Source organism: Paenibacillus sp. FSL H8-0548, from assembly GCF_038630985.1.
Taxonomy (GTDB): domain Bacteria; phylum Bacillota; class Bacilli; order Paenibacillales; family Paenibacillaceae; genus Pristimantibacillus.
In genome coordinates this window covers 6742319-6799989 of the sequence record NZ_CP152049.1, presented here as the reverse complement: position 1 = coordinate 6799989, position 57671 = coordinate 6742319, and the positions used below count along the sequence as shown (strand labels likewise).

The window sequence follows — 57671 nt, the reverse complement described above, 5'->3', positions numbered from 1 at the left end:
GGTACGTCCATTGATTCAGATTACGGCAAAACCAAAATCGGAGACAGCTACTATGGCTGGACATTAAACTACCCAGCAGGCCTTGTACAGGTAGATCAAAGTGATAATGGCGATTTTGTGAAATGGGCGGATACGGCAGATGCTTCGAAGGTAGCCGCGCAAGTGAATGTTATAACGGAGCGTGTCGGAGATGATGTGCTGACCATCGAGGAACAACGGGATATTTTGTCTAATTATTATTTTGAAGATGAGATTACGCTCGACAAGCGGACCATAACAGTTGGCGGACTGCAATTTGAGAAGGTTGTAACGTATACGAAACAAACAAAAATGTATTATGAATATCGGGGTATTCAAAAAGCAGGAACTTATTTTATCGTTATTGTGGGCGTCAAAGGTGCAGATAAATCTGTGCTGAGCGGCTATGATACGTTGTTGAACAGCTTCACACCTGCTTTTAATTCATCTGATAAAACGATAAAAAATATTACTAAGGTAGTTAACGGAACCATTACATTTAAGGACGCTGACTATGGTCTGTCTGTTAAGCTTCCAGCGGATTGGAGCAGTGATCCTGAGAGTGCGACTCCGTGGTTTACGAATGCAACAGATGCTTTGGAATTTGATTTCTCATCAGCGGCTCCAGGAGATACGCTTGAGAATTGGGCTGCTCGTCGAGAAGCGCGAGTTCGTGAAGACATTATTAGCTCCAACGTTCGCAATTTCGTATCTGAGCCTGTCAGCTTGCTTGATGGCAAGGCATTAATGTTGAGCTACGAAATTTCTTATGGTGAAAATTACTGGGTGACATTAAATGAAATTCACTTTATTTCAGGAGAATATAAGTATTCGATCTCATACCTCCACCCGTCCTTTAACAACGTAAAAAGCAAACAAACACTTAAGCAAGTTATAGCGTCGCTTGATATTGACATTGTTTTTATTGAGAAAAACTTTGGCCTTGTCGAGGATGATTTTGATTTGTTGGATCGCAGTAAAAAAACAGTGAAACGCAGCACAACCTATGGTTACTCTATAGAGATACCTGCCTATTGGACAGGGCTGCAGAAAAATTTTAATGAAGATGGAGTATTTTATGCATCTAGTGCTGGTAATTTCGTAGTTTACGAATCTGAAGGATCGGCTGCTTCAATCTCAACAGAGTTTGCCCAAATTCACACAAAGCCGGAAGGTATCGCACAAGGCATATCTGTTAAGGAAAATACTTTGGTGACCATTAATGGGAAATCAGCTCGTAAAATAGTAATACATGCAGCTAAACCGAAGGAAAGTCTTCCTTTTACACAAACGCTCTACATGTTTGACAAGACGGAGGGCTGCATCGTATTTAGTTTCTCCGTTTCTGATATTCACGCTACGGAGAGCAACTTGAAAGTTATTAACGATGTGGCGCAATCGATTCGTTTCAATTAATAGAAAGCTGTAATCGCAAGATCGGTTCCCTTGAGTGGGAGCTGGTCTTTTTTTAAAATATAGGAAAGTATATTATTTCGCCATACTATCTCTATATTTCTGGAAATGAAACGCGCTGGCGCTGCCAAAGGACGGCAACAGCCGTTTCATCTTGCTTTATGCCAGTATTGTTTAGTGGTATAGATGTCTGTGGTTTGTTAAGATAGGAGGAGCAGGTTTCAAGTATGAGAGGAATGGATTGTTATTATGACAGATACACTAATTAGATCGGACATAGAGCTGCTGGCTCCGGCTGGCGACTGGGATTGTATGAGGGCGGCTGTTGCCAACGGCGCGGATGCGATATTTTTTGGAGTGGAAAAATTTAACGCGCGTGCTCGCGCGAATAACTTCCGGAGCGAGGAGCTTCCGGAGATTATGGCTTTTCTTCATACGTATGGGGTTAAAGGTTTCCTGACGTTTAATATTCTCGTGTTTGAGGATGAGCTTAAGGATGCGCAAAATTTGATTGAAATGTGTATCGATGCGGGCGTAGATGCCGTTATCGTGCAGGATTTAGGCCTTGTAAAGATGATCCGCGAGCTATCGCCGGATTTTCCTATTCACGGCTCGACACAAATGACGATTACATCTCCAGAAGCGGTAGAGTTCACCAAGCCCTTTGCACTGGAGCGCGTAGTGCTCGGACGCGAAAACAATTTGAAGCAAATTCGGACGATCGGCGAGCAAGCTAAGCTGCCGATGGAGGTATTCGTGCACGGTGCGCTGTGCGTATCGTATTCGGGTCAATGTCTCACGTCTGAAGTGTGGGGCGGACGCTCCGCGAACCGCGGCGAATGCGCGCAGGCTTGCCGGCTGCCGTATGATTTGATGGTGGACGGCGAGGTGCAGCCGATGGGCGACATCGCGTATTTGCTGTCGCCGAAGGATTTGGCGGCGATCGATATTGTACCGGAGCTCATCCAAGCGGGCGTTACATCGTTTAAAATTGAAGGACGGCTCAAAACTCCGGAATATGTCGCGAATGTCGTGAGCAAGTATCGGCGCGCGATCGATAAATATTTTGATGGCGACCTGTCGAAGCCGTCAGTGGAGGATGTGCGTGAGCTGCAGCAAAGCTTCTCGCGCGGCTTCACGCATGGTTTTCTGTCGGGAACGAACAATAAGATGCTCGTAGAGGGTACGTTTCCGAAGAGCCGAGGTGTCTACCTCGGCCGTGTAGAGCGCGTTATGCGCGATGCGGTTACGCTGAAGATCGATGCGCCGTTAAAACGCGGCGATGGGATTGTGTTTGATGCAGGCGACCCGACGAAGAAGGAAGAGGGCGGACGTGTATACGATATCCGTCGTCAAGGCGTGAAGATCGAAGGCGAGGCGCAGGAAGGCACGCTGATCGAGCTCGTTTCCGGACGCAACGATGTTGATTTACGTAGAGTACATGTAGGCGACCGCGTATGGAAGACAAACGATCCAGCGCTGGATAAACGCCTAAGAGCTTCCTTTGAAACGGAAAAGCCATATCGTGTATTCCCGCTGCATGTTAGAGTAACAGGCGCGCTTGGGCAACCGATGCGCACGTGGTGGACGGATGTCCAGAAGGGGACAACCGTTGAGCTTGTTACGGAGCTAGAGCTGGAGCAAGCACAGAAGCGTCCGATGGATGCGGCGCTGCTTGAGGATCAGCTGGGCAGACTAGGCGGTACCGTGTATCAGCTGGAGAAGCTGGAGGTTGAGCTGCAGGGCGATTTGATCGTACCAATACGCGAGCTTAACCGTTTGCGGCGCGAAGCTGTAGAGCTGCTGGCCGTGGAGCGTCCGAAGCCGCCTGTCTTTGTTAAAAACAAAGTTCAATCCCGTGAAAATATTTATCAAGCCGATGCGGCGAAAAAGGATATTTTGGCACCACAAAGCGGCAAGGATGCGAAGCTGATCGCTTTATGCCGCAGCCTTGCACAAGTAGAGGCCGCGGTGAAAACCGATGTGTCGTACGTGTATGCTGATTTTGAATTTATTAAGCAGTTCCCAGCTGCGATAGCTGCTGCTCGTGAAGCGGGCAAGCCGATTGCGCTGGCAACACCGCGTATTCATATGCCTGGCGAGAACGGCTACCATGCGAATATTTTGAAGCTGCAGCCTGATGCAGTGCTCGTTCGGAACACGGGAGCGCTATATTATTACTTGCGTGCTCGTACTGCTAATCCGGATAAGCCATTCCCTAAGTTGATTGGTGACTTCTCATTGAATGTAGCCAATCACAAAGCGGTGAATCTATTCACCGAGGCTGGTCTTGATCTGATTACGCCGTCGTATGATCTCAATATTCAACAAATGGTCGACTTGCTGGAAAACTCGGACACCTCCATGCTGGAAATGGTTATTCATCAGCATTTGCCGATGTTCCATACGGAGCATTGTGTCTATTGTACCTTCATGAGTGAAGGAACTGACTTTACGAACTGCGGTCGTCCATGTGAGGAGAAGCGTGCTTCCTTGCAGGATCGGATCGGCATGGCGCATCCAGTTCGCGTTGACGAGGGCTGCCGCAACACGGTGTATAACGCCATCGAGCAATCGGGGGCGGAATATATTCGCAACTTTGTTGGTTATGGCGTATCCAACTTCCGCGTAGAGTTTCTTGAAGAGACGCCTGAGAAGGTGCTTGAGGTGTTGTCATTATACCGCGATGCGCTTGATGGTAAAATCAGCGGTACACAGGTATGGCGCAGCTTGAAGGCAATCAATCAGCTCGGCGTTACGCGTGGACAGCTGGTTAATAAGTAAACTCCGAACCGAATATTCGCGTTAAGCCGTCTTCCTTGCGATAGGGAAGGCGGTTTTTGTTTTATTCATTAAAATAGTTTAAACTGCAACCTTTTGCGCCGCTGCACGCATCTTTATTTATAGAGAGAGCAGGTGAATGAATGAGCGCGGAGCAACAAGCGATAGAGCGATTGAAATGCGGTGACGGTTCCGCACTAAAATGGTTGATGGAGCAGTATGGCGACGATATTTTGCGGACAGCCGTGCTGCTGCTTAAGGATTATCACATGGCTGAGGACGTGAGCCAGGAAGTGTTTATAACCGCCTTTCAAAAAATAAAGCAATACCGCGGGGAAGGCAGCTTGCGAGGATGGCTGCTGAAGGTGACAATCAATCTCTGCCGCAGCAAGATGCGGCTCGTTTCTTGGAAGCGGTTGTTGTTTCGAGAAGCAACGATAGAAGAAAACAGAGTTCATAGTCATCTATATAACTCGGCGCCAAATGCTGAAATCGAACAATGGCTGCTTTCCTTATCGCTGCGTGAATCGATTGAGGCTATGCCTTTTAAATACCGTGAGGTTATTGTTCTCTACTATTATCAAGAGCTGACCATTAAAGAAATTGCACAGGTGCTGACTGAGCCCGAGAGTACAATTAAGAGCAAGCTGCTGCGAGGCCGCAGACTGCTTCGACATCAATTAGAGGAAGGGGGCTGGCAGGATGAAACAAGAGCATAAAAAGCAAAAATTGCGTAAACAATTGGACAATGAGCTGGCAGCTGTACATTTTAACGAAGAGCTGCAAAGGACCGTTTTACAAAGAGCTTGTCCTCCTTCATTTTGGAATCGAGAGCTGCGTATACCCGGAATTGCAGCTGCAATTATGTTGTGTGTGCTTATTGCGATACCCGTTATCGGTTGGCAGCAAATAGCGTCGTCAACTTCTTCGGCGCAAACCATTGATGAGAAGAGTCAGTTTGAAAGTGGCGATAAATTAGTCGTTCTAGCAGGTGGCGTATATTATGAATCGGAGCTCCTTGAAGGGTGGTCGCGAGCGAAATGATACGATTCAAAGTGAAAACGATGGCGATGCTGCTCGCGGTTCTTATACTCGGAGCTGGGATCAGTTATTTCTTATTGCCGTACTACCTTTTTCATTCGGAGAAATACGAAGTGCTGTGGAAGTGGTTTCCGAGCAGCAAGCAATCGGAGTCTGCGCTTTTTTTGGCTGCGGAAGCTGCTGAGCAGTTCACTTCATCCTCTGACGACGAGCATATCTTCATTTTTCCAACAAGCAGCTCCTCCAGCGGCACAAATGCAACAGTGGAGGGACGTCAGCTTGCGATCAATGCATTTGAACAGCTAATAAAGCAATATCCAGCTTCTCGTTATATTAAAGGGGTCAAGCTCAAATTAGGCAAGCTTTATCTATGGAGCAAGGAGTGGGATAAAGCGGATAAGCTCTTCGCGGAGCTTGCCGCAAGCGGCAATGAGGATAGTGAGGTTCTGGCCTATCAAGCGATGCTGAACACAAGAAAGGAAATACCAGATAAAGAGGCTGCGTTAACTGGAAAAGTGATGATTGGCGAAAAACCTGCATCGGGTGTATTTGTCGTGCTGCATCGCAGCGATGACAATGGATGGAGCTCCCCTCCTTATCTTCATTATCCGATAGCGATTACTGACGAGCAGGGCGAATATCGCTTTTATGATGTGACTGCAAATGAATATGAAATTGGAGTCGGTGTGACGCCGGCCGAGGTGAGCGGTTATTATTTAACGCAAGCTGCACGGGAGCGCGTGAGTATTGCAGCAGGAAAAACAGAAACGTATAATATTCAATTTGTTCCTAAGGTTTCGGTGGTGTCGCCTGTCAATAAAGAGCAAATAACAGGAGATAGGCTGCGATTTGTTTGGAATGCGTATCCGGGTACTGATTATTATTTACTTTCGATTACGTCATTTTACCGCGATGAAAAGGGGAAAAGCGTTGGAACGAGTACGGTACAGCTCTCCGATGAGAAGCTTAAAGATACAACAGCCGAGTATAGTTTAGAGGAGCTGAGAGGCTCATCGAGAGGTTTTGGTAAAAGCTATAATGCGGATGGCAGAGTTGCCCTCTCGAACACGGGAGTGCTTGGCGCTATATTCCCAGGGGGAGATTTTATTTGGTCTGTTGATGCTTATAATGCTGATGGGCGCAAAATATCGAGCTCTAGCGGCTATTATACAGGCCTGATCCAGACGACGCCCTTTTTCACCATGTCAGAGGAAGGGATGCTTGCTGGAGATAGGTATGTCATTGAGGGTGACTATGAGAAAGCGATTGCGTCTTATAAGTCCGAAGGGAATAACGATTATGCACTGCGTGCATTGGCGAGATTGATTTATTATGGAATAACAAAGGATGATGGCGATCCAGGAGAAGCCTTGACCTATTTAGAGCGGGTAAGTGCTCCTAATGAAGGGGACAAGGACCTTTTGAAGCAAATGAAAGAGGAACTTGAACCGAAGTAACCATTTGACACGGAAATCTTGCTGACATAGCATAGAAGGAAAGCAATTATGCGACATTCGATTTTTTGGAAAAAGCGAGGCGTGAACATTGATGAATGAGGTTTGGTTTTCTGGCTGGAGGCATGTGTTTAAGCTTGATCCCGAGCGTGAAATATCCGATGAAGCGCTCGATCAAATCTGTACCTCAGGCACGGATGCGATTATTGTCGGGGGCTCCAGCGGCGTTACTTTTGAGAATACGGTCGATCTGATGGCGCGAATTCGAAGATATTCGGTGGATTGTGCGCTTGAGGTGTCGACATTGGAGGGAGCGGTTCCTGGCTTCGACGGTTATTTTGTGCCGCTGGTCCTTAATACGAGTCAAGCGGAATGGATTACCGGAAGACAAACAGAAGGGCTGCTTGAATATGGATCTTTTGTGCCTTGGGAAGAGACCGCCGCTCAGGGCTATATTATATTGAATGCCGAGGCTACAGCGGCCAAGGTTACAGGAGCACAAACGGAGCTAACGGAAGCAGAGCTTATTGCGCATGTACGAATGGCAGATCGGCTAATGCGTCTGCCCGTCATTTATTTGGAATATAGCGGACGGTTCGGCGATATGCAGCTCGTGAAGCGGGCTAGAGCAACGGCTGTACAGGCAAGACTCTTTTATGGCGGGGGTATAGATACTGCGGAAAAGGCGCGCCAAGCGGCGGAGTCGGCTCATACGGTTGTCGTTGGAAATGTGATTTACAATGATTTGGTGGCTGCGCTCTCTACTGTAGCTGCTGTACACAATAGTTGATGGTTTTCAGCTATGTATTAATAAGCATCTGTTCATACCTTTGGTTGCTCATGTTGATGAGTACAAGAGAGGTATGGCAGATGCTTTTTTTTGTTGCCGAGAGACGTGACTGGGAACAAGGATACAATCTCTATTTATTTTCAAAAATTTAAGGGTCCAAAGTCCTGCTTTTGCACAGAATTTGCACAGAGCAATTTGATACACTTTCGTGGAATGTCGATAGATGACGGAATAGAGCATTTATTGCTGATTTATAGCGATCTATATATAGGCTCATTTCGTTGATAATGGAAGTGAGGCAGAACGGTTGATTAGACAACTGATCAGGATTACAGAGAGGAGTCATAAGTTTATGCACGTAAATCGAAAGGCTTTCAGAAGCATGGCGACGATGATCATTATTGCTATGCTTGGGACGATGCTGCAGGGCTTGAGTGCAGAAAAAGTTGAGGCGGCGGCACCCGCGGATTTAGAAGTTATTTTTGGCGCAGGAACACACATAGGTAATTTAACCTATGAAGCGGACAATTCGTTTGTGAATATTTATGCGAATACGCCGGGATTTACACAAACGAAAACCGATGCGGATTCAGAGATTGATTGGGGCAGCGGCGATATATATACTGGCAAAGGAGATAATGAAACAACGGTTGAATTTGAAATTGATATCGCAAAGAATCCCGCTCTAAAAGCACTTGCAGCAAGCGGCCAAGCAGAGGTGGTCGTGGGCTGGAATAGCCTAAAATATTATACAGGCGGTTTTATATTTTATTGGACGCGTGTTTCATCAGCAACCTTTACGCTCGGTGACGAAGTTATTTTAACTGGGAGTTCACATGGGGGAGAACTCGGGCCCAGATCTGCCTCGAGGATTATCGAAGATGATTCCAAGCTTCATATAAGTGTTTACGGTGAAGGAAAAGATGGCGGTGACCTTACTGGAGCCAGAGGATTGTATATCAAATTCCAAGATAAAACGCGCCCGGAAATGACGAGCTATATTTTCACAGGTAACGGTGCGGAGCGCCATAACGATAATATTAACCAGCGAGAACTGTATGTTAAGCAGGATGAAAAATTAACGCTCGACTATCAGTTTACTGAACCGGTTAAGCCTACTGCATTAAACTCGGCGTATTATGAGCATTTCTTGCGTCATCCACTGTTTGCTAATCCAAACGGAACGGGGCTGCCAGCAGCAGGGCAGACGCAATATTTAGAAAATAAAACATACACAGCTAATAACCTAAATACTTATCAAGACCATATTAAATATGAATATACAGGCGTTAAATATCATAACAGCGGGAATTTGCCGCTAGAGCCGCTGATTACCGGTACTTCAGCAAGCGGTGTACCACTTAACCAGACGATGGAAGAGAAAATTAGAGGGGCTGTACTGGCAGATACTGCGGGGAACGTCGCCATTACTGATTTCCCGAATGTAGCCAGTAACGCCAGCAATGAATATTTGCGCGGAAAAGTTGTAAATCCCTTTGATTACAACAATGGCGGCTATCGCGTCATCGTTGACGGAGTCGCACCTAAATATACGAAGACCGGAAACGGAATTCAACCGGAAATCGTGACAGGCGTTACGCTGAACAAAAACGATACGGTTGACTTCACGATGCAAATGACCGAAGAAGCGGTCGTGAAGAGAGACTGGGATGTAGATAAGACCTTTATTCTTTTTAATACGGGGATGAAGGCGTATTACGTCTCGGGAAGCAATTCAAAAAAATGGACTTTCCGTGCCCATATTACGGAAGAGCTCCTCATGGAGACGCCGTTATTGAAAGCAATAGCCGTCTCGAATGATGTTAAAGGAGATGACTCCGATATCAATGTCATTCAGGATTATGCGGGCAATCTTTTAATCCAGCCTGCTAACTATGATGGTATCCATATTGATGGCGATGAATCACTAGTCAATTCAAAGATTGATTGGGCACGACTTGCGATTGATAATAAACCGCCGATTATCGACTACCACTACGAAGTAGGTGGAGCCACTAATCAGACGTACCAGAAAAACGGGAAAATTACGATTGATGCAAACGATCCATCTGTGTTGATACCGGAGCTTGATCCGGTCGTAGAAGAACGCGGTCTAGAAAGACCGAGCCGCGGGATTTATCGTCCATCGAACAATACAGGTGCAGGTTCGCCATCTGTTGGACTAGTCTATTACGTTTGGACTCAATCGCCAAATGATCCTTTCGCGGCGGAGGCTGCGGATCAATACGCTGCGATCAAGCGTTACTCTTTATCAGCGAAGCAGCCGAGTGAAGAGTTATATCCAGGGAAGTATACGGACCTGTCCCTTCAGGTCGTTAATAACAAAACCAACATGATCGCTCCTCCTCCTGAAGCACTAACTTCGGAAAACAGCGGTGATTGGTATTTGCATACCTGGACAGCTGATATGACATGGGACACTGCCAGAGAGCTGATGCAGTATGAGAAGAAAAAGAAATATGTGCTGGATAATGCGAGCGAGTATGAGGCATGGAAGCAGGAGCTTACTAGCGGATCGGATGCTGACAGAACTTTTTATGCAGATAACAAAGCATTAGCGGCTGTAGGCGACTACGGAAATGTTGCTTCATGGAAGTTAGGCGATTTCAATAACGACGATTCCAACTGGACCTATAATTCGACACTCATCAAGCTGGATAACCGCAAGCCGACCGTTTTGGTCAATGAAGTTAACGGAGACAACACCTTTAATGTTCAGCTTAGCGCCACGATATCTGATGCTCATAGTGGGGTAAAGAAAACCTCCTATCAATGGGTGTTGGAAGGCAAGCAGCCAAAAGAGATTAATTGGAAAACCGCTGCACTTACAGGCGACAAGCTTAGTGTTTCCAGTTTAAATGAAGTGGAAGAGGACGGCGTCTACCACTTGTACATTAAGGTCCTTGACCAAGCAGGGAATGAGCTCGTTGCCTCTACCGAAACGCCGGTAACGATTAATTCGAAAGAGAAGGTGCTCTCCGAATTTTCTCCTCCTGCAGATACGAATTATGTGAAAAGCCATGATGTCATATTCAATATTAGCGGCGTTACGCCAGATGCCGTTGGGTATGTTATAAGTGCTAATGCAACACGCCCAGTTAATAATGCTGACTTCACGGCATTGAATGTATCTGGAGGTGGAAGCATAACCGCTGGTTTCGACTATCTTGTACCAGTCAACGCGGATGTGAACGGACACCGTTATATCCATATGATGGCGAAAGCGGGAGACCGTTATTACTACTTCTCGAAAGCATATTATTTTGACAATCAGGCTCCAACGATCGGATTTAGCAAAAACGGAGTCACCTATCCACTGGAGTCACACAAGGTAACGGTATCGGTAGGTGAGCCTTACAGTGTATATGGGCTAGTGAAGCAATATCAATGGGTCAAGCAAGGCAAGGCGGCTCCTGATGCAGATTCGCCAGACTGGCAGGAGCTACCGGAAGACGGGGCTATTGTACTGGACAGCAAGGAGTTAGAGGATGGCGAAATTGCGGATTACCGATTGTATGTGTATGCGATTGACGGTGCCGGCAACAGCACGATCAAGAGCACGGCAGGAACATTCAAGGTTTCCAAAAACGGAGGCGCGGAAATTCCGCCCGCACCGTCCCATTCCGATTTAATCTATTTATACGGTGATGATACAGATGGTTATACGGCGATTTTGAAGCTAACTCTAGACACAGAAGACAAGAAAGGCTATGAATATTCAATTTCTGCAGACAACGGATCCAGCTGGAACAAATGGCGGACGTTTACGAGCTTTGTTTCCGTGAAGGCAGATTCCGATAATGCTTCTGCGCTGCCGATTCAAGTGAAATACAGAACCCCAGGTGGAGCGATTAGCGATCCGCAGAAGATCAATATTGAGACGCTATCTACGATTGAGCCCGTTTATGCGCTTACTACGCTTAGTACGACGAGACCGATCAGCCCGTTGACAGGCGTGGATGTTGAAGTTTCAGTGCCGCTTGGCATTAAGGTCATTCCAACAGACGTTAACCCTTCTATACCAGAGCGAACAGGCAATACATTTAAGGTTAAAGAGAATGGTTTCTATACCTTCGAGCTGACGGATATCAATGATGGACAGCGCAAGGATACCTTATATGTCGTGATTAATAATGTAGACGGAACACCGCCGGAAGGTAGTATCGAATATTTGATTACCGCACAAACGAACAGCAATGTAACGGTAAGGCTGGATACCTCTGAGCCTGTACAAGTAACAAATAATGAAGGAAGAGGCGCTTATACCTTTACGGCTAATGGTTCCTTCACCTTTGAGTTTAAGGATGAAGCGGGCAATACGGGTACAGCAACAGCGATTGTCCAAAATATTGACAAAGAGAGCCCTAAAGTGCGGCTAGTTCGGTCTTATGCCTATGGGAAAGACGGAGAAAAGACATTCGGTACGGTTCAAGATGCGAATGGCAATGTCCTATTCTCTTCCGGCGTAACGCTGGTGGTACAGGCAGAGGCAGGGGAAACAAAAGAATTCAAAATCGTTAAAGGAAAAGAAACAGTCACGCTGCAAAGCAATGGCATTCAAACGTTTGTCGTTTCCGATCTGTTTGGCAATACGAAGGTATTGACAGAGGATATTGACAATATCATTGCAGCTCCGCCTCAAGTGGAGAGCATTACGTATACGTATGTTGATCAAGACGGACAAGCCTTGCCGCAAAACAAAATTGTCACTATCGACGGCAAGTCTTATGCGAATGGAAACATGCTGGTAACGTTAAGCGGTCATACTACTGCTCCGAATAAAGTATTTTCGGGCGTTGTGCCGATCGCGCAAAATGGCAGTTACACCAATCAAATCAGCGGTGACGAAGGCAATTTTACTTATTCCAGAACGTACACGGCCAATGGTTCTACGACGATCGCTGTGTCAGATCTGCTTGGCAACGTGAATAAAGTAACAGTGACTGTTGATGGAATAGATAATAAAGCGCCTGAGCTTGTATTGAAACGAGCTTCAGCAGCTGTGGTGCAAAATAAAAAAGATTTCAATTTCGCAGTTGATTTGGGCGGTTTTACCGTTTCAGACAACGTATCGAAGCCTGAAAACATTAAGGTATCAATCAGTAAGCTGGACCTAACCAAAACGGGGCGTCAGCAAATTACTTACACGGCTGTGGATCAAGTAGGCAATACGGTTTCTGTCGTGCAGGACGTGTATGTGGTCAAAGATGGCGGAATACTGATCTTTGCGAATGATATGCTGATTTCTTCATCTGCAGGGGAGACTGCTTTGTTTGATCGCAGCACGCTGACCTTCAGCATTTCCGGTTACAATCTCATGAACGTTGGCGGCAAAGATCAGGTTAATGAGCTGGGTACCTATGATTTGCTCTATCAGCCGGGTCTCTATCGTGAAGGCCAAATGAAATATATTGCAAGTAAGATTACGTATAAAGAACTAATTAGCGGTCAATTTAAAGTGACCTTCCCTGGAGCAGGCTGGTACACCATTATTGTTAGAAACCAGGAGCGCGAGCGGGAATATGCTACATTCTTCATTTCGAAGGCGCAGTAATTGATCTGCAGACCAAGTACCGGCCGTGCGTTTAGCACGGCTGGTTCTCGGCCTGCTTCTCTGTTGGCGAATTGGAATAATGCGAGTACTAGATTTGGTCAGACGACAGGAGGCATTTAGGTGAGAGTAGCTAGAAAAAGCGGCATATTCATGCTCGCCTTGTTATTATTTATAGCTTCAAACTATTTAGGCATGGAAGCTGTTGCGGCTGCAGTAAGCAGTCCCAACACAACAGTGCTTCAGAACGATTTCATTAAAATTACGGTAGATAACAATACTGGTCGCTTCGGGATTCGTACGGTAGAGGGACAGCCGGTGCGCAAGAAGGATCAAAACGTCGACATGCTCTTCCGCGGCGATGATCCAGAAACCTCGTTTACGACGTTCAAAATTGACGGCACGGATTATATTTTCGGTAATCCTTATAAATTCGCTGCCAATTTCTTCTCGGAGACGACAACGCCGAAGATTATTCAAAATATTAACGGTACAAAGCAAATCGAAACAACTTGGAAAATCAAGGGTGTCGAGATTAAACAAATTTTGATGCTTTATATGGACAGTGCCGACAAACAAAATGCCGGTAACGTCAACATTCGTTATGAGGTAGTTAACAAAAGCGGTGCGGAAGTCGCACTCGGCAGCCGGATTTTGCTAGATACGATGGTGGGCGGCAATGACGGTCCACAGTTTCAGATCGGAACGGCATACAAATCGCCACTGTTAGTAGAGAGAAAGCTTGTGCATGATCCTGAGAAGCTCGGTATTCCAGAGGAAGATCAAGCTTATTATAAAATACCAGCCTATTGGGTGATGAGGGACAAGCTGGAGCTTGATAACCCATTGGCAACCAATGTAATGGCTTACGGTTTTAACAATATTGCGGAAGCCAATATCAACATCGTTGATGAAATGACGGTCGCACATTGGAACAACCTGGCGAATACAAAGTGGGATTACACTCCGAATCCGAATCTAGATTTCACAAGAGATACGAATGACTACGGAACGGCCGATTCGGCGTTAGCTTTCTATTGGAATCCGAAGAAGCTGGCGAAGCAAGCAACGCAAACCTTCGAAACAATATATGGACTGGGTGAAATCGTAGCGCCGGATAAGGTATTCTCGATTCGCTACATGGACCCTGTGCAGCAGCTTGCTACACTGCCTGATGGAAGCAATTATGTCGATGAAGGTGTTTTTGAAATAACAGCTGAGATTGAGAATTTGGCGATGTATAACATGGAGCATACTCAGATTGAAGCTTCGATGACGCTGCAAAGTGGACTGAGTTTTGTGCAACTCGATAAATTCGGGAAAATTATGCGGGATGAAAACAACAATATTAAAACGGAAGCTTCACGGAAATTTGTGAAAGAGCCTATGAAAAAGACGCCTACGCCGGAAGAATCGGATGAAGGTATAGAGCCTAAATATCAACCAGGTGATACAGAGACGGTTACTTTTGTTGTACAGGCAAAAGGCAGACCATGGCCAACTACGAGAGAGTATATGCTGAACGTAAAAAGCCCGGAAACTCAGCTAGCTCTCGAAGAAAAAACAGGTGTAGTCATTGAAAAAGATGAAACCGGAAAAGAGAAGGAAGAAAATGTAGATCAGGACCTCCGGGCACAATATGAGTCTACTAAGAAAAACTTCATCTTGCTGCCCCCAATTGGCGAAGCGGTGCCGACTTATGTCTATGCAATCTCGCCTTCCGAGCTGTACAGCACGGATGTGAAGTACATGACTGTAAACCTCTCTAATATTGAGGCTTACAATACGGGTAATGAGACCATCGCTCCGAATTTTGATATTTATTTAAAAGAAAAAGTTACGGGTAATCGCTACAAGGTGGATACAAAAAACTCGGTCATTTTGCAGCCGGGAGCCGATGGATTCTCCGGGGATATGCGTATTACGTACCGGGGCGGCGACCTTGTAGATGATAAGGGCAATGTAATAGTAGCGGATTTGGGACCTGAGCTGCCGCTCGGCGAATATCAGGTTCAAATTGATTTTAAAGGTGATACAGGCGGCGATGAGGAAATTGCGGCGATGTACGACATTACGACAAATCAAATCTTCCTTGTAACGGATAATGAAGAAACACGTATCAGGGAAGCGAATATTTTGGCGATTTTTAAGCAAGAGGTGGATTTGAGCTTCGTAACGCCTAACGTAAGCGGGGCTTTGTTGGATTCTATCAATGAAGCTTTTCCGGGAGAACCTTTTAAATCTGGAACGGATCTTTATACGGCAGTAACGAAGTATAAAGAAGCGAAAACGATTGTGGGCATGGCGAGTAAAGCAAGCGACCCTGAGTTTGATTTGGGAGAATATTTGGACCCGGAATCATTGAAGGAAGTAGCAGCTTACCAGTATCAGCTTTTTGAATCAGAGGAAGCACTCGAAGAGTTTTTCGGTGAAGAGGATGGACCCGAGCAGCTGGTTGTCATTCGGGGTATGATCAAGCAGGTCGGTACGGGTGATGAGCAGCAGATTGTTGTTGATACGAAGACGGAGCCGGCAATCATTAACGAAGCAGTCGCTTATACAGGCAAAAACATCGTTTTGGTTCCAGGGAAGCTGGAACTTGGTTTGTTCACTAAGGAGTCGAATAACAACAGTGTTAAGGATATTCCATTTTTCGATACGCTTATCGTTAAGGGCGACGGTATTTTGAGCGTAGCGAACAGCGGATTTGTTTTTCATCAAGGGGAATGGACTTTAGATTTCTATAACGGATTCAATAAGTCGCTGGGCGAAGGCTACTTTGTCAATGACGAGGAATTGCCGGACAGCGAAGATAATGAAGAGGATGATAGCGAAAACGGATCGCTCGACTGGGCAGTTGGCGGACTAGGAGATGCGATTAACCCGCTTCGCAGGCTGATGATTGAGACGGTTTACTTCAACAAGCATAGCTTGTTTGCGGCACCGAGCTTCTCTATTGATGGCTTTGGGCTCTCCTTCAACGATTTTATTTTGAGACAGGGCGGCATTTCGTTCGGCGGCTCCATTTCGTTGAAAATAATCGAAGCTGAGATGCGTAACGTTGTATTTAATGATAAAGGCTTCGTGGGGATTGATGCCGCGCTGAAGTTCAACCTGGATCAAGATCTTGGTTTATTCGGAGCATCCAAGGATGACAAGGGTGATGATGAATCCAGCACTGCGAGTGGAAGAATCAATATCGTGCATTTTGTTCAGCCGGTGGAGGATGTTGAAAACCAATATGGCTTGCAATTCAAGGCCGACCTGAAGGATATGGTCGAGGTTGAGATTGAGCTGTCCTTGAAGAAGGTAGCGGATGGTCGGATATTGCCTGATGTCATCGCTTTTGGCACAAGCTTGCCTGACCCCGGTGTACTTATTACCGGCGCGACTTATTTGACAAAAATTAGAGGAGCGGTGCGCGAGCTAGCCGATACGATTGCCGGCGGCTCTAAGAAGGACCCGTTCCCGCTCGTCGTGCAGGCAGGCGTTAGCTTGAAGTTTGGCATCGCGCCAGCTTATTTCTTTGGTGATATCGACCTGACCGTGAAGCGGACAGGAATCAAAGTTGAAGGAAAGATGGATTACTCTCCAAATCCTAAACCGAAGGATGACGACCTCATTCCAATGCTGACCAGAGCAATGATTGAAGCACAATGGGTCACGCCATGGTTTGTAAGGATGGAAGCCGAGGTTGATATTGGCGGTTGGGAAGTTATTATCGGCAAAGTAGGTATATTTGTCGGCCAAAACCTGGAGAAGAACCGCATTGATTTCGAAGGTTTTATCGGAGCGAGGGTTCAAATTCCAAGCAGCGTGCCAGTCGTTGGCGGCATGCCGCTGGCAAGCGTGTTCCTGGGTGTGAATAATGACAAACTGTGGGGGAGCGTAGGCATTCTGTTCATTTCGATCGGCATTACCTACTATTGGGGCGGTGGTGTTGAATTCGGAACCTCCGGCGAAAATCTGCCAGAGGGCTTCATCCATATGATCATCGAGGACCCAGAGAAAGGTCCGCGCTTGATGGTTATTGGACAAGGCATACAGACGCTTGCTACTTCATGGCTGGATACAGAGAAGGATACACAGGGAATTACGTATCGCAAAGTATCGGATGGCGTAAGTGTATTGGATACCGGCTCCATGGGTATCGGCATTGGCGGCATCGCTGTCAAAAACAGCGGCAGAGTGCATGAAATCCCGTTAAGCGGCGTATCTGGAAATGCCATGATCGAGATGGAATACACATCCAAGGATATCCCAAGTTTTACGCTTAAGGATTCCAAGGGCAAGCTCTATCCGGTTATCTTCGATAACACGAATACGAACCCGAACGCCAATGCGTTCATTCAGCATATTACGGCTGATCAATCCGTGGATGGCGTAGATTCAAGAAAAGCATACATCATTATTCCACAGGACCGCGCAGCAGCAGGCGGCACATGGACGTTAACCTCTGTATCTGCGGTAGAGAGCAGATTGCTCAATATTCCAACGACGCCTGAGCTGACGGATATCAGCTTGAAGAAGAACACTGCAGACGCGAACTCTTTTACGGCAGCGTGGAATGCTTCTAACGCGCATGCAGGAGATACGATCAGCTTGTACTTGACAGAGGATGCTGTGGCTGATGCGAAATCCGTTTCGCCGGGCTCGGATCAGGTTTTAGAGCCAGGAGAGCCGGGGCTTCTCATTGCGAAGGATATTCCGGTGGACCAAAATGGCAGTAAAACAGGAAATACTACGAGCGGCAGCATGACGCTTGACGTCACGAAAGTATCGATGCTTGGCGATGTCGAGGATATTCGTGGCTTATTGCAGCAAGGCAATTACTATTTGCGGGCGGAGCTGAAATCAGAGGGTGCCTACGGTACAAAAACATCCGCTGAGCGCTTTGAAATTATTGATCCGCTTGCACCGCAGCAGGTTGGCGATGTCATCATCAAGCCAGCCGGCAATGGACTATTCGCCTTGTCCTTTAAGCCGGCGAAGAAAAAGGCAGGGCATGAGAGCTTCGAGCACAGCTACGCGATAGAAGCGCTGAGAGAGCGCGGCGGAGCACTTGAATCTTATCCGGAATTTGGCGAGATTTTGTTTACCGAAGCCGAGCTTGCCCCTTATTGGAATGAGAAGTCAGGCAGCTATGAAGGGATTCTCGTTGGGGGCTGGGCGGCGACATCCACATCGGATGAAGTGAATAAGGAAAGTCTCGCAGGACTGGTTAACACAGAGATTCCAGTGACCTACACAGGGCTTGAGGTTGGCAAGGATTATGTCATTTCCGTAGCGGCAGTGACGAAGCCTACGAAAAATGCAGATAAAAATGAAAACTATCATTTTGCCGGCAATGTGAACAGCGCGCTGAAGTTTCTTCCGGTGCCTGTGAAACCGAAGCTTACTGCGAGCTCGACAGCCGGAGGATTAGATACGTCGAAGGTTTATCTGGAGCTGCTCACCAATGAGGTAGAGCAAAGCATTAATCTTACGGCGAATCAAAGCGATGTTGAGATCGAGGCCTTCTATGCCGATCAATCGATTGGCAAGGCAAGCATGAAAAATAATGGTTCGGTCAGCAGCGGCACCTTGTCCTTCGATCAGTTTAAGACGGATGGCCCGTATGCGATTGAGCTGGTGGCAACGAATAAGGTCACGCAGGATGTATCGGTGACCATGCTTTATTTGACCGTAGATACGTTAGCGCCTGTGCTCTATATTGATGAGCCAATCACTGGAGCAAGAACAGGCGGCGGACTCATTCAAGTAGCAGGAACGACTACGAAAGAAACGCTTTTAACCGTTAATGGCACAAAGCTTGAGGTTGCGGATGACGGGACGTTTAGCGGTATGGTGCCTGTCAAAGGCAGCGAGGCAACCGCTCCACTCCACTTTGTTGCCAAGGACAAAGCGGGCAATGAAAATACGGCAACCGTAGTTGTCACCAACTCTTCATTCCAAGTGCCAGCTGCATTAGTGCTGAAACCGATTGGCGATATCAAGCCAGGCGACAGCACAGCAATTAAAGCGGTGCTCAAATATGCAGACGGGAAGGACGGAGCGGGCAAGCCGAAGTTTACGGAAAAAGATATTCCGCCAGCTGATCTAGGCCGTCTGAGCTTCACTGTAAGTATGGGGGATTCGGTTAATGTAACGGAGACGGGTCTTGTCACTGGTCTTGCTGTTGGCGCTAGTCTCATAGAAGCGGAGTATCACCTATCGGATGATGTTTCACTGACTGCGATGGCAGCGGCGACAGTAGAATTACCGGAGCAGACCAGCTTAAGAACGATTTCGGCTGCCTTATCTCCTATTGGCGGAGATACCGCGAAAACATTGGCAACGATTGGGTCCGCGGGAGACATGACGGGGCAGCAAATGGTCTATAAGGTGTATCCACAAGGCAGTGCAATCGTGCTTCCAGCCTTTGGGGAAGATATTAGCGACTGGTCGCATTTCCCGCAAAATGGACAAATTACGGCAAAATCCGGGGAAATGATCGTAATTGCAGCTAGAACATCATCGACAAAGAAAGTTATGGCTGTTTCTGCTAAATTAGCAGCAAACATTTGGTCACCAGGCGGCGGTGGTGGAATAGGCGGTATAGTGTTGCCTGGAGAAGTGCCTCAAGAAGGACAAACCGAAATGATGATTAACGGCAAAACCGTTGAATTAGAGCGGGAGCAAGGCGGCGTATCCATCGACCTTACGCAGGCAGAGGTTCAAGCAGCCGGTGATGGAAACATCACGATTACATCTACGGATCGTACGATTGCGAGCTATACCATCCGCATGGATGCGTCTACCGCTCAAAAGGCAGTAAGTGCGAAAAAAAGCATCAGTATCAGCTTGCCAATGGGACAGCTAGTCCTTACTCCAGACATGCTGATTGACTTGAAGGAGGACTTCGTACTAACCATTAGTACGAACGGTGAAGCGGGACGAAGCGCTTCGGGCAGTCTGGCCAAACAAGTGGGCGCAGTCTTGCTCGGTGATGGTCAAGGTGTGACCATCTCGGCTAACCTTCCGGCAAGCAGCTGGAGCAGCTACTTGCCGATACAAGTTGCGATTCCAGAAGCTATTCAAGCGAAGGAAATAACGGCAGTCGTGCTGCAAAGCGCGGACGGAAGCTGGACGACCGTACCTTGGAAGCTTGGCGGAACGACAGCAGCGCCGTCGCTAGACATCCAATTGACAGGTGAAGGAAAGCTGATCTTCCTTAGCAATACGAAAGCGTTCGGCGATGTTCGAGACGGCTATTGGGGCCAGAAGGATATAAACGAAGCTGCCTCCAAGCTGTTCGTGCTCGGCAAGGGCAATGGACGCTTTGAGCCGGAGAGCACGGTTACGAGAGCGGAATATCCGACGATATTGCTTCGGGTAGCGGGACTCATGAACCTTACAGCTCAGGAGAGCTTTAAGGATGTGAAGAGCGGCGCTTGGTATGAGCGAAGCGTGTCGATTGCAGCCAAGCTTGGCATTGTCAACGGCCTCGCGGACGGCAGCTTTGCTCCGGCGGCTGCGCTGAATCGAATGGAAGCCATGGCGATGGTAGGCAGGCTGCTGACATCGCTTGGACGAGGCGGAGATATAAGCGCTGAAGAGGCAGATCAAATCCTGCAAGCGTTCAATGATAAGGATTCCATTCCCGAATGGGCCAAATTGTCGGTGGCATTGACGATTAAACATGGCATTATCCTCGGAGACAATAATAATGTGAATCCGGACAAGTCGCTGACTAGAGCGCAGGCGGCTGCAATTGCGACAAGACTCGACCAATTTATTACCAATCGTTAATAGCTGGTGCTGCCCACATAAGTCGCATAGACCTATGTGGGCACATTTGCGCCAGCCTCCGGTCGATAATGCCCGGAGCTGTGGAGGGTTCAGATACTAATTAGAGGCGGTGTGGAAATGGTATTGAAGCAAAAACTGATCTTCCGGATTGTCATTGCTCTACTCGGCGCAGCGATAGCCGTATTTGCCGGCGTATCGATTCTGACCGCAAGCTCGGATCATTGGACAGAGCATGCAGAGGTGGATTGGTACGATGAGGATTACAACACCTTCACGATTGATACCGTAGAGAAGCTTGCGGGAATCGCGAAGCTGGTGAATGACGGAGCTAAGGCAGACGGAAAGCTTATCGATGGCTTTAGAGGGAAAATATTGACGGTTACAGGCAATCTTAATCTGGCTGGATATACCTGGGTGCCGATCGGAACGGATGAGAACCCATTCAGAGGCACGCTCGTAGCGGAAAGTGCTAATATTTTTGCAATTGAAGGCATGAGTGTGGATACGAGCAGCGTATATGCTGGTCTTGTCGGTTATATGGATGGCGCTACCGTGGGTGGTTTTCATTTCTTAAACGGCCAAATGAACATCAATTCGGTTACGCAGTCTACTTACTCTGGAGCAGCTGTAGGTAAAATGGTGAACAACAGTACGGTCTACAACATTACGAACGCCATTCCTATCTATTTAAGCGCTGAGGGACAGCATGCTTACGCTGGAGGAATCGTAGGCGAAGGCGAAGGCTCGATTTCTAATTCTACGAATCTCAATTCAGTAGAGGCGTCAGGTGCCTATGCTTACGCTGGCGGTATTACGGGCAGTGCGTCTAACAATGGTCTTATTATTAAAAAAACCACGAATGAAGGAGCGATCAGTGCAGGAAACACTGACGCTTATGAAGTTTATGCTGGAGGTATTGCTGGACATGCTTCCGGGGCCTTGCTGATGGAGGATCAAGCTACACCAATCCATAATACAGCAGCTGTAACAGCTGCCTTTGGTGATGTCAGCTTTGCAGGGGGAATTGTCGGCAAGGCTGAAGCGGAAATCAGCTTCTCCAATGCGACAGTGAACAGCGGAGCAGTTAAGGTTGATTCTAAAGATGCTAGAGGTGCTTATGCTGGCGGTCTGATAGGGGCTATAACCGCGCAGCAAAGCAGCATCGTATTCGATGTTGCTTTCGAGAACAGCGCGCCCGTCCTTAATGAGGGCGGCACTAATGTTTACACAGGCGGCATTGCAGGATATGTCAACAGCTCACTTACCTGGAACAAGAGCTTCACGAATGTGGCGGCTATTACGGCAAGTGGAGCTGCGAATGTTTATACCGGCGGTTTAATCGGCAACATATCGGGCGCTCTTCGTTTTAATAACGCAGCTCACAATACGGCAGAGGTCATAGTATCCGGTGAGCCGAATGAGGCTTATACCGGCGGGCTTGTTGGCTTCGCCAGCAATCGCGTAATGCTTGCGAGTGCAGTCGAAGACAGCTATTCGAATAACGGGAAAATAACCGTTCATGGCGGAAGCGGCGTATATACGGGAGGAATTATTTCCAATCGGGCGTATGCGAAAGTTTCCGGAGAGCCAAGCAGCAACGTGCTAAGCTTAGCGAATATTGAGGTTAATGGACAAGCAGCGCTTTATACAGGCGGTTTTGTCGGAATGGTCGCGGAAGGAAGCGATAGAACGTTAACAGATGCTTCGTTTGCGCAGGAGTTGAAGGTAACGGCGGCATCGTCAAGCACCGAACAAGTTGTGCGAACCGGTGGAATTATCGGGTATTTGGTTAATGGTGCAATAAGCAATAGCGCCTTCCAAGGGAAACTGGACGTTACAGGCGGCGACGAAGTCTATACGGGAGGAATCGTCGGTTCAGTTCATGGCGGAAGCTTGACGGAGGTCTATGCAGGAAATGGACTAAGCAGCTTTGCACAGGTTTCATCGGATGGCATCGCTGGCGGCATCGCGGGCGAGCTGAAGGGTACGATTGACGGTGCTACCGTGAGAATGGCCGCACTTAAAGTGAAAACAGCCGGCAGTACGGCTGGCGGGGTAGCCGGCAAAGCACAGGGAGTGATCACTGGAGCGATCGTAGGTTTTGTTGACGAGCAGATGGAAGATAACGTCGTCATCGAGGCTGCTGCCAGTAACGTAACGGTTGGCGGTATCGTGGGAATGAACACGGGTCTCTTGTCCGTCGTGAAAAGCAGCGCGGCTCAAATCGGTTTGATCAGCGAGGCAGGCAGAAGCAACTACACACTCGGAGCGGTAGCTGGCTTATTGACAGCAGAAGCAGCTGTTGGCGAGCACGATAATCCAGTTGTGGTTGAACATATGCAGCTCAACATTCAAGCGGAGAACAGCAATGCCGGCGGAGCGATCGGTGTGAATCATTCGCCTAACGTGAGCGTGAAGGTAGACAACGCCAAAATCGTTGTGCCAGCGAGCTCCGTCAATGCAGGAGCGATCATCGGCGTGAACTATGCGGCTATTGATCCGCTGGCAAGCATTCTGTGGGCGAGTGACATCGAACTGGCTGCTCAGGGCAATGAGGTGCATTTGGGTGGTTTGTATGGTGAAAATGCGGGTTATGTTCCTCTTGGGCGGTCAGTGAATATAACGATCACGGCAAATGGGACAGCCAATGAGCTTGGTGGAATTGCAGGAAGAAACACGGGAGCTTTAATTGACAATGGAGTAATAAACCTCGTTGTTCATGCTAACGGAGCAAATGCAGCCGCCGGTGGTATCGCAGGACATTCGATAGGAGATGAGAACGGCGGGGCAGCCGTCATTTCCTATGGATCGGTTCATGCAGAAGGCGAACCAATGATTACGGCTTCGGGTGCTAACAGCCATATCGGAGGAATCGTCGGGCTTGCAAGCCATTCGAAGATCGTGAATGCAACGGTGGGCTCCGAGGTGCCGCAGTATGCGATGCTTTCTATTAAAGCGAGCGGAGTTGCAGCGGGAGGAATCGCGGGCCGAATCGAGCTTGGCGAAATTAAAGGCGATGCGGTACAAACGAATATAGAAAATTTAGTTGTATCTACGACAGCTGCTGCGGTTAATGGCTATTTTGGCGGTATCGCAGGCTTCTCGAAAGATACGCTGCTGGATAGTCTTGTAGCGAGCAAAATCAATTTAACGATTAATGGTGATCACGCGGTTGCAGGCGGCGTTGCCGGCTATAACCGAAGCACGGATACAGCAATCATTTCAAATGTTTATGCGGAAGATATGAATTTAAAAGTGAATGCGACAGCAGCAGCTTCGATAGCAGGCGGCTTTGTTGGGCTAAATGACGCACGCGCCACTGATGCTGACATGGATCCAGCGACAGCGGCAAGCACGATACAAAAAAGCCGCTTTGTTGGCGTCGTCAGCATCACGGCTCCAGCCACTGTAACCGGCGGCTGGGTGGGCGAGAATCGCAGCCTCATTGCGAACAACAGCATCGCTGACAAAATTCCGGTAAACTTCAAAGCGAATAACGGAGTTGTAGGCGGATTAGTAGGCTTGAACCATGCAAGCGGAACTTTATATTATACGTATTCCAATGCCAATCTTAAAATAGAAGGTGAAAATGCGTTGGTCGGCGGTTTGGTCGGCGAGAACGCAGGAAGTATTCTAGCCTCTTACGTGGATACGGAGGTTTCCTCTCTTGCGCACGGAACCGCAGTGCGCTCTCTTGCTCTAGGCGGCTTGGTTGGCCGTAATACAGGTGAGATTGCGAAGTCCTACAGCGTAGCCAATGTCACGGCAAACGGAGCTTATAGCTATGCAGGCGGCCTTGTCGGGGAGCACGCTGCGGGATATATAACCGATTCCTATACAGCCAGGGATGTAAAGGCGGTTAATGCCAATTCTTTCGCAGGGGGCTTTATTGGACGCATTACCGGAGGCAAGGTTTCGACAAGCTATTCTGCTGTGAAGGTAACAGCATCGAATGGCGCTTTTGCGGGCGGCTTTGCAGGACGATATGACAATGCAAGCAAAGAATTGCTTTATAAATCCTTCTACGTGAAGGATGAGGATCACAATATTAATAAGGATCTGCCGGATTTTGCTGATGGCAACCATCGTTTCTTGAACGTGCATGCAAGGCTGAGCACGATATTGGAAGCAACGCTTCGCGATCGGGCGGTATTCCCGGCGCTGTCAGGCTGGGACTTCAATGAATCCTGGAAATACGGCTCAATCAATGCCAGCTACAAATATCCGGAGCTGAATCGCAGCGCGAACAATGACGGCGGCGGCAGCAACGATGTTAATGCGAATATTCGCTGGTATATGCTGGATAAAGATGCTGTTTATTTCGATATCGGAACGGAAGCGGAGCTGGCAGGACTTGCGGCTATCGTCAACGGAACCATTCCAGGACTAGAGAAGTTTGATTTTGCGGACAGAACGATTCGTTTATTAAATCCGATCCATATTCAATCCAAGCAATGGACTCCTATCGGTAAGGATGAGGACCATGCCTTTGAGGGGACACTCGAGGGTGGAAATCACTTGATCGATGGACTTACAGTCGCTTCCTCTCAGGATTATGCGGGATTGCTCGGGGTTATTGGTACAAATGGAAAAGCTGAGAACGTAACTATGGAGCCTTCCGGCGTTGCGGGCACCAGATATACAGGTGCTCTCGCTGGACTTAATAAAGGCAGTGTGTCGAACATCAATATAACGCTTCTGGATCATGCGAGCGTAACAGGCGGCATTGTAGGCGGTGTGATTGGTAGCAATACTGGTGCTTTCACTGGCTTGACGGTTGCGCTTAAGGATGCAAGCTTTATTGAAGGAACAGGAGCGCAGCCTATTGCTGGCGGTATAATCGGAGACAACGCTGCGCCGTATGAAGCACAGCTGCTGGATCTGCAAGGAGGAACCATCAGCAGCTCGGAAAATGATGCTATTGTGGGCGGCATGATTGGAAGACAGACAGGAAATGTCGGCAAGCAGGAGCTGTCCATTAAAGCGGAATCACGTATTTTTGTGACGGGTGAACGCAGCATTGTGGGCGGTGTTATCGGAAATCATGTATCGGGCATTGCTGAGCATATCACATTAAACATATCGGATGGAAAGCTCGAAGCGACAGGCAAGCAGTCGATTTTGGGTGGTGTGATCGGACGCTCTGATGCGGGCAGCCAGCTTCGTCAATTGAAGGTTATTGGCAGTGGCGAGGGTCCTCATCTCACAGGCCTCAGCACGGTGGGCGGCGTCATTGGTACGAAGACAGGCAGCGGAAGCAGCAGCTTCGATATCGAGGATGCAGTCATTGAGAAGGTTCGAATAAAAATAACAGCGAATTCCGAAGCCGTTGTAGTTGGCGGAATTGCTGGCAAGCTGACGGATACTGCTATGGCTCGCCCAAGCTTCCGCGCGGTTATTGAAGCGGCGGGAGAGAGCGTGACAGCTGGGGGCATTGCTGGTCTTGCGCAAAATGCAATCCTTTATAAGGCGGAAGTCATTTCAGACTTTACGATTACGGCAAGCTCAGGGGAAAGCGCGATTGGCGGGGTAGCTGGCATTTTAGCGTCCTCGGATCGTGATCGGCCGTTTGACTTTGGCAGCTTAATTCCTTTCTATTATGGGATCTATGATGCCAAGGTTCAGGGTGGCAAGCCTATGGCAGTTGAGGGTGAGCACGGCGCTGATTTGTTTGTAGGCGGTATCGCCGGCAAGAACAGCACAGCTTCCATCTATCAATCGAAGGTCATCTCGGATATCGCTGTGCATGGCGGCAAAAGTGTTGCGATTGGCGGTTTAACGGGCTTTAATGATGGGATCATCGTAAGCTCGGAAGCACAAAGCAGCATTCAAGCTAAAGCGGGCAGCATCTATTCGATCGGCGGTGTTGCAGGAGTCTCTGCCGGCGGTGAAATTCATTATACAAAGGCTGTAGCTCCAAATGGTGAAAAAATTATGCTAGGCACTGCGGTTACACAGCAGAACGTTGTGCCATCGGCGCATGTAGGCGGGTTTGTAGGGATGGCGGATTATACCCGCATTACAAATTCCACAACAAACGTATCGATTGTTGTTCTTTGCACGAACCCGGACAATACCATTTATGCTGGCGGCTTTGCTGGACTTTTGGGTGATTCCGACACACGTGAGGCGCTTATTCAGTGGGCTTATGCGAAAGGAAACGTGGATGTTAAGGGCTGGACAGGAGCTTACGCTGGCGGCTTTGCCGGTTCAGTGGATCATTATCTCATTACAGATGCCTATGCAGCAGGCAGCGTTCAGGGCTCTGGCTTTGATACCCGGAGCGGCGGCTTTGCGGCTGCTGTAGAGAGAAACGCGACGATCAGCAACGCGTATGCCGTTGCTCCTAGCATACAGACTACAGGAACGAACGGTGCGACAAGATCCTATACAGGCGGCTTCGCTGGTTACAATGATGGAACGATCAAGCAAGCCTATGCTGACGTTGCCGACATTACTGTCCATGCAAGTGGAGCGAATGTTCATACAGGTGCATTTATCGGCTATAACTTCAGAGACGGCAAGGTGGAGCAGTCGTCCTACAAAGGCGCACTAGCTGCAATTGGCCGCAATCTGGGGGAAGCTGTACTCCAGCAGAATGATCTGACAGCCGGGCTTGGACTTGGCGATTGGGATTTTGAGGTGGACACGACGTTCCTCAGCGAGAAATCGACAGGCGAAGCTGTCATTAGAACGGTGAAGCAGCTGCAAGGCTTCGTTCTGCTTTATAATGACACGGGCCTAGATTACTATCGTTTATACAACAGAGCTGCATTAGAGAAGCTTTATATTTCAAAAATAACGCTCGCAGCAGACCTTGATCTTGGCGGCAAGCAATGGACGCCGATCACCCGCTTTGGCATTGAGCTGGATGGTCAAGGCCATACGATCAAGGGCTTGATGCTCACAGCAGGAAATGCAGCCGCAATCGGCTTCATTGTGGAGAATAAAGGCTTTATTCATGATCTAGCGATCGAAGGCGCGATAGTTGAGGGCGGCGATCATACAGGGATTGTCGCAGGGATCAATCGCAGCGGCGGTACGATTCAGAACGTTTCCGTAAGTGGAGCTGTTCGCGGCAAAGCTAATGTTGGCGGAGCGGCAGGCGTGAACGAAGGCAGCATCAACAAAACAATTATGAGCGGAAATATCAGCAGCTTAGCTTCTGAACCTAAGACCGCCCTTGGCGGTATCGCTGGTCAAAACAAGACAGGCGCAGTCATAACAGAAGCCTTCTCGCTTGCTGACATCCATACCGCTTCAGCTCAATCGGCAGCGGGCGGCATAGCAGGCATTCAACAGGGCCTGATCGACAATGCCTATAATTCAGGCCGTATTGTCTCGGAAGGAACGGAGAAAGCTTGGGCAGGCGGCATAGCCGGCCATGCGGAAGCAGGCACAATCAGCCATTCCTTGAATACAGGTGAAATCACGGCTTCTGTAGATAGCAAGCTGAGTAAAGGGGAAACCTTCTTTGGCGGTATCGCTGGACAGAAGGAGAATGGCGCATTACTCTCCCAGAATGTGTTTAATATGCAAATGCTGAAATTAAATGCAGCTTATCATGATGGAGCGGGCAATCGTTCTACAGGACAAACAGCAGAAGCTGCAGGCTTATTGGCTCAGGAGCTTGTGAAGGGCGTACTGCCGAAACAGCTTGACTCGTCGATATGGCAGGCTGTACAGGGCTTCTACCCACGGCTTCAGGCATTTGGCGGTTCGGATACAGCTGTGCTTGGAACGGCAGCAGTCATTCTAGTTGAGCGCGATTCGATCAACCGCATCAAGTCAGCCTTTGAATTGACAACGGATGAAGCGGTGCAGTGGACGGTGAAATCAGGTGAAGCAGCTATCAGTACAGTCTCAGGCAAGCTGAAGGGCAATCTGCTCAAGGCAGGGAACGTCGAATTGACTTTGACCGTCAATGGAAAGCAGCGCTCTATTGTACTGAATGCGCCAGCAGTTCCATTTGCTGAAACGACGCTTGCTCCAAAGGTTGTTTCAGGTGAAACAAGCTTTATGGATAAGGTATCGGTCGAGCTGGCTACGGACGAGCCTGGCGGCGTTATTTATTTCACGCTTGACGGGACTGAGCCTGATGAGTATTCAAGTTTATACACAAGTCCAATTGAGCTGAAAGCTACGACAACGATAAAGGCATTCGCAGCAGTAAATGAAAAAGAGAACAGTGCGATTCTATCAGGCGTATGGACGAAGCAGATCATTTCAGGCGGTGGAGGAGGGTTTGTGCCTCCGGCTGCTACGGAGCCGGCAATTCAAGCCGTCATTGGCAAGCAGGCAATCGATGCAGGTGCGGGAGCTCCAGTTGCAGTAGCGCGCAACAGCAAGCTCGTCTTGTCTGCGCCAGAGGGTCAAATCATTTATTATACGACCGATGGATCTGCTCCAACAACAAACAGTCTTCAATATATAGGTCCAATTCTCATTACTGGCAATATGACCATTAAAGCGATGACCAATAAAAATGATGAAGTAGTCACCATTGCTTATACGGTAGCAAATGCAAATTATGAGCTGAAGAGCAATGCCAGTCAAACTCCATATATTTCAGGCTATACGAACGGTTTATTTCAGCCAAACGCAGCGCTGACTCGGTATGAGCTAATCAAATCGCTCTCGCTGCTGCTCGATATGGAGCAAGTGAGCGTAGGCAGTTTGTTTAGCGACGTAAGCGAGGGAGAAGAAGGGTTGGTTTCCTTCTTTACTTCAGCAGGGATCGTGGAAGGCTATCCGAATGGAACCTTTAGAAGCGATCGTGGCCTTACAAGAGCCGAGTTCGTTGTCATTATGTCGAGAGTGCTGAAGCTTTCTGTAGCACAGCCAGGAGTGGCGTCGCTCTCCGATGTGAAGGGACATTGGTCAGAGAAATATGTTAATGCCTTTACCTCAGCAGGTTATGTACAAGGATTCCCTAACGGAACGTTCCGGCCAAATGATGAAATTTCAAGAGCGCAGGCGGTAGTTCTTATTAATCGGGTCATCGGAGCGCAAAAGCAAGGACAGATAGCTGTTTCATATGAAGATTTGCCAGCATCGCACTGGGCATATGAAGAAATTATGTCAGCTGTTATTAAGTAGGGGAAGAGGAGATAAGAAATGAAGCTAACCATTAATCGGAAATTGGCTGTAGCGTGCTTGATCCTATTCCTGATTTCTTCCATCGTTTCGTATACAGGTGCTGAAGCGGAGACGCCAGCGGTACAAAACGCAGAGCAAATTTATAGCAAGGCAAACGAAGCTGTCATTTATGTGCGGGCGCTGCGCAGTGACGGCACCGTACTTGCGGTTGGCAGCGGAGTGCTTATCTCCTCGGATGGTCAAGCGGCAACCGCCTATCACGTTGTGAAAGGTGCGGAGCTGCTCGAGGCTGTCCTGTCTGATGGCAGTGTCGTCAAGTCGATTAAGCTGCTTAAATATGATGAGCTTACGGATGCGGCGCTGCTGAAGCTTCCTGAGCGCAAAGACGCTAAAGGGAAAATAACACCCTATAATAAGCTTTCGATAAGAGGTGCTGCTGTAAAGTATGGCGAGAAAGTATTTGCTATCGGTTATCCGCTGCGCAACACGCCCATTATTACTGAGGGGATTGTTAATAATCCGCAAGCAGAAATCAATGGCAGACCCCGCATACTCACATCAGCCCAAATTGCAAGCGGCATGTCAGGCGGACCGCTGCTCGATGAGCAGGGGCGTCTTGCGGGAATTATCTCCGGCTCGCTTCGCACGATGAACAATATTCATCTCGTTATTGATACCAGTGATTTGCGTTCATTAATGAAAGAATAGAGAATGGCTGAAAGAAGAATTAGGAAGATGAATGTGCGCAAACGGCATTCATCTTTTTTTTTCATTCCTGCTTACTTCTGCCTGAGCCAGAAGCAAGGAAATGATTGCCGGGCTCAGGCGACAGCAGTTATGATGAAGTTATCTGGCATTCGAAGAGGAATGGGGAGAAGAGGATGAATCGGCTTAAGCTGCCTATTGCAGCCAGTATACTGCTGGGCTTTGTACTGCCTGCATGCTTTATTGTTTCAATGATATATTCCAGCATGGGCATGCCCGTAGCCAAGGGCGGCATTATCGATTTGCGAGATTGGAATTTTTCCAAGGATGGCATTGTTTCTTTAAAAGGAGAATGGGAATTTTACCAGAACCAGCTGCTGACATCTGAGGCGTTTGCGCAGGCGGAGGCTGGGCAATTAAACGAGTCGGCCATTTATGTAGAGGTACCGGGGTTATGGAACAAATATATGGGGACCAAGGATTCGAAAGAGCCTTATGGCTACGGTACTTACCGTTTAGTGGTCCATCTAAGCAATGCTTCGGACAACATATTTGGCATACATACAGGCAACATTCGGATGGCGAATCGGGTATTCATGAACGGCCGCGAGATAGGCGCGAGCGGAATGCCAACGGCTGTTCCTCAGACGACGAAGCACAATAATGTGCCTTACGTTGGCTTTACATTTGTTGAGGGAAATACCGTAGAAATTATTATTCAGGTCGCTAATTATGTGTATAGCTCCGGGGGAATCTTCATACCTGTTTCTTTTGGCGATCAGAAGAGCGTGCTTCAAAATCGGGAGTGGAGAGTCCTTCAGGAACTGATTTCGGCTGTAGCCTCTGTTGTGCCTGCTATATTCCTGCTGCTTTTCTATCGAAAGCTGAGGAAGGAGCGGTCACTGCTTTATCTAGGCTTAGTATGCCTCGCTAGCTGTTTATATGTGCTGACACATGGAGAAAAGCTGCTTGCTGAGGCGGTTCCATGGATGTCCTATACGGTTATTCTCAAAATTCAAGCAACCTCGGCAGCATCTATTTATTATTTTTTACTTTTATATGCGTCAACTGTGTCGCTTCCAACCACTTCACCCAAGCTGCTGCGCTGGTTTAAAATCGTGACGATTACGCAGATCGCTTGTACGCTTCTTCTGCCAACCAGCTTATATTCAGAGTTGGAAGCTCTAGTTGTTGCAACAGCTTTCAGCACAATGATGTTTGTATTATTCATTATGCTGAGAAGCTTGCTGCAAAGATCTAACCATATTTTTTTTGAATCGCTAAGTATTTTAAGCATTTTTATTATTATCGTGCTGCAATCCTTGCTTCTGCTCGGTATTTTTGACACCTTAGCGGTCGTATCCTATGAAATGCTGTTTTTTGTCATTGCACAGGCCATGATGATAGCGAGTCGATTTGCAAACTCGTATACAGAGGTTGAACAGCTGTCGCAGAGGCTGCTTACCTTAGATGTATTGAAGGATGAATTTTTAGCGAACACCTCGCATGAGCTGAGAACGCCGCTTCATGGCATTATTAATATGGCGGATTCACTCGTGGAAGGGGCGGCTGGGAGCATTACGGAAGAACAGTCGCGCCACATTGCCATGATTGCCGCGACAGGCAAACGTCTTTCTGTCCTTATTCATGATATTCTTGATTTCTCTAGTCTCAAAAACGGCAATATTCAGCTGCATTTCCGGCCGGTACATCTTCCGACCGTTGCCGAGTCCGTTATCGAGGTGGTTCGGCATACAGCTGGCAGCAAAAATATACGATTTATACAGAGCTGGCCTGAGCATATGCCTTTGCTCCATGCCGATGAGGATCGACTTGTTCAGGTGCTCTACAATCTTCTCGGCAATGCCGTGAAGTTCACGCATGAAGGTGAAATCAGCATTTCTGCAGCGTTATTGGGTGAAAGAGTGATGGTAACGGTGGCTGATACCGGAATCGGTATGAATACGGAGCGTTTGGAGGATGTATTCCACAGCAATTACAAGAGCGCGGAAGGCTACGATCCTGCCTATAAGGGTTCAGGCTTTGGACTCGGCATTACGAAGAAGCTGGTAGAGCTCGGAGGAGGCCGCATTTGGCTGGAGCCGGAGAGACAAGTGGGTACAGCTATCCATTTCACTTCTCCTATATCCGATGTTTTACACATAACTGATACATCAGCATACAAGACTATGCTGCTGACGGAGGCGCACAGCAGCAGCGAGGCTGCTGCAGGGATGGAGATCGAGGCGCTTCATGAGGAACGGGCAAGCGCTGGCACAATTTTGATCGTGGATGATGATCCTGTTAACCTGCAGGTGCTGCGGAACCTGCTGTCGGTTGAGCGTTATACTGTCATTGCGGCAACGCAAGGAGCAGAAGCGCTGAACGAGCTCCAGCAAAATTTGAATATTGATCTCGTTATAGCGGACTGGATGATGCCGGGCATGTCTGGCCTAGAGCTGACCCGTTTCATACGGGAGAGGTTTCTAATGTCGGAATTGCCGGTTCTGCTGTTAACCTCCAGAAGCTATCCGGACGATATGGAGAAGGCATTCCAGGCTGGTATCAATGATTTCTTAAGCAAGCCAATGGAATCGAAGGAGCTGCGCGCACGCGTGCGAACACTCATACAGCTAAGGCAATCGGTACAGCAGGCTGTTCGGTCCGAAATCGCTTTTTTGCAGGCGCAAATCAAGCCGCATTTTTTGTATAACGCACTTAATACCGTGATTTCAATTTGCCCTGGAAATCCCGATAAGGCAGCGCAGCTGTTAATGGAGCTTAGTCAATATTTGCGTGGAAGCTTTGATTTTCAACACCGGGATAGATTAGTCTCCGTACAAAAGGAGATTGAGCTCGTCAAATCCTATGTGATGCTGGAGCAAGCTAGATTTGAGGATCGACTGCAGGTCAAGTATGAAGTGAATGAAGAGCTGGCTACCCTAATTCCTCCGCTTAGCATTCAACCGCTCGTCGAAAATGCGATAAGGCATGGAATTATGCGTAAATCATACGGCGGCACCGTAACGATTAGAGTAACGGAAATTGAACATGGAATATCTGTTTCGGTGTCGGACAACGGTGTTGGCATGTCGGAGGAATGGGCAGCACAGCTGCTGGCCGGCAAGGCTGAAGGCAGAATTGGGGTAGGGCTTCGGAACATTCATCAACGGCTGATCGGCTTATACGGTAAGGGGCTGGAAGTGAGCAGCCGCGAAAAGGAAGGTACGACGGTGAGCTTTACAATAACTAGAACGAAAATCGCTGGTTCAGCATCGGCAGGAGCAAGGGGAGATTAAGGTGAAAGCGATTCTAATAGATGATGAAAATCCGGCCTTGCTTCAAATGGAGCGGCTGCTGCTGGCGGATGGCAGATTGGAGGTGAGCGGCAAATTCACATCGCTTGCAGATGGGCTGCGGCATATAGGGGGAGAAAAGACGGATGTTGTTTTTTTAGATATTGAAATGCCGGAGGTCAATGGACTGGAGGCTTCCGAATTGATCCAGCAGTTGGATAGCGATATTACTATTGTGTTTGTGACGGCTTTCTCTGAATACGCAGTAGAGGCGTTTGAACTGCAGGCTTTTGATTATTTGCTGAAACCGGTATATCCAGCCCGCTTAGCAAAGACCATCAGCCGGATTGAGGCAGGCTATGCTCGGGGTAAGGAAATAGCGGAGCCATCCATGCAAGGAAGCGAGGTCCAAATTCTGTGTCTAGGAAGATTGATGCTGCGCAGCGCGCCCGATGTTCTGGAGGCCTTTAAATGGAGGACCTTAAAAACGCAGGAGCTCTTCGCATATCTGCTGCATTACAAAGGAAAATGGCTTGATAAAAATCAGATTATTGAAACGCTTTGGTCGGATTATTCACAGGAAAAGGGAATCAATCATCTGCATACATCGATTTATCAGGTCCGCAAGCTGCTGAGCAATTGGAAGCCAAGCATTAAAGTTGAATATGATCGCAACAGCTATCGTCTGTCGATGGAAAACAATATTTTGATTGATGCGGAGCTCTTAGAGCAAGTGACGGAGCAGCCTGTAATTACGCAGCAAAATTTGAAGCACTACGAAGACCTGCTCTCCTTGTATCGCGGTGATTTTCTGGAGGAGCTGGATTGCTTCTGGGCAGTTGCAAGGCGGGAGCGGCTTCGTAGACTGTACACCCAGCTGGTTATGACTATCGTTGCATTCGAATTAGCTAACGGAAGAGATCTCAAAGCGATATCTCGATTGAATGTGCTTCAGGAAAGAGAGCCTTACTCTGATGAAATTTGCCAAGCGATGTTAATCGCATATGGAAATTTAAAAGACATTGCGGCTTTGCAGCGTTATTACGAGACTTATGAAGCTTTAATTCGCAATGAGCTCAAAATTGAGCCGACTGTGCAAATTAAGGAGCTGTATGAGCAGATACAGAAACGGCTAAATTGAAGATAAGCATTCAAATTCCTTTAATCTCAAATTGACACAGGGGAGGGCGTTGTCTACACTGGGAAGAGGCGAACAAATGGGAACAAAGGAGTCGGAGCATGTTGAATTATATTAGCATTGAGCAAGCAGTGCAGAAGTTGAATCCGCCGCAGCGAGAGGCTGTGCAGGCAACGGATGGGCCACTTCTTATTATGGCTGGAGCGGGCAGCGGCAAGACACGTGTGCTGACGCATCGGATTGCATACTTAATAGAAAAGAAACGTGTAGCGCCTTGGAGCATTTTGGCGATTACCTTTACGAATAAAGCATCACGTGAAATGCAGGATCGGGTCAGTGCACTCGTAGGGCCATCGGGACGAGATATTTGGGTATCCACCTTTCACTCCATGTGCGTACGAATTTTGCGCAGAGATATTGACCGGATCGGCTTTACCTCAAGCTTTTCTATATTGGATTCCTCCGATCAGCTATCGGTTATTCGCGGCTGTATGAAGGATATGAACATTGACACGAAGAAGGTTGAGCCAAAGGCAGTTCAAGCGGCAATTAGCGGAGCGAAAAATGAACTGATTTCAGCGGAGCAATTTGAGCAAAAGGTTGGCGATTATTTTGACGGCATCGTTGCTCAGGTGTTCACGAAATATCAGAAGAAGCTTAGAAGCAACAACTCGCTCGACTTTGACGATTTGATCATGATGACGATTCAGCTGTTTAAGGATGTACCTGAGGTGCTTGATTTTTATCAAAATAAGTTCCGCTACATTCATGTGGATGAGTATCAGGATACGAACAGAGCGCAATATATGTTGACTCGTATGCTTGCCGATAAGCATCATAATATTTGCGTAGTCGGCGACAGCGATCAATCGATTTATCGGTGGCGCGGTGCTGATATTACGAATATTTTGAATTTCGAGGGCGATTATCCTGAGGCGCGGACGATTATGCTGGAGCAGAATTATCGCTCTACGGCGAATATTTTGGATGCAGCGAATGCAGTCATTAAGCTAAACAGCGGCCGCAAGCCGAAGAAGCTATGGACGGATCAAGGCGCGGGCGACCTCATTGCACTTTATCAAGCGGATACGGAGCATGATGAGGGTTATTTTGTAACTGGCGAGATTCGCAAAAATGTGCATAATGGTCAGAAGTTTGCCGATCATGCGATTCTTTATCGGACGAATGCTCAGTCACGGGTAATAGAGGAAATTTTAATCAAATCGGACATTCCATATCAAATCGTCGGCGGAATTAAGTTCTACGATCGCAAAGAAATTAAAGATCTGCTCGGTTATTTGAAGTTGGTTTCTAATCCGGATGATGATATCAGCTTGGTGCGTATCATTAATGTGCCGAAACGTGGAATAGGTGATACGACCGTGGGGAAGCTTGCGGATGAGGCGGCAAGGCGCGGGACGTCGATTTATCGGGTATTGAACAATTTAGGCGAGGTCGAGGTGAATGGCCGCACAAGAACACTGCTGCGCGAGTTTTATGATATTATCGACAACTTGACGCGTATGGTTGAATATTTATCGGTGACAGAGCTGACGGAGAAGGTGCTTGAGCTGTCCCAATACCGGATGGAACTCCATCAGGAGAATACACTTGAATCCAAGGCGCGTCTTGAAAATATTGACGAGTTTCTGTCCGTTACGATGGATTTCGAGAAACGCAATGAAGATCGGACACTCGTCGCTTTTCTAACGGATTTGGCTCTCATCGCGGATATTGATTCATTGAATAAAGACGAGGAAGAAGCTGAGAAGAATAAGAATGCCATTACGCTGATGACAATGCATAGCGCGAAAGGGCTTGAGTTTCCGATTGTCTTCATTATTGGCATGGAGGAAAGTGTATTTCCGCACAGCAGGGCGCTTGCTGACAATGAGGAGCTGGAAGAGGAGCGGAGACTTGCTTACGTTGGAATTACCCGCGCTGAGAAGCGGCTGTATTTGACCTGCGCGCGTATGCGGACGTTGTTTGGCCGCACGAACAGCAATATGCCCTCACGCTTTCTGCAGGAAATACCGGAGAGCGTGAGAGAAGGGGCTTCAAGCGGCAGCGGCGGTTACTCGCGCGGCGGCAGTGCTCGAAGCGGTGGCGGCGTCAGCGTCACTGGCGGTATGGGTGCGGCGGCGCAGGGCGGAGCTGGCCGCGGTATGGCAGGGCGCGCGCCGGCGAGCGGCGCGCCTGGCTCAGGAGGCCGTTCCCCGGGATTCGGGGGAACGGGCCCAGCCGCGACGAGCGGCAGAGGCGGCGTGCGGGTTAGCACGCCGCTTCAGGACGCCGCACGGGCGGCTCAGGGAAGCGGTGCAGCGGGTGATGCCGCTGCTGGAGGCTTTGCTGCGGGTGAGCGAGTGTCACATGGCAAGTGGGGAATTGGCGTTATCGTCTCCGTCAAAGGAACGGGCAAGGACATGGAGCTTAATATCGCATTCCCTGCCCCTGTCGGCATTAAGCGATTGCTTGCAGGCTTTGCACCGATAACGAAGGTATAGGGGTTATCAGCTATTTTGGACGATTAGAAGGAGGAGCCGCCCGTGAACGCTCAATTAGAGAGAATGCAGCAGCTCGTTGCGATTATAACGGAGCATAATTACAACTATTACACCTTGGATCAGCCAGCGATAAGCGATGCTGATTATGACATGCTGTATGACGAGCTGGTGGCGCTGGAAGCGGCAGCTGGTGTTGTTTTGCCGGAATCGCCTACTCAGCGAGTAGGCGGAGAGCTGCTTAAAGGCTTTGAGCCTTACAAGCATCGCGCTCGTCTATGGAGTCTGGATAAGGCGCAAAATGCCGAAGGCATAATGACTTGGAATACAAGGCTTCTCAAAGCGATTGCTGACTATAATGCCAAAAATCCCGAAATTGAGCCGCTGCCGCAGCCGACTTATGCTGTTGAGCTGAAGTTTGATGGACTCACGCTTAATTTGACGTACGAGGATGGCCAGCTGGTACAAGCGGCAACACGCGGCAACGGTACGGTAGGCGAAGGCATTTTGCAGCAGGTTCGCACGATTCGTTCCGTACCGCTCACGATTCCTTTCACCAACGGTATTATCGAGGTACAGGGCGAGGGCATTATGCAGCTGTCGGTGCTTGCGAAATATAACGAAACGGCGATTGAGCCGCTCAAAAATGCTCGCAATGCGGCTGCAGGAGCGCTTCGCAACCTTAATCCCAAGGTGACGGCAGAGCGAAAGCTGAATGCTTTCTTCTATAATATCGGTTATACCGACGGGATCGCATTTGAGAATCATCAGGAAATGCAGCAGTTTCTTAAGGACAACCGCTTTAAGGTTAATCCGTATGTGACCTATCAGAGCACAATTGAAGAGGTTCAGGAAGAGTTGCTTCGGGTAACCGAGCAGCGCGAGCAGCTGGATTTTCTAATCGATGGCGCTGTCGTCAAGGTTACGGATATTCGGACAAGGGAAGCGCTTGGGTATACGGATAAGTTTCCGCGCTGGGCCGTTGCTTTTAAGTTCGAAGCAGAAGAGACAACAACGGTATTGGAGTCTGTATCCTGGGAGGTCGGCCGTACAGGCAAAATAACGCCGGTTGCTCGCGTGGAGGCGGTCGAGCTGGCAGGTGTGACCGTTCAAAATTGCACACTCAACAATATCGGCGACATTGAACGCAAAAATCTGAAGTTCGCGCTTGGCACACTTGTGACGATCCGCCGCTCGAATGACGTTATTCCGGAGATTCTGGGGAAAGCCGAAGAAGAGCCTGGTGAGGAAATTGTATTCCCGGCGTCATGTCCATCCTGTGGAACGGTGCTTGAGCAGCGTGGCGCCCATTTATTCTGTTACAATAAACTAGGCTGCCAGCCGCAAATTATTGGGCGGATTACGCATTTTGCCTCGCGTGATGCGATGGACATTGACACGTTCAGCGTCATGACGGCAGACCAATTATACAAGGATTGCGACGTTCATGATCCTGCAGATTTATATGCGCTGACCTATGATGATCTGATTAAACTAGAGCGCTTTGGGGAGAAAAAGGCGCTTAAGCTGCTTGCAGCCTTTGAGAAATCAAAGGACCGGGAGCTGTCCTCCTTCTTGTTTGCACTAGGCATTCCGAATACGGGCAAGGCGACTACAAAAATGCTGGCTGATCACTATGGCAGCCTGGATGCGATTATGAAGGCGGAAGCTGAGGAGCTTGTGGCGCTTCCCGATATCGGCGGTATTGTCGCCGAGAGCATTGTCGGATATTTTAGAGATCCCATTATTCTTGCAAGCATTGCTAAAATGCGGGAGCTAGGTGTGAAGGCAGAAGCGGAGCAGCAGCTGGCAACAAGAAATGATAGTGTGTTCAGTGGAAAAACCGTCGTGCTCACTGGAACATTGCCGACGATGTCACGAGATGAGGCGGCGAAGCTTCTAGAAGCCTGCGGTGCCAAAATTTCAGGCAGCGTATCTAAGAAAACGGACTTTGTCGTTGCAGGTGAGAGCGCTGGAAGCAAGCTGACGAAGGCTCGTGAGCTTGGCATTACCGTAATAGAAGAAGAAGCCGAGCTCATGCGCTTGTTAAGTGAGACGGTCGATCTATAACCATAAAGCGTCAGGCCGGAGTCCAGCCTGACGCTTTTTTCGTATTGGGTTCCCATACCTATCGCTGCCCTTGTCACGCTTAATGCTGTTCAACGGCATCAAGGCTAGGGAATTCTAGTGCTAACAGTGCCCTTGTCTGTTCGGCAGGAACAGGACGCGAGAAGAGATAGCCCTGCAGTCGATCACAGCCAAAAGCGGCCAATTGTGCGTGTTGGGAGACTTGCTCTACGCCTTCGGCAAGTACGTCTAGCTTAAGGCTGTGAGCCAGCTCAATAATAGAATGAACGATGGAGCCTCCGGTCGTTTCTTTCGACATTTCTCGAATAAATGACTTATCTATCTTCAGCGTATCAAGCGGAAGCTTCTGCAAATAATGAAGCGAGCTATAGCCCGTTCCAAAATCATCAATTGCGATGCGAACGCCCAACGTTTTTAGCTTGTGCAGCTTATGTATCACTTGCTCGGTGCCTTGCAAGCCGATGCTCTCGGTAATCTCCAGCTCAAGCAGGGAAGGAGGAAGCTTGCTTTCCTCTAGAATCAATCGGATCGTCTCAAATAAGCGATCATCCTGGAATTGCTTCATAGAGATGTTGACGGCAACCGTAACAGAAGCCAATCCTTCATCTATCCAGCTTTTTGTTTGAAAGCAGGCCTCCCGTAAGACCCATTCACCTAGCTTCGTAATCATGCCCGTTTCCTCGGCAAGCGGGATGAACTCAGTTGGCGATATGAGTCCACGTTCAGGATGTTCCCACCTCACAAGCGCTTCCAGCCCTGTGATCCTGCCTGTGGCAGCGTCAATTTGTGGCTGATAGTGCAGGGTAAACTCTTTGTTCGTTAATGCCTCTCTTAGTTCTTTTTCCATCGTAGTTCTTCTAATAATGGCATCATTCATCTCGGAATTGAAAAGTAGTGTACCGTTCTTGCCTTGCTCCTTTACCCGGTACATGGCAATATCCGCATATTGAACGAGCTGCTCAAGCTCAGTTCCATGGTCTGGGTATAAGCTGATCCCTATGCTGACCGTAGCATGGATAATATGATTTTCATAAATGACTGGCTCGGTGACGGTTTCCTGAACGTGAAGCGCTAGCTGCTCTGCTTCTTCCGCGTCCGAATCGGAAAGCAAGATGATGAACTCATCGCCGCTAAGTCTAGAAATAATCCCCTTGCTGCCGATACAATTTTGTATTCTTATTGCGGTTTGTTTAAGGAGCCAATCTCCCGCCTGATGACCCAGTGAATCATTGATGAGCTTGAAGCGGTCCAAATCAACAAACAAGAGAGCGAAGGATTGTTTAATTTCTGTATTAGAGTAGCTATGTATAGTTTCAGTCAAGGTTTCGAAAAAATGATGACGATTGGGAAGACCGGTCAAGGTATCGAAATAGGCAATGTGCCGAATTGTATCCATAGACTGTTTTTTTGCAGTAATGTCTTGCGCAATAACATAGACGCCTACCAGCTGTTGATCGACAGTGATCGGTATAATGGTAGTTTGCAGATAGACAGCGGCTCCAGACTTATGGGCGATAGTAGTTTCTCCGTGCAGCGTATTGCCTGCTTTAAGCTCAGAGAACGAATCGCGAGAAGACTTCTTTAACGAGTGGCTTATTAAATCATCGAAGGTTTTTCCTTTGAGCTCAAGCCAGATAAAGCCGGTAATTCTCTCCATTGCGGGATTCACGCTCAGGAGCTGTCCATCGAGATTGAACCAAAAGACAATATCCGGATTATGCTCATACAAAGATTTAAAACGCTGCTCGCTTACTTCAAGCCGTTTCTCTGCCCATTTGCTTTGTGTAATATCATGGATAACCAGCATATAACCCTCTAGGGTTTGTAAAATATGAATAGGCTTTCCGGTTATCTGGACGATGCTGCCAGCCTTGCCTTCGTTCGGCACTAGCCAAAGCTCCTGAGTAATAAGATGCGCTCCTTGCAAAAGCTGCTGCAATGGTTCGTTATTGAATGGGAGTTTTGTAACACCATTTACGTGAAAAAAAGCAGGCGAGCTTCCATTCTTGCTTCCACTACTCATTTGGTAGCCGTATTTGGCTGCGGCCTCATTATGCTGGACAAGCTGCCCATCCAGTCCAAAGATGACAATCCCCTCATCCATATGATTAAATAGAAGCTTACTGCTTGGATGATATAGCTTGCTGCAAAACTTCTTTCTAATATAGTAAAGAATAATGAAAACCAGTAAACCGGCAGACGGGGCAATAACGATATAATTATCCCAGTGGGAACCCGGGAGCCAGAGGGGCAAAAGTGCCGCATGATGAATGTAAAACAATATGGACACACTCCCTCGTTAGTTTTGATGTTCTGGGATTACTTACTTGCAAGTAGAGATATTATTCATCATGTTAAATTCATTGAGAATGATTGTCAATTAAAACGGTAGTATGTAAGTTGACGTGAAAAGAGAAAGTTCGACAAAATGTAAAAAATTACAACTTGTATTATGGTTTTGAAAGTGATATATTATTTCTTGTCGCTTCTGAGGCATACCAAAACAAGCATAAGCAACACAAACAAATGTGAAACGAATGCTTGACAGTGTCGAATGAAGATGATAATATAGTTTCTTGTCACCGACAAAATGTGACAAACAAGTTCTTTGAAAACTGAACAAATGGATCACGTCGATCCGATAATGTTTTAAATAGCTAGTTTAGTATTGAGCAAGTCAAACACCAAAATGGAGAGTTTGATCCTGGCTCAGGACGAACGCTGGCGGCGTGCCTAATACATGCAAGTCGAGCGGAGTTGATGAGATGCTTGCATCTTTGATACTTAGCGGCGGACGGGTGAGTAACACGTGGGTAACCTGCCTTTAAGACTGGGATAACATTCGGAAACGAATGCTAATACCGGATACGCGGCTTGATCGCATGATCGAGCCGGGAAAGATGGAGCAATCTATCACTTAAAGATGGACCCGCGGCGCATTAGCTAGTTGGTGAGGTAACGGCTCACCAAGGCGACGATGCGTAGCCGACCTGAGAGGGTGATCGGCCACACTGGGACTGAGACACGGCCCAGACTCCTACGGGAGGCAGCAGTAGGGAATCTTCCGCAATGGACGAAAGTCTGACGGAGCAACGCCGCGTGAGTGATGAAGGTTTTCGGATCGTAAAGCTCTGTTGCCAGGGAAGAACGCTTGGGATAGTAACTGCTCCCAAGGTGACGGTACCTGAGAAGAAAGCCCCGGCTAACTACGTGCCAGCAGCCGCGGTAATACGTAGGGGGCAAGCGTTGTCCGGAATTATTGGGCGTAAAGCGCGCGCAGGCGGCCTTGTAAGTCTGTTGTTTAAACTTGGGGCTCAACCCCAAGTCGCAATGGAAACTGCAAAGCTTGAGTACAGAAGAGGAAAGTGGAATTCCACGTGTAGCGGTGAAATGCGTAGAGATGTGGAGGAACACCAGTGGCGAAGGCGACTTTCTGGGCTGTAACTGACGCTGAGGCGCGAAAGCGTGGGGAGCAAACAGGATTAGATACCCTGGTAGTCCACGCCGTAAACGATGAATGCTAGGTGTTAGGGGTTTCAATACCCTTGGTGCCGAAGTTAACACATTAAGCATTCCGCCTGGGGAGTACGGTCGCAAGACTGAAACTCAAAGGAATTGACGGGGACCCGCACAAGCAGTGGAGTATGTGGTTTAATTCGAAGCAACGCGAAGAACCTTACCAGGTCTTGACATCCCTCTGACCGCTCTAGAGATAGGGCTTTCCTTCGGGACAGAGGAGACAGGTGGTGCATGGTTGTCGTCAGCTCGTGTCGTGAGATGTTGGGTTAAGTCCCGCAACGAGCGCAACCCTTGATCTTAGTTGCCAGCACTTTGGGTGGGCACTCTAGGATGACTGCCGGTGACAAACCGGAGGAAGGTGGGGATGACGTCAAATCATCATGCCCCTTATGACCTGGGCTACACACGTACTACAATGGCCGATACAACGGGAAGCGAAACCGCGAGGTGGAGCCAATCCTATCAAAGTCGGTCTCAGTTCGGATTGCAGGCTGCAACTCGCCTGCATGAAGTCGGAATTGCTAGTAATCGCGGATCAGCATGCCGCGGTGAATACGTTCCCGGGTCTTGTACACACCGCCCGTCACACCACGAGAGTTTACAACACCCGAAGCCGGTGGGGTAACCCGCAAGGGAGCTAGCCGTCGAAGGTGGGGTAGATGATTGGGGTGAAGTCGTAACAAGGTAGCCGTATCGGAAGGTGCGGCTGGATCACCTCCTTTCTAAGGAAATACCCGGACCCGTTGAGGTTCGGATACAAATTATCGGTATATGACGCTTTGAGCGTAAGACGTGAAAACCATTTGTTCAGCTTTGATGGAATTTGTATGGGGCCATAGCTCAGCTGGGAGAGCGCCTGCCTTGCAAGCAGGAGGTCAGCGGTTCGATCCCGCTTGGCTCCACCAACAACTTTTATCAATTGCACCTTGAAAACTGGATAACGAAAGAAAAGAATTGCTGAAACATCCTTTAAGCTGTTTTTATTGTAAGCGAAAGGTGTTCGAGATTGTTCCGACTTCTTTTTGTTTTGTTTCAACCATTTGATGTCTTAGGAGATCAGAGAAACAAAAGGAAAACGGCGGGCAAGCCGAATCACCTGAGCATATGGTTAAGCTAGTAAGAGCGCACGGAGGATGCCTAGGCACCAGGAGCCGAAGAAGGACGTGGCGAACAACGATACCGCCCCGGGGAGCCGTAAGCAGGCATTGATCCGAGGATTTCCGAATGGGGAAACCCAGCTGCCGTAATGGGCAGTTACTCTCAACTGAATACATAGGTTGGGTAGAGGCATACCAGGGGAACTGAAACATCTAAGTACCCTGAGGAAGAGAAAACAATAGTGATTCCGTCAGTAGCGGCGAGCGAACGCGGATTAGCCCAAACCAAGGAGCTTGCTCCTTGGGGTTGTAGGACGTCTCACATGGAGTTACAAAGGTGTTTGGTAGGCGAAGAGGTCTGGAAAGGCCCGCCAGAGCAGGTAAAAGCCCTGTAACCGAAAGCAAGCACTCTCCGAGACGGATCCTGAGTACGGCGGGACACGAGAAACCCCGTCGGAATCCGGCAGGACCATCTGCCAAGGCTAAATACTCCCTGGTGACCGATAGTGAAGCAGTACCGTGAGGGAAAGGTGAAAAGCACCGCGGAAGCGGAGTGAAAAAGAACCTGAAACCGTGCGCTTACAAAAAGTCAGAGCCCGTTAAATGGGTGATGGCGTGCCTTTTGTAGAATGAACCGGCGAGTTACGATCACGTGCAAGGTTAAGTCGGGAAGACGGAGCCGTAGCGAAAGCGAGTCTGAATAGGGCGAATAAGTACGTGGTCGTAGACCCGAAACCGTGTGATCTACCCCTGTCCAGGGTGAAGGTGCGGTAACACGCACTGGAGGCCCGAACCCACGCACGTTGAAAAGTGCGGGGATGAGGTGGGGGTAGCGGAGAAATTCCAATCGAACTCGGAGATAGCTGGTTCTCCCCGAAATAGCTTTAGGGCTAGCCTCGAGGAATGAGCGTCGTGGAGGTAGAGCACTGATTGGGTGCGGGGCCCGCCAAGGGTTACCAAGTCCAGTCAAACTCCGAATGCCATAGACGTGCTACTCGGGAGTCAGACAGTGAGTGCTAAGATCCATTGTCAAGAGGGAAACAGCCCAGATCATCAGCTAAGGTCCCCAAGTGTGTGTTAAGTGGGAAAGGATGTGGAGTTGCAAAGACAACCAGGATGTTGGCTTAGAAGCAGCCATCATTTAAAGAGTGCGTAATAGCTCACTGGTCGAGTGACTCTGCGCCGAAAATGTAACGGGGCTAAACACACCACCGAAGCTATGACATGTACCTTAGGGTACTTGGGTAGGGGAGCGTTGAATACGGATTGAAGTTGGACCGTGAGGACTGGTGGACTGTATTCAAGTGAGAATGCCGGTATGAGTAACGAAAAGACAAGTGAGAATCTTGTCCGCCGAAAGCCTAAGGGTTCCTGAGGAAGGCTCGTCCTCTCAGGGTAAGTCGGGACCTAACGCGAGGCCGAAAGGCGTAGTGGATGGACAACAGGTTGAAATTCCTGTACCACCGAAGATTGTTTGAGCAATGGGGTGACACAGAAGGGCAGTGACGCGGACTGATGGAATAGTCCGTCTAAGCAGTGAGGCTGATCGATAGGCAAATCCGTCGATCATAAGGCTGGGCTGTGATGGGGAGCGAAAATTACAGTAGCGAAGGTCATGTACTCCGGCTGTCAAGAAAAGCCTCTAGTGAGATCTAGGTGCCCGTACCGCAAACCGACACAGGTAGGCGAGCAGAGTATGCTAAGGCGCGCGGAAGAACTCTCGTTAAGGAACTCGGCAAAATGACCTCGTAACTTCGGGAGAAGAGGTGCCTCGGTAGGGTTTATAGCCCGAGGGGGCCGCAGTGAAAAGGCCCAAGCGACTGTTTAGCAAAAACACAGGTCTGTGCGAAGCCGTAAGGCGAAGTATACGGGCTGACGCCTGCCCGGTGCTGGAAGGTTAAGGGGAGCGGTTAGGGGTAACCCGAAGCTGTGAACCGAAGCCCCAGTAAACGGCGGCCGTAACTATAACGGTCCTAAGGTAGCGAAATTCCTTGTCAGGTAAATTCTGACCCGCACGAATGGCGTAACGACTTGGGCGCTGTCTCAACGAGAGATCCGGTGAAATTTTAATACCTGTGAAGATGCAGGTTACCCGCGACAAGACGGAAAGACCCCATGGAGCTTTACTGTAACTTGATATTGAACTTTGGTACGATCTGTACAGGATAGGTGGGAGCCTACGAAGCATGAGCGCCAGCTTGTGTGGAGGCACCGTTGGGATACCACCCTGATCGTATCGGAGTTCTAACCTAGAACCGTGAAACCGGTTCGGGGACCGTGTCAGGTGGACAGTTTGACTGGGGCGGTCGCCTCCTAAAATGTAACGGAGGCGCCCAAAGGTTCCCTCAGAATGGTTGGAAATCATTCGCAGAGTGCAAAGGCATAAGGGAGCTTGACTGCGAGACCTACAAGTCGAGCAGGGACGAAAGTCGGGCTTAGTGATCCGGTGGTACCGAATGGAAGGGCCATCGCTCAACGGATAAAAGCTACCCTGGGGATAACAGGCTTATCTCCCCCAAGAGTCCACATCGACGGGGAGGTTTGGCACCTCGATGTCGGCTCATCGCATCCTGGGGCTGAAGTAGGTCCCAAGGGTTGGGCTGTTCGCCCATTAAAGCGGTACGCGAGCTGGGTTCAGAACGTCGTGAGACAGTTCGGTCCCTATCTGTCGCGGGCGCAGGAAATTTGAGAGGAGCTGTCCTTAGTACGAGAGGACCGGGATGGACGTACCGCTGGTGTACCAGTTGTTCCGCCAGGAGCACCGCTGGGTAGCCAAGTACGGACGGGATAAGCGCTGAAAGCATCTAAGCGCGAAGCCCCCCTCAAGATGAGATTTCCCAGTATGTAAGACCCCTTGAAGACGACGAGGTTGATAGGTTCGGGGTGGAAGCACAGCAATGTGTGTAGCTGACGAATACTAATCGGTCGAGGGCTTATCCTAAACACGTTTACTGTGACCCATACATCCAGTAGACAGCAGCATAAAGGTTCAGCAAACCTAACTTTCGTATCCAGTTTTCAGGGCGCAAACACCTTGAAGGACTTTGGTTGGATCTTTTCTGAGGAAGCTCAGGAAGGTCATTCAACGAAAAATCCAGTTTGGTGGCGATGGCGGAGGGGAACCACGCGTTCCCATACCGAACACGACCGTTAAGCCCTCCAGCGCCAATGGTACTTAGACCGCAGGGTCTTGGGAGAGTAGGACGTCGCCAAGCACGAGAGACCTATCGCATGTGATGCGATAGGTTTTTTGTTTTCTATAATTCCAAATATTAATAATGAATGTGTATATAAGTTGAACCAGAATATTACTTTTTGGGTGCTGTACGAGTAGATCGTTCTAACGGGTCGCTGCTGCAGCCAGATTCTTTGATCTCCTTAGACATTCAAAGGTAAGAATTGGGCTGCAAAGGAGAATACTTCGTTTCTCCAGAACGATTTTCTCGATGTATAGGAAACTATGGATTCTCCAAACCTGTTGATAACGATGCTGCATGAGCAGCCAGTGAGGGGATATCGAAAGCTAACGGAAACCAGAGACGCTAAAGTGCCATTTTTGGTTAGCGTCACATTTTAACGGAAGTGGGAGACGCTATTACGCAGAAATGAAGCGATATCGTGTATATTTTGTACAAATAGAGGCCCGTGTTTCCGTTACAATCTTGAAACGACATATATAGGCGATTTAGCGTCTCTGGTTTCCGTTAGAAGTCCGAGCTGACGCGTCTGCGATGTGCAATCACCTGTAAGGGTGATTTTGTTCCTTCAACTTGGTTCAACTACTATAGATGGAATTCCTCCATCTATTTCATACTGGAAAGTGAACAACGTAATTTTAGCGGGACAAATTCCATCTAATATTCATTGCATTTATAAATGTGAGGTTCAACTTATATAATTCGAATGTAAGTTTATTTTCAATATGGTTTCGACGCTCGTTCGTAATGCCTGTAAGGCAACGGATAGAGCGTTTTTCTGCTTTTTTGTGACTCTCTATGTATAAACTGAGAGTATCCGCACCAAGCTAATACAAAAAATGAATTGAAGTGAGCACTTGACCTTTTTTGAAAATTGCATATAATAAAATCAAGGTCAAAGAAAGTCAAAGTCAGTTGTCCGAATATTCGGTGTATGACAAAATTGACTGAGAAGAAATTAATGATTATTATGCTTCATCCTTAGCTTTATTGGTTATTTCTCAGGGAGGTTGGTGGTTTGCGAAACATTTCCGATCTCATCGAACAGTATTTAAAGATGATGCTCCAAGATAGCACAGAGGGCGCAGTCGAAATTCAACGCAATGACTTAGCTGACAAATTTTCTTGTGTACCGTCGCAAATTAATTATGTAATTAGTACTCGCTTTACAATGGAGAAAGGATACATGGTTGAAAGTAAGCGCGGCGGCGGAGGCTATATCCGAATACAACGGATTGAACTTCCGGCTCTGAAGGCGATTCAATTCCATATCGAGGAAACGGTTGGGGAATGTGTCGATCAAAGTGCGGCGGAAGGACTTATTTATCAGTTGGAGGAAGCAAATCTTATTTCGAAGCGTGAAGGAAATTTACTTCGAGCAGCGGTTCATCGTGATACAATCGCGCTCAAGCTTCCGCTGCGGGATGAAATGAGGGCTAGGCTTCTAAGAGCTATGCTGATCTCTTTACTGGTCAAATAAAGCGATGCCGTGATACCGAGAGGAGGGATCCTGCTTTTGTATTGCCAGGAATGTGGTAAGAAACCAGCAACGCTGCACTTCACAAAAATTATTAACGGTGATAAAACTGAATTTCATATATGTGAATCCTGCGCTCGTGAGAAGGGCGAAGGCATACCAGGCGCGCCAAACAGCTTCTCGATCCATAGCTTATTATCAGGGCTTCTAGATTTTGAGCATTTAGGGAACTCAGGAGCTGTGGGCGGTAAAAAACAACCAGTGCTGCAATGTGAGGAATGCGGGTTAACCTATACGCAGTTCAGCAAGATTGGACGCTTTGGCTGCAGCACCTGCTATCAGGCTTTTGCGGAAAAGCTTGATCCACTTCTCAAACGTGTCCATAGCAGCACCGTACACAGTGGTAAAATACCTAAACGCTCAGGCGGACAAATTCAGTGCAAGCGTGAGATCGAACAGCTGAGGCGGGATTTGCAAGCCAAAATAGAGCATGAAGAGTTTGAGAGCGCAGCTCAGCTGCGTGATCGAATACGTGAGCTGGAGCGCCAAATTGCAGACCTCTAGGCTGGCATAGAAGGAGTGAGTAAACCTCTTGACTAAGCATCGATTCTCACAGCACGCGCTTAGCGAATGGATGAAGGATCTCGGTCCAGAATCTGAAATCGTCATTAGCAGCAGAGTACGCGTTGCTCGTAATTTACGTCATCAGCCTTTTCCATTGCTTGCGACGAATCAGCAATCCAAGGATGTGATGGATCAGCTGACTGAGGTTAGCCAAAGCGGCAAGCTGCAGTCGATTGGTTCATTTGAAACCATTATATTGTCGGATTTGAGCGAGCTTGATAAAAGGGTACTAGTAGAAAAACATTTAATCAGTCCCAGCTTAGCGAATGAATCCGAGTGCGGGGCTGTTATTTTAAGCAATAATGAATCTGTAAGCATAATGATTAACGAAGAAGATCATTTGCGCATTCAATGTCTATATCCCGGTTTTCAAATCCAGGAGGCATGGACGTTGGCCAGCGGAATCGACGATATTTTTGAGGAAGCAGCAGATTATGCTTTTGATGAGAAGCGTGGTTATTTAACCACATGTCCGACTAATGTTGGAACAGGTATTCGAGCTTCTGTCATGATGCATTTGCCGGCACTCGTACTCACTTCACAAATTAATCGTATTTTATCGGCAGTAACACAGGTTGGCTTAGCGGTAAGAGGGCTGTACGGAGAAGGCAGTGAGGCGCTTGGAAATTTATTTCAAGTGTCTAACCAAATTACATTAGGCCAGTCTGAAAACGAAATTATTGACAATCTTTATAGTGTTGCCAGGCAAATCATCGAACATGAGAAAGCGGCTCGCAAGCGGCTCATGCAAGAGTCGCCACTGAGGACGGAGGATCGTGTGAAACGATCTTATGGTATTTTATCCTATGCTTCAATTATGGATTCCAAGGAATCGGCACAGCGATTGTCGGATGTGCGGCTTGGTGCGGATCTCGGTATTTTAACGAATGTAACACCACAAATGTTGAATGAGCTTTTGGTCATGACTCAGCCCGGATTTTTGCAGCAAACCTTCAATGAGAAGATGAGCCCGGAGCAGAGAGATCTAAGAAGAGCAGAACTCATACGCAAACAATTGCGTGGTGAAAAAGGCCATGGGGGTGCATGAATATGATGTTTGGAAGATTTACGGAGCGAGCACAGAAGGTGCTGGCATTGGCGCAAGAGGAAGCAGTACGCCTTGGACATAATAACATTGGTACGGAGCATATTTTACTTGGTCTTATTCGTGAAGGTGAAGGAATAGCGGCTAAGGCTCTTATTGGGCTCGGTCTTGGACTTGAGAAGATTCAAGATGAGGTTGAAGCGCTAATCGGACGCGGGCAAGAGCAGCCTAACAACATCGCTTATACGCCGCGCGCGAAAAAAGTAATTGAGCTTTCCATGGATGAAGCGAGAAAGCTAGGACACACCTACGTGGGGACAGAGCATATTTTGCTTGGTCTTATTCGCGAAGGAGAAGGTGTGGCGGCACGAGTGCTGAACAACCTCGGCATTAGCCTAAATAAGGCGCGTCAACAGGTGCTGCAGCTGCTTGGAAGCAGTGAAGCGGTATCGAGCAACCATGGCTCGCCAGCCAATGTGAGCACGCCTACGCTGGATGGTCTCGCGAGAGATCTGACCGCTTATGCGAAGGAAGGAAACCTGGATCCTGTTATTGGACGGAGCAAAGAAATTGAGCGTGTGATTCAAGTGCTTAGCCGTCGCACAAAAAACAATCCAGTGCTAATCGGTGAGCCTGGTGTTGGTAAAACAGCTATTGCGGAAGGACTCGCACAAAAAATTATCGAGAACGAAATTCCAGAAACATTACGCGATAAACGTGTAATGACGCTGGATATGGGCTCTGTAGTTGCAGGTACCAAATACCGCGGTGAGTTCGAAGACCGCTTGAAAAAAATTATGGATGAGATTCGTCAAGCAGGCAATATTATTCTATTTATTGATGAGCTTCATACGTTGATCGGCGCAGGCGGAGCAGAAGGCGCTATCGACGCTTCTAATATTTTGAAACCGGCGCTGGCAAGAGGCGAGCTGCAATGTATCGGTGCAACTACACTCGATGAATACCGCAAATATATTGAGAAGGATGCAGCGCTAGAGCGTCGTTTCCAACCGATTACTGTGGATCAGCCGTCTCCCGAAGAAGCGATTCAAATTTTATACGGTCTTCGTGACCGCTACGAGGCTCACCACCGCGTGAAAATTACAGACGAAGCAATCGTGCAAGCGGTGAAGCTGTCTGATCGTTATATTCCAGATCGGTTTTTGCCGGATAAAGCGATCGATCTTATCGATGAAGCTGGCTCCAAAGTAAGGCTGCATTCTTACACGGTACCGCCGAATTTGAAGCAGCTTGAGAATCGCTTGGAGGATATTCGCAAGGAGAAGGATGCTGCGGTACAGAGCCAAGAATTTGAGAAGGCAGCAGCACTGCGCGATACGGAGCAAAAAATTCGTGAAGAGCTTGATATTACGAAAAACCAGTGGAAAGAAAAGCAAGGCCGCACAGACTCCGAAGTAACGCCTGAGGATATTGCACAGGTTGTCGCAAGCTGGACGGGTATTCCGGTGAGCAAGCTGGCAGAGGGCGAAACGGAGCGGCTTCTGAAAATGGAAGAAATTCTCCATGATCGCATCATTGGTCAAGATGAGGCGGTTAGATCCGTATCTAGAGCGATTCGCCGTGCTCGTGCAGGGCTGAAGGATCCGAAGCGTCCAATCGGCTCCTTCATCTTCTTAGGGCCAACTGGTGTCGGTAAAACAGAGCTGGCAAGAGCGCTCGCGGAAGCCATGTTCGGCGATGAGAATGCCGTTATCCGCATCGATATGTCCGAGTACATGGAGAAGCATTCGACATCAAGACTAGTCGGAGCGCCTCCAGGCTATGTGGGCTACGAGGAAGGCGGACAACTGACGGAGAAGGTTCGCCGCAAGCCGTATTCGGTCGTTCTTCTAGATGAGATCGAGAAGGCTCATCCTGAGGTGTTCAACATCCTGCTGCAAGTGCTGGAGGATGGACGTTTGACGGATTCGAAAGGCCGCGTTGTTGATTTCCGGAACACCTTGATCATTATGACGTCTAACATAGGCGCGGATCAAATTAAGCGCAATTCATCGCTTGGTTTTACAGCCGTTCAGGATGCGGGACGCGACTTCCAGCAAATGAAGGATAAAGTTCTAGCCGAGCTTAAGAAAAGCTTCCGTCCGGAGTTCTTGAACCGTATTGATGAGAGCATTGTATTCCACTCGCTTGGCGAGGAGCATATTGCTCAGATCGTTACGCTCATGTCGGAGGAGCTGCGCAAGCGGCTTCGTGAGCAGGAGGTTGATTTTGTACTGACGGATGCTGCAAAAGCTTTTCTTGCCAAAGAAGGCTACGATCCGCAATACGGAGCACGTCCGCTTCGCCGAGCTATTCAGAAGCATATTGAGGATCGCCTGTCTGAAGATTTGCTAATGGGCAAAATCCAAAAAGGCGATACGTTCACCATTGATGAGAAAGACGGCGGCTTAACGGTTACGAAATCCATTCCGGAGCAAGAGCCTGAAGAGACCACAGCAAAATAAAATAGAATGACTAACAGTCCCGCAGCTTGAAATATAGCTGGCGGGGCTGTTTAAATTTATATGAATAATTGACAATGAGAATCATTATCGTATAATGAAATTAAGGATTAAAAGTGAATAGGAGGAACAACAATGATCGTTGTTACCAATACGATAAAAGTAAAATCAGGTCATGGCGAGTCGGTCGCCAAACGTTTTCAAAACTCAAAAGGAATTGATTCGTCTGCTGGATTTGTACGTATGGAGGTATTGCTGACGGAGGGCTTAGAGGAACACGACGAGCTTAAAGTCAGTACGACCTGGGAAAATAAAGCGTCCTTCGAGGGCTGGGTAAACAGCGAATCATTCCGTCAAGCCCATGCGCATAAGGGAAGCCAGCAGCATGGTGAAGATGGCAAACCAGCGGAAAGCGTCATGCTGGGCTCGCAGCTGACGATTCATCGCGTACTGGTTGCGAGACAAGCTGGAGCTGTAATTGGGATTTGATTAGACTAATCATCCTTATAAACGGGCATCTTAAATTGCTTCCTTATCCACTGTGGATAACGGGAGCTTTTTTATGTCTATTTTATGTTGAAGACCTGTGGATAATGTTGATTAAATGTTAATAAGTCTGTGGATATAATTTTTATTTCTAATAAGGGACTAGATTAATTGTGGAAAACGAATAATAGGAGCGCTGATCCAGTTATTTATCAACAATGTGGGTTTATACCTAACTGATTAAATGTTAAACTTTACTTAGTGTCATTGATAAGAAGATCGTGAGGGACGGCTTTAGAAGGCAACGCAGCCCCATAACGTTTAAGGAGTACAGAATGGCCAAAATTAAAACAAAGTTTGTTTGTACTGAATGTGGCACCGAAGCGGCGAAATGGCTAGGAAAATGCCCAGGCTGCCACGCTTGGAACTCGATGGTAGAAGAGAAAGAAACCGTTGTGAAGACGAAGGGCGTCGGAATGTCATCGTTTCATGCGAAAGAAAAGCCGCAGTCCATCATACATATAGAAAGTGGGCAAGAGCCTCGTATTGAAACAAAGATGCTTGAGCTTAACCGTGTGCTTGGCGGGGGCGTTGTTCCAGGCTCTCTTATTCTTGTGGGAGGGGACCCCGGTATCGGAAAATCAACGCTGCTGCTGCAAACCTCTCATGCTCTTGCAGTGAAGGGACTTAAGGTTCTCTATATTTCTGGGGAGGAATCAGTGCGCCAAACGAGACTTAGAGCTGATCGACTAGGCGCGCTGACGGAATCGCTGTATGTATTATGCGAGACCAATATGGAGCAAATTAATGATGCGATTGAGTCGGTTCAGCCTGATTTCCTCGTCATTGATTCGATTCAAACGGTTTATGATCCGAATGTGCAATCGGCCCCTGGAAGTGTGTCACAAGTGCGCGAATGCGCAGCGCATTTTATGAGGGTAGCCAAAATTAAAGGAATTGCAACGGTGCTTGTAGGTCATGTTACGAAGGAAGGCGCTATTGCAGGGCCGCGGCTGCTGGAGCATATGGTCGATTGTGTCCTTTATTTTGAAGGGGAGCGTCATCATACGTATCGCATTTTGCGGGCTGTAAAAAATCGCTTCGGCTCGACAAACGAGATTGGCATTTTCGAAATGGGTGAGGAAGGACTAAGAGAGGTTTCCAACCCATCGGAATTGTTTTTGTCGGAGCGTCCGCTAGGTGTATCAGGATCAACGGTAGTAGCGAGCATGGAAGGAACAAGACCTGTGCTGGTAGAGCTGCAGGCGCTTGTGGCAACAACTAATTTTCCTTCTCCGCGAAGAATGTCCACAGGCATTGACCATAATCGCATGGCACTTATTATTGCGGTGCTCGAGAAGCGAAACGGGATGTTTCTACAAACGCAGGATGCCTATTTGAACGTTGCGGGCGGAGTAAAGCTGGATGAGCCGGCAGTCGATCTTGCAGCTGCAGTCAGCATAGCCTCGAGCTTTCGGGATGCTCCGACAAAGCCTTATGATGTCATTTTTGGCGAGATCGGGCTAACAGGTGAGGTGCGTGGCGTATCGCGTGCAGAGCAGCGGGTCAAGGAAGCAGAGAAGCTTGGCTTTAAACGTGTTATTATGCCTGAGAAAAGCTTAAAGGGCTGGAAGCCGCCCACAGGCATCGAAATTATTGGCGTAAGCACAGTGTCAGAAGCACTTAAGGCAGCGCTTGGATAGGGGGCAGATGATGAAGGAACCAACTCAGCTTGAAGTTATGAATCAATTGTTGCAACTAGTCGCACCAGGCACCCCTTTTCGTGATGGGCTTGAGAATGTGCTTCGGGCGAAAACAGGGGCGTTGCTAGTTGTAGGGTACAGTCCGGAGGTTATGGAGGTCGTTGATGGAGGCTTCTCCATTAACTGCGATTTTTCGCCAAACTACTTATATGAGCTTGCCAAAATGGATGGCGCGATTATTTTAAGCGAGGATATGCGCCGCATTTTATATGCGAATACGCAGCTTATACCGAACAGCTCAATTCCGTCAATCGAAACGGGAATACGTCACCGAACGGCTGAACGTGTAGCGAAACAAACGGGGAAACTCGTTGTGTCGATTTCTCAGCGGCGTAACATTATTACTTTGTATCAAGGGAATCTTCGTTATTCACTGAAGGATATGGGCGTTATTTTGACTAAGGCGAACCAAGCCATTCAGACACTCGAGAAATATAAAGCGGTGCTTAGCCAATCCTTTACTAATTTATCTGCGCTGGAGTTTGAGGAGCTTGTCACCTTGCAGGAGGTTGCACATGTTATTCAACGTGTGGAGATGGTACTGCGAATTAAGCTGGAAATCAAACGATACGTCAATGAGCTGGGAACGGAAGGCCGTCTCATCAGCATGCAAATGGATGAGCTTGTCGGCGGAGTAGAAGAGGATGCGTGGTACCTGCTTAGGGATTACGCCAAAGAAAACTCGGATGAGAAGATTAGGGAAATACGTGCTGGCCTAAAGAAGCTAAGCTCAGATGAGCTGCTGGATGCTCCTCCAATTATAAGGTTGATTGGCTATACACATACGAACAACATAAACGACGAGTCGGTCTCTCCGCGAGGCTATCGCCTCCTGAACAAGATCCCTAGATTGCCGCTCATTATTATGAACAATCTGATTGAACGCTTTGGACGGCTGCCTCATATTTTGATGGCAACGATTGAAGAATTAGACGAGGTAGAGGGCATCGGCGAGGTGCGGGCACGTGCGATCAAGGACGGTTTGAAGCGCATACAAGAGCAGATGTTCATTGACAGGCAAATTTAAATCCCATACAATGGATTGAATGTGATTCTGCAGCCTAAGGTACATTCGCTAAGGTTTTGGGGCATAGTAGAGAAGAGGTGGAAAAGATGATCGTAAAATCGATACCGAGCCTTCTCACGGTGGGGAACCTTTTTCTAGGGGTAATCGCCATCATTCTTGTATTTAATGAAAAACCAGATACGGCAGCCATGATGGTATTGATCGCGATGCTGCTCGACGGTGTAGACGGACGCGTTGCTCGGGCGCTAAACGTTCAAAGTGAATTTGGTAAAGAGCTTGATTCTTTATCCGATGTGATTTCATTTGGTGTAGCTCCTGCATTTATTATGTATGTAGTTGCGTTTCAAGATTTGAATCCAGCGCTTGCATGGATTATAACGGCATTGTTTCCGATTTGCGGCGCGCTCCGGCTTGCTCGCTTCAATGTCATTTCAAGTGCGCCTGGTTACTTTATCGGACTTCCGATTCCAGCGGCAGGCGGTGTGCTTGCTACATTAGCTTTATTCAAGAATGACATTTACGTTTCTGTGCTGCTTACGAGCACGCTCGTGCTTGCTTTGCTAATGGTCAGCACCATTAAATATCCGAATTTCAAGAAGGTAGGCATTCCAAAGAGCGCAGTATGGGTAGTGCCGATTATTATTGTGGTATCTGTTATTTTAGGCTTAGTGTTTAAAAATGACCTATCTAAAATATTATTCGTACCGCTGCTGCTTTACGCGCTGTACGGCCTAAAAAAAAACGTTGAACGACGTTTGCCCAAGAAAAATCGCAAACGAAAAAAAAAGGATGAAGCTGCTGACGATTCTGTTAAATCAGAGAAGCCAGCTTAAGCCTTTACGATTACGAAGAGCATAGCGTTTCTAATCACAATGTTTTGTGGTTAGGAGCGCTATTTTTATTTTCATATAAGTTAATAAACTCTATCCATACAAAACAAGAAGCTTTGAGGAGAAAATATCCTCAAGCTTCTTGTTTGTTTCTATTTACGTTAAATTAAACAGCCCTAATGTAGTGCATTTGTCGTATTCATCAGCGATAACCTCATCGAGCTGAATATCGAGCAGATTACATAAAGCAGTCATATAAAATAAGTTGCGGCCTAAATCGGCCTTCAGTACGTCGCGGCAGTTCTCGCAGACGGCTCCGGAGAGATGACTTTGCAGTGTTTCCTTGGCATTTTCAAGATCAGAATCGTTGGAATACTGCTGTTTCTTAGCGTTTAACTCGATACAGCCGCAGTCTGTTACAGCTTTCGTGACCGCCCGGTTAACAGTAGCGCCTGAT

Annotated in this window: 24 protein-coding genes, 1 tRNA gene and 3 rRNA genes (2 of these 28 running past the window's edge); 26 read left to right on the top strand and 2 right to left on the bottom strand. The window is 48.1% G+C overall.

Annotation, left to right across the window (positions count from 1 at the left end; translation table 11 throughout):
* The 14 genes from MHI37_RS28700 to ligA all read left to right on the top strand — a co-directional run.
* Window positions 1-1434 carry the 3' portion of a stalk domain-containing protein gene (locus tag MHI37_RS28700; protein ID WP_076336279.1) on the top strand. 477 nt of this gene lie to the left of the window's left edge, so 1434 of the gene's 1911 nt are visible here — the last part of the coding sequence; its start codon lies beyond the left edge, outside the window; it ends in the stop codon at window positions 1432-1434.
* A 246-nt stretch (window positions 1435-1680) separates the two neighbouring features.
* Window positions 1681-4215 (top strand): U32 family peptidase, encoded by a 2535-nt coding sequence (locus MHI37_RS28695; protein WP_144023642.1) that lies wholly within the window; start codon window positions 1681-1683, stop codon window positions 4213-4215.
* A gap of 140 nt (window positions 4216-4355) precedes the next feature.
* A complete protein-coding gene (locus tag MHI37_RS28690) occupies window positions 4356-4931 on the top strand; it encodes a sigma-70 family RNA polymerase sigma factor (protein ID WP_076336277.1) in 576 nt (191 codons plus the stop codon).
* Window positions 4915-5256, top strand: coding sequence for a hypothetical protein (locus MHI37_RS28685; RefSeq protein WP_076336276.1), 342 nt, complete (start codon window positions 4915-4917; stop codon window positions 5254-5256). The genes MHI37_RS28690 and MHI37_RS28685 overlap by 17 nt, the downstream gene beginning before the upstream one ends.
* Window positions 5253-6710: a hypothetical protein gene (locus MHI37_RS28680; protein WP_076336275.1), complete on the top strand. Its 1458-nt coding sequence runs from the start codon at window positions 5253-5255 to the stop codon at window positions 6708-6710. The genes MHI37_RS28685 and MHI37_RS28680 overlap by 4 nt, the downstream gene beginning before the upstream one ends.
* Window positions 6711-6801: 91 nt before the next feature.
* Window positions 6802-7497: a heptaprenylglyceryl phosphate synthase gene (locus tag MHI37_RS28675; protein ID WP_076336274.1), complete on the top strand. Its 696-nt coding sequence runs from the start codon at window positions 6802-6804 to the stop codon at window positions 7495-7497.
* A 352-nt stretch (window positions 7498-7849) separates the two neighbouring features.
* On the top strand, window positions 7850-13072 hold the full coding sequence (locus MHI37_RS28670; protein ID WP_076336273.1) for a hypothetical protein: 5223 nt from the start codon (window positions 7850-7852) through the stop codon (window positions 13070-13072).
* 120 nt (window positions 13073-13192) lie between these two features.
* Window positions 13193-20860 (top strand): S-layer homology domain-containing protein, encoded by a 7668-nt coding sequence (locus MHI37_RS28665; RefSeq protein ID WP_076336272.1) that lies wholly within the window; start codon window positions 13193-13195, stop codon window positions 20858-20860.
* A gap of 117 nt (window positions 20861-20977) precedes the next feature.
* The gene (locus MHI37_RS28660) at window positions 20978-29959 is read left to right on the top strand and encodes a chitobiase/beta-hexosaminidase C-terminal domain-containing protein (RefSeq protein WP_076336271.1); all 8982 of its coding nucleotides are present in this window, start codon (window positions 20978-20980) and stop codon (window positions 29957-29959) included.
* A gap of 18 nt (window positions 29960-29977) precedes the next feature.
* Window positions 29978-30667: a serine protease gene (locus MHI37_RS28655; protein ID WP_076336270.1), complete on the top strand. Its 690-nt coding sequence runs from the start codon at window positions 29978-29980 to the stop codon at window positions 30665-30667.
* Window positions 30668-30840: 173 nt separating this feature from the next.
* Window positions 30841-33963, top strand: a complete 3123-nt coding sequence (locus MHI37_RS28650; protein WP_076336269.1) for an ATP-binding protein — start codon at window positions 30841-30843, stop codon at window positions 33961-33963.
* 1 nt (window position 33964) lies between these two features.
* Window positions 33965-35101, top strand: coding sequence for a response regulator (locus tag MHI37_RS28645; protein ID WP_076336268.1), 1137 nt, complete (start codon window positions 33965-33967; stop codon window positions 35099-35101).
* A gap of 98 nt (window positions 35102-35199) precedes the next feature.
* Window positions 35200-37602 (top strand): DNA helicase PcrA, encoded by a 2403-nt coding sequence (gene pcrA, locus MHI37_RS28640; protein WP_179090182.1) that lies wholly within the window; start codon window positions 35200-35202, stop codon window positions 37600-37602.
* A gap of 63 nt (window positions 37603-37665) precedes the next feature.
* A complete protein-coding gene (gene ligA / locus MHI37_RS28635) occupies window positions 37666-39669 on the top strand; it encodes an NAD-dependent DNA ligase LigA (RefSeq protein ID WP_076336353.1) in 2004 nt (667 codons plus the stop codon).
* 79 nt (window positions 39670-39748) lie between these two features.
* On the opposite strand, the gene MHI37_RS28630 is transcribed toward ligA, so the two are convergent.
* Window positions 39749-41968: a bifunctional diguanylate cyclase/phosphodiesterase gene (locus MHI37_RS28630; RefSeq protein ID WP_076336267.1), complete on the bottom strand. Its 2220-nt coding sequence runs from the start codon at window positions 41966-41968 to the stop codon at window positions 39749-39751.
* A gap of 405 nt (window positions 41969-42373) precedes the next feature.
* Between MHI37_RS28630 and MHI37_RS28625 the strand changes: the two genes are divergently transcribed.
* From MHI37_RS28625 to pssA, 12 genes are all read left to right on the top strand, one after another.
* A 16S ribosomal RNA gene (locus MHI37_RS28625) occupies window positions 42374-43928 on the top strand.
* Between the two features lie 107 nt (window positions 43929-44035).
* Window positions 44036-44111 (top strand) — tRNA-Ala (locus tag MHI37_RS28620).
* Between the two features lie 201 nt (window positions 44112-44312).
* A 23S ribosomal RNA gene (locus MHI37_RS28615) occupies window positions 44313-47244 on the top strand.
* 157 nt (window positions 47245-47401) lie between these two features.
* Window positions 47402-47518, top strand: a 5S ribosomal RNA gene (rrf, locus tag MHI37_RS28610).
* Together the 16S, 23S and 5S rRNA genes with 1 tRNA gene alongside form the textbook arrangement of a ribosomal RNA operon.
* A gap of 1000 nt (window positions 47519-48518) precedes the next feature.
* The gene (locus MHI37_RS28605; RefSeq protein ID WP_076338935.1) at window positions 48519-48980 is read left to right on the top strand and encodes a CtsR family transcriptional regulator; all 462 of its coding nucleotides are present in this window, start codon (window positions 48519-48521) and stop codon (window positions 48978-48980) included.
* Window positions 48981-49016: 36 nt separating this feature from the next.
* A complete protein-coding gene (locus MHI37_RS28600; protein ID WP_076338934.1) occupies window positions 49017-49541 on the top strand; it encodes a UvrB/UvrC motif-containing protein in 525 nt (174 codons plus the stop codon).
* A 28-nt stretch (window positions 49542-49569) separates the two neighbouring features.
* Window positions 49570-50649 (top strand): protein arginine kinase, encoded by a 1080-nt coding sequence (locus tag MHI37_RS28595; protein ID WP_076338933.1) that lies wholly within the window; start codon window positions 49570-49572, stop codon window positions 50647-50649.
* A gap of 2 nt (window positions 50650-50651) precedes the next feature.
* The gene (clpC, locus tag MHI37_RS28590; protein ID WP_076338932.1) at window positions 50652-53111 is read left to right on the top strand and encodes an ATP-dependent protease ATP-binding subunit ClpC; all 2460 of its coding nucleotides are present in this window, start codon (window positions 50652-50654) and stop codon (window positions 53109-53111) included.
* Window positions 53112-53243: 132 nt separating this feature from the next.
* Entirely contained in the window at window positions 53244-53597 is a 354-nt protein-coding gene (locus MHI37_RS28585) for an antibiotic biosynthesis monooxygenase (RefSeq protein ID WP_076338931.1), read from the top strand.
* Between the two features lie 332 nt (window positions 53598-53929).
* Window positions 53930-55297 (top strand): DNA repair protein RadA, encoded by a 1368-nt coding sequence (gene radA, locus MHI37_RS28580; RefSeq protein WP_076338930.1) that lies wholly within the window; start codon window positions 53930-53932, stop codon window positions 55295-55297.
* A 10-nt stretch (window positions 55298-55307) separates the two neighbouring features.
* A complete protein-coding gene (gene disA, locus MHI37_RS28575; protein WP_076338929.1) occupies window positions 55308-56384 on the top strand; it encodes a DNA integrity scanning diadenylate cyclase DisA in 1077 nt (358 codons plus the stop codon).
* 86 nt (window positions 56385-56470) lie between these two features.
* Window positions 56471-57217 (top strand): CDP-diacylglycerol--serine O-phosphatidyltransferase, encoded by a 747-nt coding sequence (pssA, locus tag MHI37_RS28570; protein WP_076338928.1) that lies wholly within the window; start codon window positions 56471-56473, stop codon window positions 57215-57217.
* A 153-nt stretch (window positions 57218-57370) separates the two neighbouring features.
* On the opposite strand, the gene MHI37_RS28565 is transcribed toward pssA, so the two are convergent.
* A protein-coding gene (locus MHI37_RS28565; protein WP_076338927.1) for a DUF1573 domain-containing protein crosses the window boundary here: on the bottom strand, window positions 57371-57671 show its 3' portion. The gene runs 95 nt beyond the window's last position; only the last 301 of its 396 coding nucleotides appear in the window; its start codon lies beyond the right edge, outside the window; its stop codon occupies window positions 57371-57373.

Excerpts from the sequence above, each read along its gene's own strand:
- pssA (WP_076338928.1), top strand. The coding sequence starts at position 56,471 with ATGATCGTAAAATCGATACCGAGCCTTCTCACGGTGGGGAACCTTTTT.
- MHI37_RS28585 (WP_076338931.1), top strand. The coding sequence starts at position 53,244 with ATGATCGTTGTTACCAATACGATAAAAGTAAAATCAGGTCATGGCGAG.
- ligA (WP_076336353.1), top strand. The coding sequence starts at position 37,666 with ATGCAGCAGCTCGTTGCGATTATAACGGAGCATAATTACAACTATTAC.
- MHI37_RS28655 (WP_076336270.1), top strand. The coding sequence starts at position 29,978 with ATGAAGCTAACCATTAATCGGAAATTGGCTGTAGCGTGCTTGATCCTA.
- pcrA (WP_179090182.1), top strand. The coding sequence starts at position 35,200 with ATGTTGAATTATATTAGCATTGAGCAAGCAGTGCAGAAGTTGAATCCG.
- disA (WP_076338929.1), top strand. The coding sequence starts at position 55,308 with ATGAAGGAACCAACTCAGCTTGAAGTTATGAATCAATTGTTGCAACTA.
- MHI37_RS28695 (WP_144023642.1), top strand. The coding sequence starts at position 1,681 with ATGACAGATACACTAATTAGATCGGACATAGAGCTGCTGGCTCCGGCT.
- MHI37_RS28675 (WP_076336274.1), top strand. The coding sequence starts at position 6,802 with ATGAATGAGGTTTGGTTTTCTGGCTGGAGGCATGTGTTTAAGCTTGAT.
- radA (WP_076338930.1), top strand. The coding sequence starts at position 53,930 with ATGGCCAAAATTAAAACAAAGTTTGTTTGTACTGAATGTGGCACCGAA.
- MHI37_RS28660 (WP_076336271.1), top strand. The coding sequence starts at position 20,978 with ATGGTATTGAAGCAAAAACTGATCTTCCGGATTGTCATTGCTCTACTC.
- MHI37_RS28685 (WP_076336276.1), top strand. The coding sequence starts at position 4,915 with ATGAAACAAGAGCATAAAAAGCAAAAATTGCGTAAACAATTGGACAAT.
- clpC (WP_076338932.1), top strand. The coding sequence starts at position 50,652 with ATGATGTTTGGAAGATTTACGGAGCGAGCACAGAAGGTGCTGGCATTG.
- MHI37_RS28650 (WP_076336269.1), top strand. The coding sequence starts at position 30,841 with ATGAATCGGCTTAAGCTGCCTATTGCAGCCAGTATACTGCTGGGCTTT.
- MHI37_RS28690 (WP_076336277.1), top strand. The coding sequence starts at position 4,356 with ATGAGCGCGGAGCAACAAGCGATAGAGCGATTGAAATGCGGTGACGGT.
- MHI37_RS28670 (WP_076336273.1), top strand. The coding sequence starts at position 7,850 with ATGCACGTAAATCGAAAGGCTTTCAGAAGCATGGCGACGATGATCATT.
- MHI37_RS28680 (WP_076336275.1), top strand. The coding sequence starts at position 5,253 with ATGATACGATTCAAAGTGAAAACGATGGCGATGCTGCTCGCGGTTCTT.